We start from the raw sequence: 57671 nt of genomic DNA on the forward strand, positions 1-57671 counted from the left end.
TTAAAAACGCATAGTAGTGTTCGGCAATGATGTCACCATCAAGAGCAAACTCGCTTTGAATATCGTCAACCGCCCGAACCACTTCTCTCGAGAGGCCTTCTGTATTCCGTCGAGTAATCTGGTGCTTTTGGATGTAGCCCTTGTCCACCAACTCGCTAAAAGTAAGAGGTTCGTAAAAGTCTGGATTGATAATATTGTTGCTAGGCGCAACAAAGCCATCGAGCTTAGCTCTGGCAACAGCTAATGCAGATGTCACGATGGTATCGTTGATAACCAGCACCGATACGGTGGCTTTCGTAATCCCATCAAAGTAGGTAGCGTCTTTGCCTACATTGCTTTTCCCACCAATGATAAAACGCTCTTTGACACTGTGTCCTTGATATTGAGCAACGAAATCAAACATGGATTTCTCACCAAGCCCGTGCAAAAAAATCGGCTCGCTATGCTGCTTGACGAAAAGATCGACCATATTGCCTTGTGTATCTAGCCCAATCACCACATTAACCGGTTTGCCTGAAAAGCCTATGAAGTCGACAAAGTCATTCGACTCAAAAACATATCCGAGTAGTTGCTGAAGCTGATAGACCGGGGTTACCTTGATATCTGTATGCATTTCCCCCACGCGTGTAGCGTTAGGAAATATTTTGTAAATGTCTTGTGGAATGTCTGTCGCGTCAGACTGCGCCAACACATTGGTGCTGAGAAACAGCAAGAAAATGATTGAGGAAAATGCGATGCGCATAAAAGTAGCGGGCAGCGGTAGGCGCCGCCCTCAGGTTTACTTAGAAGAAACCAAGTGGGTTGATGTCGTAGCTTACCAATAGATTTTTTGTCTGCTGGTAGTGATCTAGCATCATCTTGTGGGTTTCGCGGCCAATCCCCGATTTCTTGTAGCCGCCAAATGCAGCGTGAGCTGGATACAAGTGATAACAGTTCGTCCATACGCGACCTGCTTCAATCGCTCGACCTACGCGGAATGCTACATTCGCATCGCGGCTCCATACACCAGCGCCAAGTCCGAAGCTTGTATTATTGGCAATCTCAATCGCCTCTTCTTCGGTTTTGAAGGTTTGAACAGCGATTACCGGACCAAAAATCTCTTCCTGGAACACACGCATGTGGTTTTCACCCTTCAAGATAGTCGGCTGAATGTAGTAGCCTCCATCAAAGCCTGGTAACTGTTCTTTCTCACCTCCAGTGACAACCTGAGCTCCTTCTGACTTACCGATATCGATGTATTTAAGGATCTTTTCGAACTGCTCGTTAGATGCCTGCGCGCCTACCATGGTGTCTGTGTCTAGTGGGTTGCCGCGTTTGATCTTCTGAATTTTTTCCAACACTTTTTCCATGAAAGCATCATAGATGTCTTCGTGAATAATCGCTCGAGAAGGACACGTACATACTTCACCTTGGTTGAAATAGCCAAGCACTAACCCTTCCGCACACTTATCGATAAATTCTGGTTCGTGATCCATAATGTCTGCGAAGAATAAGTTTGGCGATTTGCCGCCAAGCTCTACAGTAGATGGAATAAGGTTTTCGGCAGCACAGCGAAGGATGTGCCCGCCAACCGGCGTAGAGCCAGTAAATGCAATTTTTGCGATTCTTGTGCTTGTTGCAAGGGCCTGTCCAGCCTCTGCGCCGAACCCGTTAACAATGTTTAGTACACCCGGCGGTAATAGGTCTTGGATTAGTTCGGCGAACAATAAGATAGATACTGGCGTTTGTTCTGCTGGTTTTAACACCACTACGTTACCGGTAACAAGTGCTGGCGCAAGTTTCCATGCCGCCATAAGTAGCGGGAAGTTCCATGGAATGATTTGTCCAACTACACCATAAGGTTCATGGAAGTGATACGCCACCGTGTTTTTATCAATTTCACCGATGGTGCCTTCTTGGCTTCGAATACAGCCTGCGTAATAACGATAATGGTCTGCGCAAAGCGGGATGTCGGCATTCAGTGTTTCACGAACGGCTTTACCGTTATCCCAAGTTTCTGCAACGGCGAGTAGCTCTAGGTTTTCTTCGATGCGATCGGCTATTTTCAGAAGAATGTTAGAACGCTCAGCTACTGATGTATCTGCCCAACCTTTTTTCGCAGCGTGAGCTGCATCTAACGCAAGCTCAATATCTTCAGACGTTGAGCGAGGGATTTGTGCGATGTCACTGCCATCTACTGGTGATGTTGCGGTGAAGTACTCACCTTTAACCGGTGCAACCCATTCGCCATTGATAAAATTACCGTAGCTTTCTTTGAAGCTTACGACCGAACCTTCACTACCTGGCTTTGCATAAATCATAAGAAGTACCTTTTGATAACTTTGCGCGTACCACGCGCACTAACTTGGTTTGTTGTGTAGTTTGATAATGGTACTTTTACGTTGTACCTACCATGATGCGATAGACCGATTTGACTCCTACTTTAGGAGGGGAAACCTATGGCTACTTGCCACTTTTCTCGACAAAAGACACCGAATGAGACGCTGAAAGCTCTGCATCACCGATGTAACCGTGTTTAGCCGCAATGGCTGAAAACTGCGAGGGCACCGCGTCGAGCTTTCGCTTAATGACGGTAAGTGCGTTAGAGACAGTCTTAGCCGATAGGCCCAACTCATCAGCAATATCGAAGCGGGATTTATTCATTGCTATCGCAATAAATATTTCGAACTCACGTTTTGTTAATTTGGCAGCAATGTCCACATTGGTATCGAGAAGTTGATTGGCTAAATTTACCGCCAGGCCTCGCTCAATATACTTTTGCCCTTTTGCGACGACCTTAATTGCCGAGATCAATATTTCAGGCGAACTACTTTTACTGATGTACCCCATAGCACCGGTCTGCATGGCGCGGTGCAATATGACACTGTCTTCGAACATACTGAAAAAGATAATTTTTAAATCTGGATGTCGCTTCAAAAAAATCTTGGCTAAAACAAGGCCACTTTCATTTGAAAGGTTTATGTCGAGGATTAAGATCTCAATGTCACTACTGGCTAATAAACGATGGGTTTGTGCACCGTTTTCAGCATCAAAAATACGGCAATCGGGCATCATCGCATTGAGTAAAGCTTTGTATCCTTCACGTACCACAGCGTGGTCGTCGACAATCAGAATATTCATGCGACGTTAGCGCCCATAAGAGGAGGCATTTTTTTAAGGGTAAGGGACAGCGATACAGCAACGCCGCCATCATCTGGTGACGTCACACTGCAATTTGCTCCTATACAACGCGCTCGGCTGCGCATTGAAGACATGCCAATATTTTCTACAATGTGGTTACCCAATCCCCGGCCGTTGTCTTTGACCATCACAGAAACCCGGTGAGTATCGCCATAAATTTGAATGCTAACCTTGGTGGCCTTCGCATGCTTAATCACGTTATTAATGGCTTCTTGAGCAAATCGGTAAAGATGAATATCTCGCTCATTATCTTCTTGATAGCGCTTTAGATTAATTGACACGTTCCACTGCGTATCGGGCTGTGCCACTTCTTGTTCGTAAACCAGACGTTCTAGCGACGACTGAAGAGAGACTCTATCCAAAACAAGCGGGTGAAGGTGAGCAGTGAGCTTTCTAATTGCATCGCTTATTTGATGTGACATCACCTGAACTTTCTGAGCAGAGAATTCAACAACAGAGCGCTCTTTTGCGTTAACCAGAATATAGGCGTGGGCTTTTATCGTTGTCAGCAACTGCCCCACGTTATCGTGAAGTTCTCTGGCAAGGTAATTTCGCTCTTGCTCTTGAAGAAGAGCTAACTGCTTATCTATTTTGATGAGCTGCTTTTCTTTTGTTTTAAGCGCATTTTGCAGGTGCTTAAATTGATTTAACACCCTGTTCATTTCGGTAATATCTGAATGTGGTAGAGGCTGTGATTCCTTGCCTTCTCGTAGCTTAGATAACGCTTCAGCGAGCTGATTTAGCGGCACTAACCTTTGTTTAACCGCTACATTTAATGTAAATAGAAGCAGAACAAAAGTCGCAAAAAACAGCCCAGCTACCAAGGCAAAAAACGTAAGATTCTGAGTGAGCTCAGTAGTATCGGAAGGCGTAACAATAAGATACTGATTTTCCTGAATTGGGATGATAACGGGTGTCAGTGCATTGCGTTCAGATGTAGACATTGCTGAGGGCTGCTCTGCCCGAAGACGGCCCGTGAAATAATGGGCAGATAAGTGAGGACTAGGCTCTACAATTGCTTCGATATCAGCGACAGGGATATTGAGGTTTACCATTTCTCGCACTTGATTAAGCGCGCCGGTCATTTCTTCCTCTATATTATCCTGTATGTGGAAGTAGACCAGACAGGTAAAAACCAAAAAGCAGCCAATGAATACGGCCACTACAGCTGTAGATATTTTCGTAAAACCTGACATAAGCGCCCCTGCAAGCCTTTTATTACAGGGTTATGCTATACAGCATGCGCTCAAAAGCACATCCTGCAATAGGGGCGAATTCATCCTACCAAGGTAGGATGAACTCACTTTTTCAAGCATAGGTGTTACAAGTGAGGCAATAGGTACGCTTATTGATTACGTTCTACACGTTCATGTCAACGCTACTTATTAATGTTTAATTTACAAGCTGACTGCTAAACTGCCCGACTGCATCCACAACTTCCTTCGCGCCGTTTTGGATTTGCTCAATAACCTCACCCGCTTCGTTGGCGTAATTAAGCCCAGACTGTGCTTTTGCATCACCCTCATTCACAAGGTTTACGGCATCGGTTGCCAACGTTTGGTTGTGCTTGACCACATTGATAATTTCTTCCGTAGCCTCGGTAGTACGCGACGCTAGCTGGCGTACTTCGTCTGCCACTACGGCGAAACCTCGTCCCTGATCGCCAGCGCGCGCGGCTTCAATGGCCGCATTTAAAGCTAGTAAGTTAGTTTGCTCGGCGATGGCACTGATACTACCTATGATAGTGGCTATCTGCTGAGACTGGCTATCTAGTGCGTTTATTCCTTCCTTAGCTCTGTCCATTTGATCCGACAGCGAAGACATTTCAGAAAGCAATTCACTTACTACTTCCTTCCCTCGAGATGCAATTTGATCAGTAGTATTAGAAGAACGATAGGCAATATCAGCAGCATTAGAGATTGCGTTTTCTCTAGCAACTTGCTCAGTAATATCGGTAGCTAGTTTAACCACTTTATACATGCGGCCGTGAGAGTCACAAATAGGGTTATAAGTCGCCTCTAACCAAAAGCTATTGCCATGCGCATCAAAACGTTCAAAGCGCCCTGCAACGAATTCACCACGGGCTAGACGATCCCAAAAATTTTTGTATTCCATAGAATTAGCGTATTCAGTATCGCAGAATATTCTATGGTGCTTGCCCTTTATGTCGTTCAAACTGTATTTAACGGTTTTCAAAAAGGCTTCATTAGCGTCTTGAATTACACCATTGAGATCGAACTCAATCGCCGCATTAGATTTGTGTAAAGCAGCTACTAAGTCTTCGTGTTCTTTCGACTTGGCGATGGTGCGCGTGAGGTCATTTAGGTTTACCGAGTATTTATGTATATTGCCATTAATATCGAAAATAGGCTCTACTACACCCCGCAGCCACGCCTCATCACCAGTTGCACGCACAAATTCTATTGCCCCCCAGTAGTGAACGCGCTGTTCAAGGGCATCTTTTAACTTTTTAAAATGAGGAGTGTTCCGTGCAATTTCAGGAACAAATTCAAAAAAGCGTTTACCTTTTACTTGAGACAGAGAGTAACCTAGTTCCTCTTCGAACATCCTATTGACCTCGTCAATCTCACCACGCTCGTTTAGGCGAAGAAAAATCATGTCTTCACGTAACCCGTCTCGCACTTGCTTGAGTATGTGTAGTTCCTCTCTAAGTGCTTCGTTTTCTTTAACTAAGTGTTTATTGAACATAGGATCTTCCCTGACAGAGAATGGCAGTAATATAAAATGTATCGGCAGTTGTTTATCGTGCCTTAACTATAATTTGATTAATGTAAGCAAGATTTACAAAGCGTGATGCTTAAGTTTGTTTTTTCGACAGTACCTTATGATCTAGTTTAGTCATGCAATAAATATAGCCTAGACCACATTCACCACTTGGGTTAAATGAATACAGACAAATTTCTTCGCTTTTATCCTGCGTTTTTTTCACATATTTACTCAGCAAAAGACAGTAGATGATCGTCTAATTTTTTAGTCGAGAAATTTTGAATGGTATTGCGCAACTTTATCTGTAAGCCATTGTGTGAATACCTGAAAGCGTGCTTGAGAATGGGTTTCCTTGTGTGTGGCAAGCCAGAACGTACGCTTAATATGAATCTCGTTTTCAATGAGTCGAACTAAGCCTGGCTGAGTTTCAGCCATAAATTTAGGCAGAATGCCTACCCCTGCGCCATTTACAAGCATTTGATACTGCGCATTAATACTGGTGCTGCGCAGCGCACTTAGCTGTGACAGCGCGGTCTCTTCAATGAACTTCAATTGGGGGGCGTAAACCAAATCAGGCACGTAACTCACTAAATTGAACGCGGTGAGTTCTTGTAATGTTCGTGGTTCGTTGTCGCTGATAAGGGACTGATGGGTATAAAGATAAAGATTATAGTCAGTCAGTTTTTGGGTAACCAGTAAGCCTTTACTAGGCTTTTCTAGCAAGATAGCCATATCGGCTTCCCGTTTATTCAGGTTTAGAAAACCGCTTGTTGCCACAAGCTCAATACTAATTCCTGGGTACTGCTTTTTAAAATCGGGGAGTAATGGCGCTAAAAACCAGCTACCGAAACCTTCGGAAACGCTTACTCGAATCGTGCCCGCTAAGTGGGAACGTTCATCACCTAGTTCGTTTTGGGCCTCTAAAAAGTAATGCTCTGCTTTTTCAATATACGTAACCAACTCACTACCATGTGTGGTTAGCACATATCCCTTTTTCGTTAGCTCGAACAACTTACAGTTTAATGAGTCCTCCAGTTTTTTTACACGACGAATTAACGTGGTAGGGTCTACCTTCAAGCCTTTAGCTGCAATAGCTACACGACCATTTCTTGCCAAACCAAGAAACAAGCGCATGTCATCCCAATTCACTAAAACACCTGCATTTTTACAGCACCATACTGCAAGTATATGTATTGTCTTTGCAAACACAAGGTTTCAATATTGTTAAAAACCCTAGGAGCTATGTCATGAGAAAGATTGTTCACTTTATTGCAGGTAAAGATTTTGAGGATAGCAGCGAAAATACCGCGTCGGTATTTGCGCCTAACACAGGTGAAGTACAGGCTGAAGTTAGTTTAGCTAACATTTCAACGTTGGCCTATGCAATTGAAACAGCCCAAGCTGCACAGGTTGAGTGGGCAGCAACAAATCCTCAACGACGCGCTCGTGTCATGTTCAAGTTTAAGGAGTTAGTTGAAGCAAACCGCGACCGCTTAGCGGCACTATTATCAAGCGAGCACGGTAAAGTGTTGGTTGATGCGCAAGGTGATATTCAGCGCGGCCTTGAAGTTATCGAGTTTGCCTGCGGCATTCCTCATGCGCAAAAAGGTGAATATACCGAGGGCGCGGGCCCAGGTATTGATGTGTATTCCATGCGCCAAGCACTTGGTGTAGTGGCGGGTATTACGCCATTTAACTTTCCCGCCATGATCCCAATGTGGATGTTCGGCGTTGCAATTGCGTGCGGTAACGCGTTTATTTTAAAGCCATCAGAGCGCGATCCGTCAGTACCTGTTGAGTTGGCAAAGCTTATGATTGAAGCAGGCCTTCCTGCTGGCGTACTTAACGTTGTACACGGCAACAAAGAAGTGGTTGATGGTATTTTAGATCATCAAACTATTAAGGCGGTGAGTTTTGTAGGCTCTTCTGATATTGCTAACTACGTGTACGAGCGTGGCGCTCGTGCTGGAAAGCGCGTTCAGGCTATGGGCGGCGCGAAAAACCACGGTATCGTAATGCCTGATGCTGATTTGGATCAGGTGGTAACCGACTTAGTGGGTGCTGCATACGGCAGTGCCGGTGAACGCTGCATGGCGCTGCCGGTTGTCGTTCCGGTTGGCGATGAAACCGCTGAAAAACTTAAAGCCAAGCTTATCCCGGCGATTAAAGACATTATGGTAAGTCATAGTGAAGATCCTAATGCTCATTATGGCCCTGTGGTTACTGCTGCGCACAAAGAGCGCGTTGAAAGCTATATCGACCTTTGCATAGAAGAAGGTGCTGAGCTTGTTTACGACGGTAGAACCAGTCAGATTCCAAACAACAGTCAGGGCTACTTCATCGGCCCCACATTCTTCGACCACGTGACTAAAGACATGCGCTCATACCAAGAAGAAATTTTTGGCCCCGTGCTGCAAATGGTGCGCGCTAAAGATTTTAATGAAGCGGTTAACTTAGCTAGCGATCATCAATACGGTAATGGCGTTGCTATGTACACCCGTAACGGCCATGCGGCGCGTGAATTTGCGCAGCGCGTAAACGTAGGCATGGTGGGAATTAACGTGCCTATTCCTGTGCCGGTTGCTTATCACACTTTTGGTGGCTGGAAACGCTCTGCATTTGGCGATACCAACCAGCATGGTATGGAAGGAGTGAAGTTCTGGACCAAGGTTAAAACCATTACTCAGCGCTGGCCTGATGGCTCAGATACCAACGACAACGCCTTTGTTATTCCAACCATGGGCTAAGTGAGGAGACGATTATGACCACAGTTGCATTTATTGGCCTAGGTAACATGGGCTCGGGGATGGCAGATAATCTGGTTAAGAACGATTACAACGTACTGGCCTTTGACTTAAGCGAAGTGGCGCTGGCAAAAGCTAAAGAAGCGGGATGCACTATCGCTCAAAGTACCGAACAAGCTGTTTCTGAAGCTGACATCGTTATAACTATGCTACCCGCAGGCAAGCACGTAAAAGATATCTATTCAAATCAGATCCTGGCTTCTGTACGCGAAGGCACCTTGCTTATTGATTGCTCCACCATTGACGTGGAAACGGCGAAAAGTGTGTCAGAACTGGCTGAGAAAAAAGGCCTTAAAATGCTCGACGCCCCGGTTTCTGGTGGTGTTTCAGCAGCCGCAGGCGGCACGCTCACGTTCATGGTGGGCGGCGATACTGACGCTTTCGATAAAGCGCAAGGCGTTCTTGGTGCGATGGGCAAAAAAATTGTTCATGCAGGCGGCCATGGTGCGGGGCAAGCGGCGAAGATTTGCAACAACATGCTGCTGGGAGCGACTATGATTGCGACGTGTGAGAGTTTCCAGCTGGCACAAAAACTTGGCTTAGATGCGCAAGTATTCTTCGATATCGCGTCAAATGCCTCGGGACAGACATGGTCAATGACCACCTACTGCCCAGTAAAAGGTGTGGGGCCACAAAGCCCTGCTGATAGCGATTTTGCTGGCGGTTTCGCTTCTGCGCTTATGCTCAAAGACTTGGGGCTGGCCATGCAGGGCGCGAAGGGCGTCAACGCGCAAGTACCTATGGGTGAGCTTGCTGCAAAGTGGTTTGAAATGCATTGTGAAGAAGGCAATGCAGGAATGGATTTCTCTTCAATAATCAACCGATTAGCATAAGAGAAAACCAACATTTCTCCGACGGCTACTTTCCCTCAGAAGAGGTGGCCTTCTTACTGAGCGAGTAAAGGATTTTACTCGCTCTTTTTTTTATTTTAAATTAGCCGTGGCTACGCCTTTTGATAGTTTGCTGCTTTAACCTTAAAAAGTTTACTTTTTTGGCTGGTTAAGCATGTCGTCATAAGCATCCATTTCCCAAGGAAGTTCACCTGGACTGGTATCAAGGAAATGCAAGTAGCTTTCAAACTGGTCTAAGATATCCTTGGCGATACTCTCCTTATCATAGCCATAAATATCGTAGGCTTGACCGCCGCGTCGAAGGAACACTTCAGCACGAAAGTACTTTTCCGACTCGTCATCTTCCGAGCGCAGCTCTGCGTAGCTAAACCCTGGTACTAAATACTCGGTCATGCGAATGTCGTAGATAAAGTCCATGTGATCGTGACGCTCAACAGTGAAGGTGGCTCTTCCCGCTTCCTCATCAAGTTTAACGAACGCCTCCCACTCTCGCGCTTTCAAAGCAGCCTGAACGTCTTTCATCGCTGCAATCACCGTTTTATCAATAAATTCATGCACCTCGTTTCGACTCGGGTAATCGACCATTGCGGCAAACCGGCCTTTAAGGCTAGTTGTCCGACCATGATTTCTATTCAGCGTATTTGCCGTCAAACTATTATTTCGATAGCCCTCGATGACAAGTGCACGCCAAAGTCCTGCTGCAGACGCTAACATTATGAAGGCAAAAGGTAAGGCACTTGCTATGGTCATAGTTTGCAGTGCATTTAGTCCACCAGCCAACAGCAGTACCGCTGCAACGGTTCCTTCCAAACACGCCCAAAAAATACGCTGCCATACCGGACTTTCTTCTTTCCCCCCAGAAGCAAGCGAGTCGATAACCAGCGATCCTGAGTCTGATGAGGTAACAAAAAAGGTAATGATTAATAACACGGTCAAACCAGACATGATTGACGCACCGGGTAACAAGTCGTAAAGCTTAAACAAAGCTACGGCCTCGTTTTCCTGTACATCACTAATAAGCGTCGTCACCCCTTGGTTCATAATGGCATTTAGTGCTGTGTCACCAAACACGGAAAACCAAAGGAAAGTAAACATGGTAGGCACTAACATTACACCAAACACAAACTGTCTAATGGTCCTGCCTCGACTTATTTTGGCGATAAACATGCCTACAAACGGCGCCCAAGCGATGGTCCAGCCAAAAATAAACAGGGTCCAGTTCCCTATCCAGTCACTACGACTGTAAGCTTGTAGATTAAAAGTGCGCTCGATAATACCGTTAACATAACTCCCTGTGTTTTGCAGAAAAGTCTCTAAAATATGAACGGTTTCCCCCATGACAAAAACTGTGCCCATAAGAGATACAGCCAAAAGCATGTTCAGAATAGAAAGTCGCTTGATGCCTTTATCCATTCCCGCAATAACCGATATTGTTGCGGCTATCGTCACTATAGCGATAGTACCTACCTGTACCATGATGTCGATGGGGATATCACCGGACAGATAGTTAAGCCCCGCATTGATTTGCGTAACAGATAGTCCAAGGGTAGTGGCGATACCAAACAGTGTTCCTAGAATGGCAAATACATCTACTGCATGACCTATTGGGCCATAAATCTTATCTCCTATCAGCGGATACAAAGCAGAGCGAATAGATAGGGGCAAACCATGACGAAAAGCGAAATAGGCAAGCACCAAGCCCACTAACCCATAAATCGCCCATATGTGGAAACCCCAGTGAAAAAACGCGATTTGCATAGCTTGTTTCGCCGCATTAATAGTTTCAGCCGATCCTGCTGGCGGTGAAGAATAGTGCAGTACAGGCTCTGCCACGCCGAAGTAGAGCAGCGCTACCCCGTAGCCCGCAGAAAATAACATTGAAAACCACTCAGGAAAGCTATATTGAGGCTCAGCATGATCGGGCCCCAATTTGATATTCCCCCAGCTAGATGATGCAATCGATACAATAAAGACCAAAAAAATTGCCACCGACAGCATATAGAACCAACCGAAGCTTTCGGTGATCCATGCCAATGTGTTGTTGAAAGCCTCGGCTGCGAGTTCGGGGTTACTGATTGTTCCGATAACCAGAAGCAGAATAATGGCAACGGCGGGAAGAAATACAGGAAGAAGGATGGTGGAGTTGTTTACTTGACCTTTCATAGCAAATCCCTTTTCACTTACAGGTAAACTAATAACCTGCGAAAGTTTAAACACTTTCTTTTGTTACTAGCGGAGATCGGGTTTGGTTCAGGTTAGTCCAGATTTAACAAGGTGGTGTAGATCTCAGAACTTGTTTAAAGCGCTAACTGCAAAAAGTTAGCTGGAAAGAAAAAGGGTTCTACTTGGTTTTAATTTAGAAAACAACAAGCAGAACCCTTTTAAAGTGCTTTTTATGTCATCGGGCTTTTAGTGATGTCCACCACAACAGCCACCTTCATGCTCAGCCCAGTTTTTGAGTTTGGTGGTTTTACCTATGCCTGGGTTAAAGCTGTTGGTTGGGTCGAGTTCGCGATAGAAGTTCTTAAGAGCGTCTTTGGCGAAGTACTCATGACCCACGTTGTGCTCTGCAGGATACTCAGCACTTCTAGCATCAAAGGTTTCAAGGATTTTTCCTTTTAGCACTTTCGCGTCGGCGCCTTTCTTCAATACATAGTTTTGATGCATTACGTGGCAAAACAAATGACCGTAATACAGTTTGGTATCTATCTGGTCATCTATTTCTTTAGGCAACACTTCAAACCAATCAGGGTCGTTACGGCGAAGCGCAACGTCTATGGTCATCATGGCGCCCACGTCTTTACTGTGCATCACGTGGTAGCGACCTATTGCTCCACCGGCAACAAAGCGGTGTAAAATCGCTTTGTCAGCTTCGTCTTCTGTACACTCAAAGTAGCTGCCTTCATTAGCTTTGAAGAACTCATCTAGGTAGGCTTTGGCTTCATCTACCCCATCATTACTCATTTCCAAAATCCAGTGGTGTTGATACTTGTCCCTGAACTCTTCCATGCGCTTTGGTAAGTGATTAGGAAAAATATAGCTCATGTACTGCATAACACGGTCTGACATTTTGTTGGGTAAAAAACCTAACTTGTCAGTAAATGCATCGAATTTGCGTTTAAACGCAAACAGTTTTGGAATGAACTTCGCCCCAAGCTTGCTGATAACGATAAACATATCTTTGCCGTATTTCTTCGACACGTCGTAGCAATCGCGGTGAAGGTACTCACCCGAGTCAGGCAAGTTCTCAAAAGTAGAAAGAATGTCGCGACGAACTTTGGTAAACACTGCAGCGTCGTTAGACCCCACATAAAATACCTGCTTTTTCTCAGGAATAGGAAACGTGTCTAGCCTCACTGCGAACACGGCAAGTTTACCCGCACAGCCTGAAGCCTCATGAAGTCGCCTGCCGTCATTGTTGAAACGCGATGGCGTGTCAGAGTCTACATCTCGTACACGCTCATCATATTCGTTATCTGAGGCGCGAGCGTCGGGGTGCTGTACATCAGTTTCTTTATAACGCTTGTTTTCAAGATTATTTAAAATCTCTTCTGGTTCGCTACCTAAATTGATGCCAAGGTTGTTTACTAAAGATAACTTGCCGCTGGCATCAATTTGCGCAAAAAGAGCAAGCTCGGTATAGGCAGGGCCTCTTTTTACTAAAGCGCCACCTGAATTGTTGCAAATACCACCCACGATAGAAGCACCAATGCACGAAGAGCCAATAACCGAATGTGGCTCTCGACCGTAAGGCGCAAGCGTCTCTTCCAACCCAAACAAAGTGCTACCCGCTAAGCCAACAATTTGCTTTCCATTGTCCACCAGTTGAATCTCATCAATTCGCATGGTGCTTATGATAACAAGAGGCCTATCGTAATCTTTACCGTCTGGCGTAGAACCACCTGTCAATCCTGTATTTGCCGCCTGCATAATTACCGCAACATCGGCTTCAACACAAAGCTTCAACACGCGCCAAATTTCGACCAATGTCCCCGGTCTTACTACTGCGAGCGCCTCACCTGCGCCAAAGCGAAACCCTTTGGTATAAGGCTGCTTCTTCGCTTTATCAGTTAACAAATAGGCTTGCCCTACTACATCGCGCATAGATGCAATCAAAGACTGAGTGTCAACATTTACGGTCATGGTTCTCTCTGTGTGTTGAAGTTTTGGAAGGATTAGCTTGGTGATGAACTATACACTAACGTCATTTTTAACAAAGGGGGCAAACGTTTTTTATAGAGATAATTTACTTATATTTAATTCACCGATTACTTAAAAAACAGCTATTTTTAAGCAAAATTAATATAAGTTTTTCACTGTTACATTTTGTTACGCTTTGGCGCTACAAGTAAGACCACAGGAGTATTGTAAAGCTATTGTATAGTTCGTAAGGTTTATGTACACGAAAAGGAGCTTTCATGTCACACCAAGCGTTCGTTTTAACAAAAAGTAGTTTCGCGGAAAATACTAAAAAGGATGGGGCTTACGAACGATTCCTTAGTATTTTGCCTTCGTGTGGATTTAACGTTACGACTGGCGCCATCCACCCGCCTAGAAGCGTGCTCAACAACACTTATACCTTCTTCATTGATGCACAGTATTGTGACCCTGCTGCTATGTTCAGCTTGCCGGTTGTTAACGATCACCCTGAATTGAACAAGGTGATTTTCAACGTGCCAGAAAGTAACATCGACTTTCATTACGCGGCACTTCAACACGGTATCAATGGGGTGTTTCATATCGAAGATAGTTTAGAGTTGTTAGTTAGAGGTGTTCAGCAGGTTCAGGCAGGAAACAAATGGTTTAGTCGCGAAATTATGAGCCGTTATATTGATGCCAATCTAGTACCAAAAACTAAGCCCGTTGCTGCGCTTCAATCGTCAACTACTGTCTTAACCAAACGAGAATTGGCCATTACACGAAAAATTGCCGACGGCGCACAGAACCAAGAAATTGCAGATTGCTTGCATATCAGTGTGAATACGGTGAAAACACACGTATACAGCATATTCAGGAAAACAGAATGCAGAAATAGGGTTGAACTCATCAAATGGTTCGACCATCAGTTTAGCCAGCCCCAGCAGGTAAGCTACTAAACTGACGAGCAATGTAAGTTAAAACACTGTATGGCGCTTACGCTTTGGCGCGCCATACTCCTTTCTCCATTCCTTGTAATACTAATTCACTCACCGCTTTCTCTATGCTTTGCTTAACGCATTCAAACATGGGTTCGTTGGTGGTGTACCCGGTTTCAGCTTCAAGCAAACGCTTTAGCGAAACGTACCTAAACAATCCCGCTCTCACCTCTTGGCTCAGTACTTTTTTAGATGTTGAAACCGATACCAGTACTTGACCCGTTCTCACGTCAACGGCGCGCATATAGATAGAAATTTGATCTTCTCTAAACAACTCACTCGCGCCGACACCAAAATATTCGACGCCAGCCCCACCAGTACGAATATTGGTGTCGTAGCTAATTATGCCGCCTTCTATAATAATTCTAGCAGTCGTGAGTGGCGGTAAATCGCCCCCGTTTTTTTCGTCAGCCCGGATGATTTTTCTTTCAGTAAGAATATTTTGTAGCCCTTCGCGCTCAACAGGCAAAAACCACGATGTTTCACTTAGGGTTTGTACAAGGATAGACGTAGCCCCCTGAGTCACTGCAGTTGAAAAAGAGTTCGCTCCCGTACTCGGTTTATATTGCCCAGTTTGATCCCTAAACGCGTATACGGAAACCGGTATTTGCCCCATGGGTGCTGGTAAACTTTTTACTTCAGAGAGGGTAGCACTATCTTTAATAATATCCGCAGCCGTAGTATCAGGCGGGAGTGTATTTGTGATGGACTGGCAACCAGTTAATGCCAAAGCCAATAATAAATAAACGGTACTTCTCATGTGTGTCCCTACCCAAACCGTGGAATTTCTACAATGGTGACTTCACCTGTCAACAAGTTAGTAATGTTTACGATAATACTATCAGCGTTACTTGTTATAAGCTCAACTTGGAAGTCACCGCTAACAAAAATACTATCTTGGTTAAAAATACTGTCTATCGGATTGCCATCTTCGTCGTATTCTTGCTCGCCAAAAGCGATATCTGTAATTTCACGAACGATGCGATTTATATAGGCACGCTCTAGTGACTCTTGAAGACGCTCATCATAGGAGCGCTCGCTTAGAGAAGCACTATGCGCATTTTGTGAATTTGCTTTACTTAATAAAAATGAACCGTTAAGTGGGTTGCCACCAAAAGACGGGTTTATTGGCTCATAAACTAATTCAGTTGCCTGCGTTATTGCAGGCGCTACTACCGTCGCCACTGCAAGCGCTGCAATTACAATTTTTTTCTTCATTACCATTCGTCCCCTGCTAAATCTGGGCTTCTACTGTCTATACTCGCATTTGCTACTGCGTCTAATACCAACATGATTGCTTGCTGCACTTTCTCATCTATCGGAACTTGCCTACGCCCCATATAAGTTTGGTAAACCACTTTGTTGTCGTAGATTACTGATAGCAAGGTACCTGCTTGAGGCACTATGATCTCTTTGACTACCAGGTTTTTACCTGAGCTGTCGGGAACCTCCCGCCAATATTGACTAATTCGCGAAGCAAATTCGTGCCCTTGGCGGCTTATACTGTTATCGAGCAGTAACCCGCCTAAGCGAATTTCTTCCGCGTGAATCGGAGAAAAGAGCACACCTAAAACTAATGTGAGAAAGGAGAATCGATACAGGTACTTCATTTTATTGAACTGAGCCGGGCACTCGCCCGGCTATTCACTTTGTACGTTAGTACATTTACATCTGAACAACGGTAGCTACGTTGTAGTCACCAACCTGCGTAACACTTACCGTGCCGCCATTGCCAGTGATGCTACCTGTAACTAAGTTGTCGTTACCCATTTGCGTAACTTCAAAGGTATTCATATCGCCTGAAATAACAAACTGCCCACCCGTTTCATCCGTTACCCAGTTTCCAACACCTTCTTGCATAACACTAACTATATTTTCGTCACCGTTAACCAGCAGGTCTAGTAAGTTAAGCTCACCTGTTTGGGAAACCATAATTTCGTTGTAGCTTGAAGTAACAGTGCTAGCTAACTCAACTGATGCCGTATTTTCAATGCCCTCTTGCGACATTTCGATGATATTGCCATCTGCATAGTAAGTTGCATCACCAATACCAGCTTGCGCTAACGCCAAGTTAGCATCACCATCCTGTTCAATCTCAACCGTATTAAACAGGCCATCAAAGTTTACTGTGCTGATTTCGTTGCCATCACCTACCTGGGTTAAGTCGAACTCGTTTAATAAGCCAATCACGCCAGCGTAAGCCGTATTTCCTTCGCCCACTTGGTTAATTTCGAACGTATTAGATGCTCCGCCGATAGTTTCAACGGTAGCAAGGTTTACATCGCCAATTTGGTCAACATTGACTTCGTTACCCGAACCTTCAAACACGCCAGTGGCAATTTCATTGCCATCGCCGTCTTGTTCGAACTCAAGCACATTAGCATCGCCAATCATGGTCCAACCGATAACGTTCTGGTCGCCATCTTGGTCAATTTCAACTTCATTGTCAGACCCGATTACGGTTAAATCTGAAATGTTGTAGTAACCATCTTGAATAACGTCAATTACGTTAGCATCGCCGCTTAGTTCGCGAACATAGGATTCGTGCCAGTCACCGCTTTGATCAACAAAGATTGTGTTGTCGTTACCAGAAATCGCGTTATTAGCCCAGTTTCCGCCATCGCCTTGATATACTGATAGCGTATTGCCGCTACCCACTATGCTATTTATTGAGCGGTTGAAGATAAAGCCAATGGGGCCGCCGTCACCTAATTGAACAAGTGAAACCGTGTTGTCGTCACCCTCAACTACGAAATCAGCCGTGCTGCTTAAGCTATCTTGCTCTGATTCCAAGAAATTGCCGTTACCAGTAACGCTTGCAAAAAAGGTGTTACCCGATTGCATTTGCGATGCAAGCACTTCGTTAGCGTCACCAGTTACCTCTACAACGATAGCGTTAAGGTCGCCTTCTTGGCTTAATACTGATTCATTACCTACTTCGTTTCCCTCTGGCGCCGTTTGAGTTAGCGTAATTTCATTGCCTTCTGCCGCTGCTACAAAATCTGCTGTGGCGTTAAAGTCGACAGTTTTAGCTGCAGGAACTTCCTGAGCTGACGCCCATCCTGATGCTGCTACTAAAAGCAATGCACTAGCTATTTTTGTTTTTTTCATTTTCACATTTGTCTCCCTATGGCAATCACATCATTCTTGATATTGTGTGATGTTAATTACCATTTCGTTCCCTATCTGATAAACAGTGAAAGACTGCTCACCTAATTGATTAACATTGGCAACATTGTCGAACCCGTCTTGAATAATTTCGAAATAGTTGTTTTTATTTTGCTGCAGCAAATTCACAACGTTGCCTTCACCAAGTTGAGTGATGATAGCTTCGTTATTACTGCCGTTTTGAACAACGTTCGATAGGTTGGCGCCGTTGCCGCTTTGGATAATGTTAGTTATGTTATTCAGCCCAAACTGACTGACAGCAATGAAGACCGTTTCATCGTCTATCGTAATAGCTTGAGCATTCAGACTCATTGAAAGAGAAGATTCCACCATGTCGGAGCTTGTTGATAAATCAGACTGTTGGGCATAGACAGGAGAGTTGACGGTTAGAAGACCACACACCGCTGAAGCTAAAAGCGCAGTAGCTTTTAATGCTCTTACGTTTTTGGCGCATTGGTATTTTTTAACCTTTAATTTCTTGTCCATTAGAACGACTGCTTCCTTGATTAACAACAAAGGTGACCCTTCTATAAAACGCCTTAAAAGCGAGAGAATCCATCACCATTAAGTTGTATTTATTACAATCGAAATAACATCAGTATGCGCTTCATTAGCGTTCTTGCGGTTAAAGCTAATACCTTAGTGCTAGTTTTATTTAAAAATCACACCAAAAAAACTTATTGGTAAGACCTCTTGATGAAAATAGGAGATAGCGTCTCGATTTGAGTGCGCTGTCTAATAATTAAGTACCACTTCACTTTTTATTCATGGCCATGAACTAGTGGTTAAGTTGTATTTTTGTACTATTTTTTGCGTTAAGGGTGGCAGGTTTTAAAATTTGCGTTATAAGTTTTAACCGTTAGTTATATCAGACCGAATGAGAAGGTTTCGTGATTAAAGCATTATTGCTAATTATGGAATCTAACTATGAAAACAAAGCCTTTTAAAACAGGCCTTTCAGCACTGTCATTAGCCCTACTTCCGCTAATGGCTTCTAGCCACGCACATGCTGCGAAAGCCGAAATTTTCGATGACAGCGTTATTGTTGTATACAAAGAAAATGTGAGCAAAGCGGAAAAAATGCGCGCTCGTTCATCAGTGGGCGCAAGAATCAGTGACGCTAATCGTGATGAAGTTGATGACCGCTTTGCCAACCTTCTAAATGGCCGCATTGCCAAACTTCAACTTCGTGGAAAATCGGTTAAAGACGCCATTGAAACGTTAAAGAAAAACCCGGCGGTTAAAATTGCCGAGCCAAACTTTTTATATCGCAAAGCATTAATTCCCAACGACCCGTCTTACGGTGATTTGTGGGGCTTGGATAATACCGGGCAAGCAGGCGGCACTGCAGATGTAGATATCGATGCACCAGAAGCATGGGATATTACAACAGGTGATAGCGATGTAGTGATAGGTGTTATCGATACCGGCGTTGACTACAACCATGAAGACCTTGCAGATAATGCATGGGTAAACCCAGGTGAAATCGCCGGCAACGGTATTGATGACGACGGCAACGGCTACATTGATGACGTTTACGGAATTGATACAGCAAACGGTGATACCGACCCTATGGACGATGATTCTCATGGTACGCACGTAGCTGGGACTATTGGCGCTGTGGGCGGAAACGGTATAGGTGTAGTTGGCGTAAACCACGATGTGTCTATCGCTGCCTGTAAATTCCTCGGTGCAGATGGAACGGGGTCAACCGCTGGCGCTATCGAATGTATTGATTACTTCACCGACCTGAAAGAAAACCGTGGCGTCAACGTAAAAGCTACGAACAACAGCTGGGGCGGTGGCGGCTACAGTGAAGCGCTAGAGACAGCTATTGAAGTGGCAGGCCAAGCTGGAATTTTGTTTGTTGCTGCAGCAGGTAACTCTGGTTCAGACAATGACAACGTCGACAACTATCCGTCTAACTATGTCACTACAACAAACAGTTTATTGGCAGTTGCAAGCCACACTCGAACTGACGGCGATAGCGGCTATTCATACGGTCTGGAAACGGTGGATATTGCAGCGCCAGGTACAGCTATTTTATCTACTATACCGGGCGACGGCTACGCCGCATACTCTGGTACATCAATGGCTACGCCACATGTTGCGGGTGCAGCGGCCCTTGTATGGTCATTAAACCCAGAACTGACGCCGTCAGAAATGAAAGAGCTGTTAATGACTACTGGTGAAACCAGTCTTTGGGCAGACGGGCGCACTGTTTCAGGCAACCGTCTTAATGTGCTAAATGCGTTAGAAGAAGCCGATCCAACCCCTGGCTTTAAACTAGGCATCACACCAGGCTCAGCGGAAATTGAGGCGGGTGAAGCTTATACCTTCACTATTGAAGTAGGCTCTATCGCGGGCTACGAAGAAGAAGTACAACTTTCTCTTGCCGAAGAAAGTGACATTGCTTATTTAAGTGCTAACACGGCAATGCCTGGCGACACCGTTACGCTAACAGTAGAAACCTCTGATGATACCCCTTGGGGCGCTTATAGCTTTACTGTTAATGGTGTAAGTGGCGAAATTGAAAAGTCTAAATCCGCCAACCTTTACGTTTACCCGCAAGGGCTAAACGAATTCCCTTACGCATATTCAGGCGATGCTGTACCTACGTTACCGAATGAAGAAGATCCAGATGATGTAGGCGTTGACCTAGTGATAAACGTACCGGATGACTTAACGGTGTTTGGTATGCAAGCCTCGGTAGATATTACGCATACATATAGCGGTGACTTAGTGCTATCACTCACTTCTCCACAAGGAACAACTACCGTTCTGCGCCAAAACCAAGGTGGTGGTACAGATGATATCGTTGAAAGCTACAACACTGATGCCTTTAACGGCGAAGTGGCTACCGGCGATTGGACCTTAAACGTGCTTGATACCTTTAACGGAGATAACGGTACCGTTAACACATGGAGCCTAGTAGTTACCGGTATTGGTGAAGTAGGACCAACACCGCCAAACTCTGCATTTACTTATGACGCTTCAGGTCTATCAGTGAGCTTTACTAACAATAGTAATGACGTTAATGACGACATTGTTAGCTACAGCTGGGACTTCGGTGATGGTGCGACTTCAACAGAAGAGAACCCAACTCATGTGTACGTAAGCACAGGCGCCTATGATGTAACCCTTACGGTTACCGACTCTGAAGGCCAAACTGGCGTTTCAACAGAGACAGTGTCGGTTTCAGACAGTAATATTGTTGCAGAAATTGACCGCGCTATGCTTTCTCGCTTCGGCTCACTACGTGTAGATTTATCTTACAGCGGCTCAATGGCTGATACTGTAATGATTTATCGCAATGGTGAACTACTTGAAGAAGTAAGCAATACTGGTCGTTATCGCGATAGAAGCCGTGGCGTTCAGCCTGGCGAATATACCTATATGGTGTGTGATGAAACGTCTGCTTGTTCAGCGCCGGTGACGGTAAACCTTTAATACCGCGTTTGGTATTGCTATTACACGCAAAGTGATTATTAGCACTTAAACTGCTAAACACTAAAGCTTAAGTAACTGCCGGCCATGGATAGGCCGGCTTTTTTCATGCGAAAAATAGAATACACCGTCAATCTAAGCCATCGGCTTATTCCCTATAAGCCAAATACAACGTAAACTTTATGCATTAAGATAATAATTTGATTTTTCCATGCACATACTCCTCATTGATGACCATGAGATTGTAAGGGACGGCATTAAAACTCTTATCGAGCAAGAGTATGGCTGGCACGTTGCTTACGCTGTAAGTTCATTGAGCGCACTCCCCGCCTTCGCATCTCTAGATGACATAGATGTAGCAGTTTTGGATATTTCCTTAGCTCAAGAAAATGGTTTTGATACCCTTATCAAAATTAAGAAAGAGGCGCCATTTGTAAAATGCTTGATGCTAAGCATGTACGATCACGTGGGTTATATTACTAAAGCGCTTGAGCTTGGCGCCGATGGCTACGTTACAAAAAGTGCCGCTACAAAAGAGTTAATGGATGCACTTGAATCACTAGAAAAAGATGAAAATTATCTAAGTTCAGATATCAGTAAAAAATTAGCGTTTGGCGATAAGCATCTGACTTCCATTCTTACAGAAAGAGAAAAGGAAGTTTTTTTACTACTAGCTAAAGGTTTCCAACCCAAACAAATTGCCTATCACATAGACACAGCGCCAAAGACAGTAATGGTTCACAGAACTAATATTTACAAAAAGCTGAATGTTACGTCTCAATTTGGCTTGCTTCGCATAGCATTAGAAACCGGATACTTAGATGTATCTGACGTCATCTATGACGACACCTTAGTCAAAGCAAATTAATGAATATCAGGCGGTATATCAACACTACCTATTTGATGATGGGTTTGATATATACCGGTCTATTTCATAGCGTATGGCTATTTAGCACCCAATTTGAAATTATATCAGGGACTGTGAGTTGGTATTTACCCGCTGGCGTTCGCTTGGCCGCATTTTTGTTATTACCGTTAGCAAGCTGGCCCTTATTGCTTTTTTCAGAAAAGTTAATCCACTTCATTTTATTTCATCCAGGGGGCGTTCTTGATAACACCGCCTTTTTAAGCGGAAGTGTTGGCTGGTATTTAGTGCACTTATTCATATCACCCGCGGTAGTTTGCGGATGTGTTTATGTCTTTAGACGCCGTTTTGCAGCACCTTATTTCGATAATGTCCGCAGTACCCTTGCCACCTTGGCATTCGGCATGCTGATAAGCGTAGCGCTAGGGGCAGTGTTTCTAGGCAGACGGGCTATTGAATTACAAACTGACGTAGCGGCTTTTCTTTCTATTTTGTTCGATTTCTCTCTTGGTGACTTTGTAGGAATTATCGTCCTTTGCCCCCTTCTATTTGCGCTATACACTCGCCAGTATATTAATAAAAACGAATCAACACTGTTTATAACCGTAGGAACATGGTTACTTACTTTAGTTTTCAGTAGTTATCTTTACTCTCAAAATATTAATATCAGCTATCAAATTAAATACCTTGCGGTATTTCCAGCCCTTTTCTTATCGTATCGCTATGCTGTGTTCGGTAGTGCGCTATCTTGTTTGTTTATTGGTATTACAGCGTTTGTGGTAGCCAGTCAGAGCGCTTTACCTCCCATTGAACATCAATTTTATATTTTAGCGCTATGCGTAAGCTGTCTCATCCTAGGGTCTTCTATTAACCAGTCGAGTAAGTTGAATAAAAAACTGGCCCGAAACAACGAAGACCTTGAAATTGCAGTGCAAAATGCACAAGCCCTCGCAGCCAAGCTAGTGGCAGTACAAGAAGATGAAAGAAAGCGTTTATCTCGCGATCTGCACGACGATTTTGGCCACCGCATCGTCGATTTAAAACTTCAGTTATCATTGGTTGACACAACCAAAGACCACGACATATTAATCGGCAAAATAGATGCTTTGTACCAGGCAATGAAAAAGAGCCTAGGCGGTTTACGCCCCTCTGGCATCGACACTCTTCCCATCGAGAGCGTGATCGAACGCTCCGACATCACAACTACGCTTAAGCGCGCAAAAATAGATTTTTCATTCAATCTTAGCGGTACGCCTATTGCTTTTAAGCCCGAGCAGAAAATACATATCTATCGCATAGTTCAGGAAGCGGTAACTAATAGCATCAAGTACGCTGATGCGAAGACACTTTCTATTGATATTTCCTATGAGTCGCAAAGTGCTACCTTCACTGTAGCAGATGATGGTGCGGGTATACCCGAAACCATTGAGGATTCAGTTAACGCTCAGCCCACACTAGGCCTGCTTTCGATGAAAGAGCGCGCTAAGTTGATAGATGGCACCCTCAATATAAACCGCGATTACCCAATGGGAACCGTGGTACGCCTTTCTATTCCTATAAACAAAATCCAATAACATTTTCTACAAACTCAATTTAAACATAAAATTGGACTTACCAATAACCATGATAACACTTGCATTATTGTCATTTTATTCGTTCTTGTTGACACTCTAACCACCCCCTTTCAAATTACAACCAAAAACAATAAAATTCAAACATTTATAGATAAGCAAAGTTTAACACCGCTATACATTTGAAGATAAATTTATAAAACCATGACAAAAAACACACAAAACAGGTAGACCAATTAATTTTATTAACCTAAGATTGGTTATACACAATGTAATACAACACAAAGAGTTATTGTTATGACGAAGAAAGTAGCACTGGTAACTGGAGCAACAGGCGGCATCGGATTTGAAGTTGCTAAAAGACTTGGCCAAGACGGTTTCATTGTTGTTTTAAATGGCATTGAAGACGATAAGGGCGCAGAGCGTGTAAAAGAGCTCAGCGACTTAGGTATTGAAGCAGAATACTATGGCTTTGACGTTACAAGCGATGAAGCCGTTGATAAAAACGTAAAAGCGATTGGCGATAAATACGGCAAGATCGACGCCGTCATTAATAACGCCGGCGGCCTTGGCGGACGCAGCCCAATGGAAGAGATGACAACAGAGTTTTATCGCTTTGTTATGGCGCTGAACCTTGATAGTGCGTTCTTCGTTTCTCGTGCAGCTATTCCTTATCTAAAGAAATCTGACAGCGGCTCTATCGTAAATTACACATCTAATGCTGGTTGGAACGCTGGTGGCCCTGGTGCGGGTATCTATGGTGTTTCAAAAGGTGCGGTACATACTTTGACCCGTGCACTTGCTAAAGAACTTGCACCAGCTGGTATTCGTGTAAATGCTGTTTCTCCTGGCACCATTGATACGCCTTTCCATGCGCAAATTAAAGCGACTAAGCCAGAAGTATTTGCTTCTTGGAAAGATAACATCATGCTTGGTCGCCTAGGACAGCCTGAAGAGGTCGCGTCTGTAGTGTCTTTCTTGGTAAGTGAAGATGCGTCATTTATTACTGCCGAAACCGTTCAAATTGGTGGCGGTCAGGCACTAGGGATTTAATCGTCACGATGTTTCCTGATAAACCACTTACAGAAGACAACCTGAAAACGCTTTCGAATACCCTGGTTAACGCACGCAAGCAAGCCACTGTATTAGAAACTTTTCCAGGTGATGTTCCGACAACTTTGGACGCGGCCTACCGCGTTCAAGACATGTCGCTTGAACAGTGGAACGACGAGATCACCGGCTGGAAAGTAGGCATGGTGATCCCCGAACTTCGCGATCAGATGGGCGCAGAGCGCTTAATGGGCCCAATTTTTAAAAAGGTTACCCATTTCATTGGTCGTTCCCACGCAGACGATGAATTCGTTGAGCTAGAAGTCTACGCAGGCGGTATGGTTGCTGTTGAAGCCGAACTGGTATTTGAACTGGGAGAAGATATTACGCCCGGTTCAATTGATACCAAGGGACCATTGAAACACCTAATCAAAGCTGTATATGCAGGCGTAGAAATAGCGAGTAGCCCTGTTATTGATTTAAATAGCTATGGCCCCACTGCCATCATCAGTGACTTTGGTGTAAACCAAGGTATGGTAATTGGCGCCCCTATCGCGTCGTGGGATACGGTGATTGAAAACATGCAGACATCTGTGTTCATTGATAAAGATCACATCAATACTGCACCATCAAACAACGTATTACGTGGGCCTATGGCGGCTGTAGCTTATTTAATTGACCAAGCTGCAGCGCGGAATATTACTCTTCCAAAAGGCTGTATGATCTGCTCAGGCGCTATTACTGGCGTACATGACACTGTGGCTGGTGCCACATCTACAGTCAGTTTCGAGGGTGTTGGGAATATCAACATGAAGCTGATCCCTGTATCAGCTTGAACCGACCTGCTAAAGCGGTAGTTTACTACGGTCAATTACCGCTTTTCTCTTTACTTTTTATGCTACATTGATGTTGATTTAACTACTATTTTGATCATTGTATGCAAAACACTTTCTTTGAACGTCAAGCCCAGTTGATTAAGCGCAGCTTAACCATAGCTACTTTTATAGCCGCTTTCTCTATCTTAAATGGCTGTGTCAGCACCCAAAATGAAAACCCTTATACTTATTCCCCTTCTTCCTCACCTTATCAAGACGTGGTTAACGCGCAGCAACGAGCTGTGGAGGAAAGCAAGTTGCTTCTGGTTGTCCTGGGAGCACAGTGGTGCCACGACAGTACAGGCTTAGCTGAGCGCTTCGCAACAAAAGAAATGGATCTTATTCTACGCGCCCATTATGAAACTGTATTTGTTGACGTAGGAACGCTTGAAGACAGAAGAAATATTACCGAGCGATTCAACTATCCGATTTACTACGCAACGCCAACTGTGATGGTAGTTGAGCCTAAAACCAGTGCTTTGCTGAACAGAACGACGATGGATATTTGGGGGCGGGCCGATAGCATCCCCTTATCAGAGTACATAACGTACTTTTCCCGTTTTCCTGCTATGACAGATGCGCAGAAAGCCCCATTCATTAATTGGAAAGCTACGGGTGAAGAAGCTGCCTATAACAAAGAACAGGCAATTAGGCTTCAAAGCGCGTATGACAAGCTTGGGCCGCTGCTTACACAAGATTTACAAGGTGATACTCCAGAAGGGCTTAACCAGCTATGGAAAGAAACCAAAGGCTTTCGTACTGAGCTACAACAAACACTCATTAAACGTGCTGAGCTCACGCTAGACGCTGCGAATAGCAACGGAGTAAACACCACGCCAGCGCTGCGCCATTACAACCCGTTTTCATGGGAGCATAACTAAAGCATTAGTTTTTAGTTTCTAAGGAACATCAAAAAAGGGCCTTTTATACAAAAGGCCCTTTATCAATTAACCATAGCTTTATTGATAAAATATAACTATTTACGCTTTTGCGCTGTTGGAAGTCCTATTACTAGTCGAACTGTTGGACGGGCTGTTTCTGCGCTTAGCAGGTCGTCTAGCAGCATTACCTTCGCTTCCTGAGTGTCTTTGACCTGCAGGTTTACCGCCGCCACTGTTACGAGTATTTGGCTTGCCCCCGTGAGAGCTACCATTTCCACTACGGTTGCCCTGTCGTTGTCCCGCTTTCTTATTACCGCCAGTTGACTTCCCCGCACCGCTCTCACCTTGTGATGCTTTAGGTTTTTTCGGTTTTTTGGGCTTTTTCGGCTTAGAAAGCGTGGTAACAGGTACTTCTTGCTGAGGCTCAAAACCTTCAAGGGTTTTGCGAGGGAGCAGCTTTTGAATGAGTGTTTCGATATCTTTTAGGTTCTGTAACTCTTCGGCAGAAGCAAACGACCAAGCTTGTCCACTCGCTCCTGCGCGCCCAGTACGACCGATTCTGTGAACGTAGTCAGCCGCTGTGTTCGGCAAATCCAGGTTAACCACTATCGGCAGTTCGCTGATATCTATACCGCGTGCAGCGATATCGGTAGCCACCAGAACTTTAATCTCGCCACTTTTAAAATCAGCAAGGGCTTTAGTTCTTGCCCCCTGACTTTTGTTTCCGTGAATGGCTGCACTTGGAATTTTCGAGCGAGTCAGCTTTTCCGCAATTCGGTTAGCGCCATGCTTGGTACGGCTGAAAACCAATACTTGCTGCCACTTTTGCTGTTTAATCAAACAAATCAGCGCAGTCGTCTTTTTAGACTTATCAATGGTCACCAAGTGCTGCTCGACAGCGTCCACCGTTGTATTGGCAGGGGCGGTAGAAATACTTACAGGATCACGAGTTATCGTTTTCGCCAGCGCTGTAATTTCATCAGAAAATGTGGCTGAGAAAAGTAGGCTCTGACGCTCCTGTGGCAATAGCTTCAATACCTTTTTGATGTCGTGAATAAAGCCCATATCAAGCATTCTATCGGCTTCATCTAATACCAATACCTCAAGCTGTGAAAACTTCACGGCGTTTTGCTGATACAAATCGAGTAATCGTCCAGGGGTCGCAATTAGTACGTCCACGCCCTTACGAAGCTTCATCATTTGAGGGTTTATGCCCACACCACCGAATACCACAGCGGTCTTTAATGGTAAAAACTCACTAAATGCTCGAATGCTTTCTTCCACCTGAGCAGCAAGCTCGCGAGTTGGTGTTAAGATAAGCGCGCGAACATTATTGCCAGATACTGGCTTGCCAGACATCAGTCTTTGTAAAATAGGAAGTCCAAATCCCGCGGTTTTCCCTGTTCCCGTTTGCGCAGCCGCCAGCACATCCTTTCCTTGCAATACTTCTGGTATTGCCTTTTCCTGGATCGGTGATGGCGTACTAAACCCTCGTTTTTCAATAGCTTTTAACAAGGGTTCAGCGAGCCCTAATTGGGTAAATGACATTAATAAACTCCTGTCATAGGTATTTATAAAAAGTTGCATACCGCAAAGGTATAAGCGTTAGTGCTTTATTGCTAACCGTGGGGGGTTATAGATTACTGGGAAAACCTAAAGAGACACGCCATTGCCAACTTGGCTTATTGGTGTTTGACATCAAGAAAAGAACGTAGGTGTTTACTCTTACAAATTGCGTGCGGAGTCTACCACTAAACACCTTAGGCCACCAGCGCATTTTTTGTTCAAAAGACATCTAAATAAAGCATAGCTCTACCCCTTCATACAATTTCAATCTAATTACTAATTAAGAAATGACGAAAACCGTCTATACTAGATTTGTGAATAGGTGACGGTCCTTTCCTACATTTTATTCAAAGTCGTTACTGCGATCCCATTCAACTTAAAAGAGCATTTTTTGAAAAGTCTTAGGTCAGAGATATCCTTCAATACACTTGCATCTATCGCTATAGTCAGTGCCCTTATTATCGGCCTGTCTATTTATGTTTATGAAAAGCTTTATATTGAATTTGTCTCAGAAGAGGTCGACGCATTAAGCGTAAACATGGCTGTCGATCTCATTGACTATATAGAAGAGCCATCCGGCAGTTTCAATCAAACGGAAATTCTGCTTCGCTTAGATGAATATGAATATGCTGAAGCAGCTTATATTTTCAGTAATAGCGGTACGCTGTTGAATCATTATGTGGGTCCTGCAGGTTTTGAAGGGAGGCTCACTAAACCGCAAGAACAAACGTCCTCGCAGCTCAGAGGGACCAACATTGATCGTAATATCGCGACGCTACCCATTGGCTTACATCGCACTTCTAGCAAAGTAATAGTAGTAAAAACAGTGGGCGAAGACGTTTTTCCGTTGGGAAAACTTGCCCTGGTCTTCAATCTTGAAGAAGCATTAAAAGTAAGTCGGCAACGATACATTATTTTGGTCACGCCTTCCGTGGTACTTCTCATTATCATCTCGTTATTTGTATCATCACGAGCGCAGCGCAGAGCAATGCGTCCGCTAAACACCCTAATTAAAACAATGGACAGTGTCGTGGATGACAACGCTTACGATGTCAAGGTTGAGGAAGTAGACAAAGAGGAAATGCTTGCTTTGTCTCGAGCCTTTAACAATATGATGGAGAATATAAAAAACCAGTCTGAAGCGAACCGGCAAAAAAACGAAATGCTAGAGAAGCAACAATCTCAGATGGAGCGGCTTGCTAATTTCGACACCTTAACAGGGCTGCCTAATCGACAATGCTTAATGAAGCTTTTATCAAATGAACTCGCTATAGCGCAGAAGAATGCTCACGAACTGGGTTTGTTGTTTATCGATTTAGACGGTTTTAAGACTATCAACGATTCGTTTGGGCACGACACGGGAGATAAGTTTCTCCTTCATATCAGTTTGTTGATGGACAGTACACTTGAGGATAACTGCACACTGGGGCGTTTAGGCGGTGACGAGTTTATTGTTATTGTACCCGAGCTTACATCCCCTAGTTTTTTAGAAGAAACAGCGCTAAAACTCGTAGAAGCAGTATCTCAACCTCATATCATTAACCGGCTGAGGCTAGACTCAAGTGCTAGCATAGGTCTTGCACTTGCAAGTGACTGTGAATACTCACTAACCAACCTCATAACTAACGCTGATGTTGCCATGTATAAAGCTAAGGACGATGGCAAATCTAGATTTGTATGGTTTACCGATGAAATGCTGGCGCATACGCAGCGCAAAATACTCATATCTACTCGCATTACTGAAGCTCTTGAAAACGATGCGTTTTACCTAACTTATCAGGCTAAAGTAGACTCAGATAAGAACATAACTGGGTTTGAGACTCTGCTTCGCTGGCAAGACGAAGTGTTAGGTCCAGTTTCGCCTGCTGAGTTTATTCCTATTGCAGAGCAGACTGATAAAATATCACAAATAAGCCTATGGGTATTAAAACAACTTCGCTACGAATTTCCAGTACTCCTTGAAGCCTTTGGCAGCCACTTAGTTATATCGGTGAACTTGAGCCCCCACGATTTAAATAACCACAATGTCACGCAATTTTTACTGCATGAATTAGATAATGGTAGACTCCCCGCTTCAAACTTAGAAATTGAAGTTACGGAATCTGCATATATAAACAATTTCAATGCGGCGAACCCGTTTTTTGCATCGCTGAAGCAATTAGGCTGTAGACTTGCCCTTGATGATTTCGGTACAGGCTACTCTTCTCTGAGTTATTTAACGCAGTTTGATATAGACACACTAAAAATAGACCGAAGTTTTGTAAACAAAATAGGTGAATCTAAGCAATCAGAAATGATTACCAAGACTATTATTGATATGGCTAAAAGCCTGAACTTTTCGGTGTGTGCAGAGGGTGTTGAAACGCAAGAGCAAGCCAACTTTCTAATACGCCAAGGGTGTAACACGCTTCAAGGTTATCTTTACAGTAAACCAATTCCACTGATGGCATTGGTTAATAGTACTACAAAGCAATCACAAAGCTCTTAAGATTAATGATTGCTTAAAGACTTCGATAAACCACCTTTACGTTTTCAGGTAGTACTGTTCCAGAGGGAACATAACCTATCGCACCTTCAGTATTTGTTACGTGTTCAAGCAAGGCGTTTGAATTATTGAACTCGATTGGCCGTTTTTGACGTCCACTAAAGCGCATCTGTGCCCAATAGGATTGAATTCGTGATTCGGGCAAAGCAATTATCTTGGTATTGAAAATTGCTCGCGCTCTATTGCCAGGGCTCATAGCTACGGGTATTAATGCATCGTCGGAAGATGTTCCACTGCTCATGAAAAGGTTGCGCACTTCCGCTTTTGTTAGTGCGAAATTTTGACCAGGAAGGTTTGCAACGACCCAAATGCCATCTTGGGCAACGGCTATACGAGAACAAAGTAAGAGAAAGAAAATGAGCAAGTATTTTTGCATTAAAATACCCACTCTACTGCCACTTGATACAGGGCCGCATTTCTATCGAAACTACTCTCTTTTATGTCGTAAAACGATGTTTTACCTTCTTTACCATCAAGAATCGACAGCTCAGCTTTAAGTGCAATATTGGTTTTCACATCCCACCTACCGCCAAGAGTCCAAGTATCAAGATCATCCGTCGGAAAAAAGCTATTTAGCTGCTCGACTGCGAAATAAAGCTGATCGAGTTCAGGCGACACACCTACAGGTATTACATTGTCGATGGTATTGAGTGATTGTCTGGATGAAGCATAAGTTAAGTGTAAAAGAACCTCTTCAAAATAGTAGCCATATGAAACATAAAAACTTTCTAAATTCGCAAGTACATCAATATCAGACGAGACCTTCATCCACTCACCGCTTACATACCAACTAAGCGTGTCATAGCTGGCGCCCAGTAAAAAAGAGCCCGCGCGATCGTTGATATCAAACTGTTCAGCTATGGAGTCAAATCCAGCAGCTCTAAGTCCCTGAACAAGAGGCGCAATTTCATCGATAGTTGTTTCAACTTTAGGCGCATTAACACTGGCTGCTCTTAGCTGCAAGCCACCATAGTTGACTTCAATAACGCCGCCGAATAAGTTTTTCACTTCAACATCTACGTTGATACCGCTTGAAGCTAGCGCATCTTCATACTTTCCGTAGTAAGCCTCAAAATCAACTACAACATCGCCAAAAGACCTTCTCAACCTAGCATTACCACCTTCATACTGAGAGAACAAATAACTACTGTAGAGTTGCTGCGGTGCATTAATCCATGGATAGGCAAACCCAACATCAATAACATCAGAATACTTTAAAAAAGGCGTGCGCAACCGGCCAACATTAATTTGAAAACTTTCACTAGGTGCATAGGTTAAATACAGCCACTCTATACCTGACTCTCTATCGTCGTCGGTATGCAAGAGAAGTTGAGCGGACGCTGAGAACGATGATGAGTAGGAATAGTCAGCCTGCAAAGCAACAAGAGATTTTTCAGAAAAGCTGATGCTGTCGTCATACCCTTCATAGGTAGCTTTTTTTGTATCTAGTTGACCTGCAACCGCCCTTGCAAAACCTGAAAACTCAAGTTCATTAGCACGGCTTTCGGCGACAGACAAAAGTAGGGCGGCTGCAATGGTGAAAGGCAGCACTATCAATTTGATCATAGTCACGTTTTCATTCTGATTGTATAAAGCTAGCGCCACTGCGTTGTATGCGCGAACTATTTCACTAATGATAGCTCGGTTAAGCTATAACACCAATTAATACGCTGAAAAATCAAAAAGCTGGCGAATGTGCCAGCTTTTTAAGGAATGAAAATTAGGAAGGTGTCGCGTTCGCTACACTTGCGAACATGCCTCTGTGATGAGGTCCCACTGTTTATCTGCTACCCATTGAGGTTTCGCAACCCAAGTACCGCCTGCTGCAAACACATTACCTAGCGACAGATAGTCGTTGAAATTCTCTGGCGAAACGCCTCCCGTTGGACAGAACTTTGTATCTTTAAATAAACCACCTACCGCTTTCAGGAAAGACGCACCACCTGACAAAGATGCTGGAAACAGCTTCATTTCTCTGAACCCGTGTTCCCGTGCTAACACGATATCTGATACGTTCGATACACCAGGCAGTACAGGTAAACCTGAGTCTACTAGCATAGTCAGCAGGCGCTCGGTTACCGCAGGCGTCACGATAAAATCCGCTCCAGCATTGATAGCGGCATCTAAAGATGCTTTATCGATTACGGTACCAGCGCTAACTATCATATCTGGCAGCGCCTCTTTAATAGCTGTAATGCATTTCGCTGAATTTTGTGAACGCAATACAACTTCAACTGTGTTAAGGCCCGCAGCTGACATTGCTTTCGCAATGGCCACACCGTCTTCTACATTATCGGCTTGAATGATTGGGAGCAGGGTTTGGCCGCCCATAATGTCTGATATTTTTTTCATGGTTTGTCTCTTGTAATACGAGGGGCGGATGCCCTTATAAGTTCGATATAGTGTTTTATTTGGTATTTGAATACTTCGCTTTAACTTACTTAAGCGATAGATGTCACTAGGTCTGCATAGGCCTTTTTATCTACAATGGCGCCAGGGTGCTGAATCACAAAACCTGCACACTTAGCGGCTTTGTTTACGCAGGCCTCAGGACTCTCGCCCGTAAGGTACGCCCCTAGAAAAACACCGTTAAAGGCATCACCAGCAGAGGTAGTGTCAACAACATTAGTAACGGGGGTTAGCCCTACTTCTGAAACCTCTCCGCTTTCATCCACTAGCGTTATAGCGCTTGCGCCATTTTTAATAACGAGCTGCTTAAATGAGAAAGGCGCTAAAAAGTTTATGATCTCTTCTACCGTTTCAAACCCATACAAGAAGTTGAAGTCTTCTAATCCAGGTAACGCAACATCTGCAATTTCAAACGCTTTTTCATACAATGCAGTGGCATCATCCCTACCCTTCCACAGGGCTGGCCGATGATTCATATCAAAAACAATTTTGGTTCCACTTTCTTTAAGCGTTGCAAGTAAACGCCAAAACTTTGGTAAGTCTTCAGTATTTAAAATAGCGAGTGAAATGCCCGAAAACAGCACTAAGTCTAACGCTGTCATCGACGCTTTATCGTCATCAGTAATTAAAGACATCAAGCACTTCGCAGCAGAATCATTTCTCCAGTAAGTAAAAGAGCGCTCGCCTTCTGCATCGGTATAAATTTTATAAAGCCCAATATGCTTTTCTGGATGGGAAAACATGAAGCGTGTATTAATCGACTCGCTTTGCGCAAAGTCGAGCATCTCTTTTGAAAGCGCGTCACTGCCTACTGCACTGACAAAGTAGCTATCTAATTGAGGAAACGTGCGCTTTAGATAAACGGCAGAATTGAAGGTATCGCCAGCAAACCCTTCTTCTAATACACCGTTTACTTTTTTAAGCTCGGCCATGCACTCACCAATAAAACCAACTCTCATATCATCCACCCTACGAACTCGTAGTCTTTAATTGTTACTGTAATTACTTTCGTTACATAAGTTGCGCGCTAGTTTGAGCATTTTTACTCAGAGCAGCGACATTCGTCTTTCGCTTTCAAGAAATCGACAATGTCGATGCCTTTTTTATTTTTAAATGTATTGCCGCTATGCGATGTTTGCGGCTCGCCAACGGTATGTTCAATTTTGACTGGCGCACTTGCGCTAAACTCGTTATTTCGAATCTGTGTTTTTTGTACACCGTGAAGAAAGATGCTTGCTTTACGCTTGTTTCTTTTACCCAAACCTACATTCGTCAAAACGTTCTCAGCTATCGTTACCTTGGGCCCAAAAGTACTTTCGTCGGTGCCACCGCGATAGATAAGTGCTAGTGCCCCTTCAACATCGCTAAATGTGTTGTTTTCTAAATTCAACACTTCAACGTTGTAGATACCTAAATCATCTTTTTCTTTGTTTAACGCAAGTACGTGACCAGTGATAGTGTCGAATTGGCTATTAGTGATAGATAACAAAGTCGCAAAGCTTCGGGCGCCTGCCGAAAAGAAGTGATAGCTATGGTTTATGTCTAGGTCAGTTACTGTCACCCTATCCATTGTGAATCGGTAATTTGTTAACATGCCCCACTTTTTAGTGCGGATGAATGTATTTCCAGCCGCATCTGGTGCATCACTACCTGAAAGCGTTATGTCTTCAATTTCCAGTGAACCATTGTCACTTATTTCAAAAAGTGCAGAGCGCTGAGGACGGATAATGACTTTTGCGTTTCTGCTTGCTTTTACAGAGAGAGTTTTAGTTACCTTAACAATTTTTTGCTCGCTATATACGCCATCATTAAGTATAAGAACATCACCATCATTCGCTTTCGCGACCGCTTCAAAAAGCGAATTTACACCTGGCTCTACAGTAATTTCATCTCCTGAACCAAACGGCGTTTCGTATTCTTTTTTCTGATACCAACTTGGCCCTACCTCTGCTTTTTGAAGTGGCTTAACGCTGTCGTCCGCCCCTACTTTCATCTCCTCCGAAGAAATACTGTTCGATGAAGATAGCTGTATATCGCTTCGCTTCGTAAAGCCTTTTTCAATCTGACTTTCTACGCTGTAGTTAGCCACATTGTTGATAAATGCTATACCGCTAATGTCATCAAAAAAGCTAAATGTAGTAGGCACCATTTTAGCGATAACAAGGTTGTTAGCAAAAACACTATCCACAGGTGGCGCTGAACGCTCTTCATCTGCTCCAGCAGCCAATTGAATGTGTGAAACGTCAATGAAAGTGTTGTGATGTATGTTGGCATTTTTTACTTGGTGGTAGCGATTTTGAGGTGAGTTGGGCACGCCATTCATTACTGTAAACCCACTGCCAAAGCGGTAGCCAGTAAGCCCTTTAAACACGTTATTTGCTACTTCTTGATCGGCATTAATGACGCGTACTCCACCCGTATTTGGAACACCATTACCCAGAAACACGTTATTGGTGATTGTGTTACCGTTGCCATGCCTTAGCGTTAGCGTTCCGCGAGACTCAATGAAGGTATTGCCATGAAGAACGTTGCCACCCGATTTAACGCTGATAATTTCAACTTCGCCATTACATCGGTCAAACACATTGTTTTCGACTCGGGTAAAAGAGTTTTCAAGTGAATAATGGCTGGTACCAATTCTTAAGGTTTCTCCACCATTTGAACCTAACTCAGGTCGGAAGCCAAAATAGTTATTGTCTATTTTGTGATAGTTTTCTACGCTATCTTTTGAATCTAACCTTACTGCGACCGTTACACCTCGGTTTCGCTTGCCTGCTAAGTACGAACTATCTAGCCTGTTATGCTTTCCATACAGCGCAACCCAATAGTCACTTTCAAATTTGTCTGGCTTAGAATAGTCTTCGATTACGACTTCAGTGACGCGGGTATAATTCGCGAGTTCGTCCTTACTCGTTCTATAGCTAATTACTGAACCTGATGGAGAATAGCCGTCTTTAAATACAAGCCCAGATACAATTAAGTGGCTCCCCGCAATAGATAGGTTTGATTGACCAGAGAGAATAACACCGCCTTTGCTTTGCGCTCTCAATGTAATTGGCTCTTGCTCACTTCCTTGCGCTTTGAACTTAATTTCAAAATCATGGTAAGTACCATTTTTCAGTACGATATCGTCGCCAGGGACTACTTTCTCTAACGCGTTGAGGTAGCTTTTCTTAGAGTCAACTAAGTAGTCTTCGGCGTATGCCGTTGTATTAAACGCCAAGAGCGTAATAATTCCGATCGCTGACTTACAGATATTTGCTACTTTCATACTTTCCCCATTTCGCTGGCAAGATCTTCGGTGATATCTACCGTGATAGTGCCACTGACCTTGCTAAATCGTATAAATCGCACATAAATTGCCAATCTTCTTTTGCAAAAACGCAATTATGCTGTTATTTATTTGTTACTGACTGTTTTAGAATCTAACCAATAAACAGACCAAAAACAACCAATTTATTTTACCAATAACAATAAAATGTATTACCAATTGAAAGAACTTTTCTGCTCATAAAGTGTTTCAAAGCACACTACTCGGGACTTTGCGCTTTATGCTAGTTTCGATATACAATGGTCAGATAGAATTAATTTACCAATTGTCTCTTCTTTTTAGGTAAGCAACAGGCAAACAAGGGCTGTAAATATGAAGACTCGTCGTCTCTTCTGGAGCATAGTTGAAAAACTTGAAGCGCTAATCGACCAAGGAATTTATCCTGAAGGTAGCCGCTTACCCGCAGAAAGGGAACTCGCGGAGACGTATAACGTTAGTCGCCCTACTATCCGTGAAGCCATTATCGCGCTGGAAGTACGAGAGCGTGTAGAAGTAAAAACCGGTTCTGGTGTATACGTCTTGCATCAGAAAAAACAAGGCCAAGCAACCAAGCCAATCAGCGCATTTGAGCTTACCCAGGCGCGCGCGCTTGTTGAAGGTGAAGCTGCTGCGCTTGCTGCCGCAACTATTTCAGATGAAGAGTTAGAAGCGCTAAAACAAACCTTAGTTGAGATGCAGACTCCTCAAAAAGCCGACGAGGCAGACCAGCGCTTCCATCAGATTATTTCTCAAGCGACACGAAATAACGCCATTATGCTTTCAGTTGAAAATTTATGGGAATTGCGAAGAACTGTCCCTCAGGTTATATCTGCCTACAGCGATGTGTGCTCACAAGGTGAAGAGCAAAGGCTGAGAGAACATACGCTTATCTATGATGCTATTGCTAGTAAGGATACCGCAGGCGCAAGGCGAGCAATGCATCAGCACTTTAATCGCCTTATCAACGCCCTTTTTGATGCGAGCGAGGCAAAAGCGCTAGAAGAGATAAAACGTAAAACTGATGAAACGCGTGGGCTTTATTCTATCGCTCATCTTAGACAGTAATTACGACTACGTACTTTTCTTATTACAAAATAAAACAGGCTTCTTATTTCTAAGAAGCCTGTTTGCTTTGTAGGGTACTCTTGAGAGTAACTGTTTTTATTATCTTTGCTTCAAAGCGCAAAACAAAAACTGCGGTTTGCCATTAAGTTTACACTCTTCAACATGCCGATTTTCGTATAAGCGCATAGATAAGCTAGTCCACACTCTGCTTAAACAAGCAGCAGAAAACAAATCCATATTACAATTCGACCTTACCAGATGTCAACCAATTATTATTACCAATAATTGGGAGGATTTAATTTTTCTATCTAGTCGACAAAATTAATTCGGTAGGAATATCATCTTTGCTTGAGCCTTCAACTGTCACAAAAACAAAAAAATGCTCTATTTCAATACAATAAAGTCAACCCATACCGATTAGTATATATCTGAAAGGTTATATCGAGTTAAGTCCATCCTCTATTCGCTGTAAAAACAGCCGAAATCTGTATGACCAGTGATGAATAAACAATCGATATATGTTGATTCGGTGAAAAAAGCTTTACCCTAGTTGATAATAAAGATAAAAAGCGCGCAGGGATTCCACGCTCATTAAGCAACACCCGCACTTACGTTGCGCGGTAATTAAATTAAGTAGAACACATGAATGTTGATAGTTTAACCCAGCACTTCGAAGAGAAATTGGCGTTAGTCAAAGCGTCAGTAATGTCTGATAGCTTTATTATCCAGCTTACAACTATCGCGGTAATATACTGCGTAGCGTTTTTACTTGCCAAGCAGGTAAAAAAGCCTTTTAAGTTTACTCGAGAAAAGCCACAGCAAGGCGCACATACCATGCACGGCTTTCTATATAATCTTGGCGAGGCACTGTTTCCACTTATCACTATAAGCTTATTAAAGCTTACCACTGTGTTAGGTGCGCAATTTCAGTTCGACGCATGGCTACTGGAAATTGCAGTGGTCGTAGCGCTTATGCTGTTCGTAAACTCTTTAATCATAGGCTTCGTTGAAAATAAAACCATCGCTGCGTTTATGCGTTGGATAGGCCTCCCTATCCTGTTTTTACATCTTATAGACGTGCTTCCCCTCATTACGTCAGCTTTAGAGTCGATAGCAATATCAGTGGGTAATGTTGAAATTTCTGCGTATGGCGTAACAAGAGTCTTATTGTTTGGTGGTTTGCTGTTCTGGCTCGGTCGCAGCTCTAATGCGATAGGGCAAGATATTATTCGAAACCACAAATCGCTTGATGTATCTACCAAGGAAGTGTTCGCCAAACTGTTTGAAGTAGCTCTGTTCTGTATTGTGTTTCTTCTATTACTTAACGTTATGGGCATTAACCTTACCGCATTAGCCGTTTTCGGCGGAGCCTTGGGTGTGGGTTTAGGCCTAGGCTTGCAGTCTATTGCTTCAAACTTTATCTCCGGCATTATTATTCTGTTGGATAAATCGTTGACCGTTGGCGATTTCGTTGAATTGGAAGACGGGCAAAAAGGTATCGTTAGAGAGTTTAAGATGCGCTATGCCGTGTTAGAAACCTATGACGGCAAGGACATCCTAGTCCCAAACGAGAAGTTTATCAGTTCTTTGCTGATAAACTGGACGCATAAAGATCCTAAGCAGCGTTACCGTATCGATTTTTCGGTGGCCTACAAAACAGATATACGCGCAATGGTAGAAATCATTAAGGAAGCGGTATCAGAGCACCCGCAAGTTATCAGTGGCGACAATATCCCTTTTGAAGAACTACCGGACTGTGAAATAGACAGTTTTGGTGACTCTGGCGTAAACATGTTTGTCGAGTTTTGGATGGAAGGTGTAGACGATGGCAAGAACCGCGTGGGGGGTGATTTGCTGCTTACTGTCTTTGAAACACTACGTGAGCACGATATTGAGATCCCTTTCCCTCAACGAGAAGTTCGGGTTATCAACGAGCAAAGTATGAATATCCGAAATACCACGCCATAGCGCTTAAAGCGTATACTAAGGTGTGCATACTAAAACCGTACCTTCGCGCTGATTAGAACCTGGCGCGAAGGGTATCCCACTGCCACTCCTGAGCAAACAGGCCTAGCGTGTTAACAAACTTTTTATAGTCTTCTTTACCCATTGCAGACGCCACCGTTTTTAACTGAGATTTCGCCTTTATAGCTTTAACCTGAAGCAACTCTAACCGTTTATCGGCTTTTGAATCGAAGTTTTCACTAATAATAGCGTTCGCTTTATCGGTAGCCTCCCATGCGGAGATCACATAACCCACCAGCTTAATGTAAACCCCGACCATACCCTTTCTTTCGAAAACGTCCTCGAACATAGAGCCAGATAACAATTTATGAAAGCTTGCTTCTGTCTCAAAGGCAACAAATGACTCTGCGTTTTTGAGCTCTTTTAACACATTGTGCAGAAGTTTTATGTGAGCGGCGGAATTAATAGCATTGTCATTTAATGCATTAATATCCTCACTTAGCATTTCTAAGTTTACCAAGGTTCGTTGAAGGCTAGCCATCGCGATATTTGTCTGTTGAGGCGTAAAGTAAAGATTCAGTGTATCGAAATAAAGAAAGCTTTGCGACGCTCCCAAGGCCATTTTAGCTACATTAACAATTTATAAAGTACTTTGAGTTCAGCATAGAAAAAGGGCGCCGAAGCGCCCTTTTAAACTTTGATACTATCGCTAACAAGTTCGCGATAGCAGACTCGCTTTATCTATTTACCTAAGCTGGCATTTAGGTCATGACGTAAGTCAAAGCGGTCTAGCGTCATCACTTTAGTCCATGCACCCACAAAGTCTTCAACAAAACGTTTCTTCGCATTGTCGTAAGCATAAACTTCGGCTACGGCACGCAACTCACTGTTCGAACCAAAGATGAGGTCTACAGGTGTACCTGTGTACATAACTTCACCAGTGCTTCTATTCACGCCTTCATATACCGATGGATTGTCAGTTTTTCTCCACTTAACGCCCATATCAAGTAGCGTCACAAAGAAATCATTGTTAAGCGTGCCTACTTCGTCAGTAAATACACCGTGTTTGACATCGCCTACGTTAGCCCCTAATGAACGTAACCCACCTAATAATACGGTCATTTCAGGTACCGTCAGGTTTAGTTGATCAGCTTTGTCTACCAACATGTCAGTTGGCGAACGATAGCTACCTTCAGCGTTGTAGTAGTTTCTAAACGCGTCAGCTGTCGGCTCTAGCAAAGAAAATGAGTTAACGTCTGTCTGCTCTTGAGTTGCGTCTGTACGACCTGGTACTACAGGTACAGTCACATCAACACCCGCGTCAGCCGCTGCTTTTTCGATAGCTGCAGCACCACCAATAACAATCAAATCGGCAAGTGACACTTTCTTCTTAGAGAACATGCGCTCGTTGTAGTCTTCCTGTAGCTCTTTAAGCTTAGACACTACAGCTTTTACTGTCTCTGGCTCATTAGCTTCCCAGCTCATTTGTGGCTCTAGCGCGATACGTGCGCCATTTGCACCACCACGCAGGTCTGAAGCACGGAAACTTGCCGCCGCTGCCCACGCTGTTTTTACAAGCTGCTGAACCGTAAGGCCACTTTCTAAGATGTCTGCCTTAAGCTTTTTAACGTCTTTAGCAGAAATCATTTTGTAATCAGCTTTAGGCACAGGATCTTGCCAGATAAAGTTTTCTTCTGGGATATCGTTACCTAGGTAACGTGCTTTTGGCCCCATATCACGGTGTGTTAGCTTAAACCATGCTTTAGCGAAGGCCGTTTGATACTCTTTAGGATCAGCCAAAAAGCGTTCGGCAATTTTGCGATACTCAGGATCGTATTTGAGCGCTAAGTCCGCTGTAGTCATTACAGGTGGATTTTTCTTACCTTCCACGTGTGCATCTGGCACTGACTTGTGAAGCGATTCATCAGTAGGGACCCACTGAATGGCACCGGCTGGGCTACGAGTTTGCTTCCACTCAAAACCTAGTAGGTTTTGAAGGTATAAGCTTGTCCATTTAGTCGGCAACTGTGTCCACGCCCCTTCTAAACCACTGGTTACTGTGTCTTCAGCATTACCCTTACCACAGTTATTTTTCCAGCCTAGACCTTGCTCTTCTAAGCCTGCGCCGCCAGGCTCAGCTTCTAAACAGTCAGCAGGTTTGTGCGCACCGTGCATTTTACCGAATGTATGACCACCAGCAATTAGCGCTACAGTCTCTTCATCGTTCATCGCCATGCGACCAAATGCAGTACGAATGTTTTTCGCTGATCCCATTGGATCAGGTACACCTTTAGGACCTTCAGGGTTAACGTATATTAGGCCCATGTGCGTGGCACCAAGAGGACGCTGAAGCTTGCCGTCGCGCTCTTCACGGTCACTAGCTAGCATTTCTACTTCCGGTCCCCAGTACACCATATCTGGTTCCCAGTCGTCAGTACGACCACCTGCAAAACCATAGGTATCAAAGCCCATGTTTTCCATGCCTACTGTTCCGGCAAGGATCATCAAGTCGCCCCAAGATAAACTTTCACCGTACTTTTGCTTAATTGGCCAAAGTAGGCGACGTGCCTTGTCTAAGTTGCCGTTGTCAGGCCAGCTGTTAAGCGGGTCAAAACGCATTTGACCACCATCACCGCCGCCGCGACCGTCTAGAGTACGGTAGGTACCTGCACTGTGCCATGAAAGACGGATAAAGAAAGGACCGTAGTTGCCAAAGTCTGCAGGCCACCAGTCTTGAGATGTGGTAAGCAGTTCGTTTACGTCTTTTTTGACTTCATCAAGGTCAAGTTTTGCAAACGCTTCAGCGTAGCTAAAATCCTCACCTAGCGGGTTAGAACGGTTGTCATGATCTCGAAGTGGTGAGAGGTCGAGTTGGTCAGGCCACCAAAACTGATTCGTCTTCGCTTGGAAAGCTTTAGTCATCCCTGTGCCTTTAGCACCAGCGGGCTTACTTATCTGATCATTGGCAATAGCACCTGACGCGCCTAGCGAAAGCGCCACTAGCGCCGATAACGTAGTTTTTTTAAACCTATTTAAAGTCATGGTCTTTTCCCATCTGAGTTTGTTTTAGTTATCACGTGATAGACACTTCTAAGTGCCACCACTTGTTAACATTTTGTTTACCTCATAAGCCGTTAAAAGATAGACACGCTTACGCAATATTTACAGTTGATAAAATGAATTCAAATGATTGGAAAATCTAATCAAAATAAATTTGTTAAATTTCAATATCTTAATAATCTTATCAATTATCAGCGCCATCACTGTCCAAAATATAGTCGATGAATTTCTAGCCGCAACGCATATTTATGAATCTCTTTCAGACGCTAGGAAAAATTTTCTTACGGTGTTTGCCCGTAGTTTTTACTACAAATCGAAAATGCCTAAATAACAAACAATTATGTGACCACATCTGTAAATTTTGCTCTAGTTTGAAATGAATACTGAAATTTCTACCATGGCACAGCAGTTGAAACAGAAAGTGTGTAATCAGGACACGTCGGCTTCAAGTGAGAAGTCGATGATTTATTAAGAAGTAATGAGGATGAACTTATGAAAAACACACTTAAAACACTTTCTGGACTTGCTGCTGTTGCCTCTATTAGTGCGATGGCATCGTTCGGCGCACACGCTCAGTCCAATCAAATTGAAGCAAAAGACAGTGGTTTTTATGTAGGTGGTAATTACGGTTACCTGCGCGTTGAAGGCGAAGATGATTTCGATGACGACAAAGACGTATGGCAAGGTCTTGTAGGCTACAAGTTTAACGAATGGGTCGCTATTGAAGGTGGCTATATCGATTTTGGTGACTACGGTAACGACATTGCAGGTGCTGAAACAGATGGTTATACAGCCGCTATTAAAGGTATCCTTCCGCTAACCGAACGCTTCTCTCTTTATGCTAAAGCAGGTCAGCTATGGTCTGAAACAGAATACAACTTTGCGGGTGTTTCTCGTGACAACGATGACGAAAGTCTTTTCGTGGGCGCAGGTCTGAGCTATGCAGTTACCAGTAACTTCCTAGTAAACGCCGAGTACACGGTATACGACACAGAACTAGACGCGGACGAAGCGTTTGATGATATCGACGATACTGACTTTGAAACTGATCTTAAACAAGCAAGCATCGGTGTAGAATACCGTTTTTAATTACTTGCAGCGTTACAGTTTTAACTTGAATTGATGTGAATAAAAAGCCTTCGTCGTACGACGAAGGCTTTTTAATTAACCGTCTATGCGCTGAATAAGTTGCGCTAACTCTTCTATCTTAGATACCGTCGTTTTTACAAGGTTATCAATTTCATTTGACGATGATTGTGAGTTGCCCGCAAGCGTTCTTACCTCATCAGCAACGACAGCAAACCCTCGCCCCATTTCTCCTGCTCTGGCCGCCTCAATAGCTGCATTTAACGCTAACAGGTTAGTCTGTTCGGAAATGGAGTTAATTGTGCCAACAATATTACTAATAGTTTGACTGGTTACCAATAGCTCTTTCATTGCTTCTTGCGTATCGTTCACGGCTTGCTTTCTAGACGTAACATTAATAGCGAAAAATACGTAGCGCGTTACTTGCCCATTGAAATTTTTGAGCGCACTTATTCGAGCATCAAAGGCTAGGTAATTATCCCCAAGATCCAATTCGATAATTTTTGAAACGAATCCTGACGTTTCTAATGTCGATTTGTCCTCTGCACTTAACCCCCCCATAACCTCATCAGCAAATGCCTTTGTATTCATTACACCATTCAAGGTTTCGCGCAATAATTTGTTTGCCTCGATGATTTTTCCGTTAGGCTCCATTTCAAGCAAGACAAGTGCACTGCCGATGGCTTTTAATTTATTTGTAAAGTCTAGCGCCATCTGTTTAACACGGGTAATATCAGCCTGAACTGCGATAAAGTTAACTAAGTTGCCCTCTTTGAAAACAGGGTTTATCGAAAGTGAAGTCCAATAGGGAGAACCATCTTTGCGGTAGTTGAGGATTTCGTCATAAAACGCTTCGCAGTTTTTGATTTTCTGTCGGATAACACTAACGGTCCGCTGATCCGTCTCTTCGCCTTGTAAGAATGAGCCCGGCTTTTTACCTTTAACTTCTTCAAACTGCCAGCCCGTTAGCCGGTAAAATCCATTATTCACATATTCTATTAATCCGTTGGCGTCGGAGATAATCACCGCGTTATCCGTTTCGTTAGCAACAAGAGAAAGCATTCTCTGCATCTCTCGCTGTTCGACCTCTTCGGTAACATCCTTTATAAAAGCCGTATAAAGTGTTCTATCAGCGAGTCTTACTTTCGATAGCGAGAGCCTTCCCCACAAGCTTTTTCCGTCTTTTCTCTCGACTTTTACTTCGCGGCTCGTGCCGACAATCTTATCTTGACCCGTTTCTCTATTTGCGTTCACATAATTGTCGTGGTTCGCCTGTATCGCCTGGGGAACAAGCATCTTTACATTTTGGCCAATAACTTCATGTCGCCCGTACCCCCAAAGCTTTTCAGCCGATGCGTTAAATAGAGTGACATTATTGTTCTCATCTATACACACTACTGCATCTAACGCTTGCTCTAGGGTTTGCTCCACAATTTCACGAGATTCACGCTCTTCTGTAACATCGCGTACAAACGCCGTGTAATGCTTTTTGCCTTGCACAACGACTTGTGACAAGGCGAGTTGAACCCAAATTCGCTCACCGTTTTTGGTTTCCAGTTCAACCTCTCGTGAACTTCCAACAATCTTATTTACGTTGGTTTGTCTGTGTGAGTTGACGTAGCTATCGTGATTCGCTTTGTGTTCCTGAGGTACAAGTATTTTTATATTCTTTCCCATTACCTCGCTAGGCGTATAACCCCATAGTTTTTGAGCTGCGTCATTATAAAACGTGATGTTATTTTTCTCATCAATAGTCACGACCGCGAGTATCGACTGTTCTAGTGCCTGCTTAGATGCGTTTTCTTTGGAAAAAAACTTCATTGCCCCTAACCTTTTATATAACCCTAAAGTTATATAGAAGACATTACGACCTTTTGCCAATACTAAACATGAAACGCGTTCTATCGTGAAAAAATTACACAAACTAGACCATGAAAAATACACACAATTTTCTTTAAAAGTAAATTAAACATTTAAATCAAGCACTTAAAACAAGGAAATTCATCAAGTATTGAGGTACGGATTCTGCAACAACACGTGAATAGATAGATTTAATATAATAGGTAAGGAACCATGCAATCAGGTAAGAGTGTTTTTCAACCAGGTCAAAACTGTTGGGTAGAGAGCAAAGCTCGCTTCTCTACTCCTCTGATAGATTGCGGAAACTATTACAAAGCCTTGCATAGCTCAATTGTTAAAGCTAAACACAGTATTTTTATTGTTGGTTGGGATATAGACAGTCGCATTCGGTTGTTACGTGGTGACGATGAAGCTAACAGCGAAGCGCCTAGTGTTATTAGCGACTTACTCAAATGGAAAGCAGAGCAAAACCCAGACATTAAAATTTACCTACTGCGCTGGGACTCTTCTTTGGCCTTCTTCGCTCAACGCGAAATGTGGGCAAAAGAAGTGTGGGAAGAGAAAACGCCTGACAATGTTCAAACAGAGCTAGACGATACCATTCCAATGGGCGGAAGCCAGCATCAAAAAATTGTAGTTATTGACGACGAACTTGTTTTTTCAGGCGGTATGGACGTTTCGACTAACCGTTGGGATACGCGAGACCACCCCGTGGTATCCGAGGAAAGAGATGGACCCGATGGCGAGTATGGTCCGTTACACGATGTTCAAATGGTTTCAAGCGGGCCTGTTGTTGCCGATTTTGCACAACTTGTCAGGTGGAGATGGCAGCGAGTAGCTGAAGACACTCCTATTGATATTCGTGAAGATGCGCGAGTAGATGAAAATGCGCCTTTGCCTGAAGCATGGCCAGAAGACTACCCTCCACTTTTTGAAAACGTAGAGTGTGCACTTGCTCGAACCATCCCTTTTATGGATGAAGCAGAGCCAGCACAAGAAGTACGTCATATGCTGCTCGACCTTATTGGCGAAGCAGAATCGGTTATTTATATCGAAAATCAGTTCACGACCCGTCAAGAAATCGCTGAAGCGCTTAATAAACAACTTAAGTTAAAACCAAATCTTTCCGTTGTTATTGTTAGTTCTTACGAACCCAAAGGTAAGTTTGAGTGTGAGGCATTTTGGGCTAGCCGTATTGAGTTCAAGGCGATTTTGGAAAAAGGTATAGACCCCAGACGAGTAAAACTGACTTACTCTTCAATAGAAGACATGCAGGGGCGAAAAGCATACAAACGCATTCACTCTAAGGTGATGACCATTGATAACAAGTACCTTGTTATTGGGTCTTCAAACCTAAGTAACCGTTCAATGACCCTCGACACTGAAATTGATACGGTTTTGTTCGGCAATAGTAAAGATAACCAAGCATGTATAGAGCAAGTGAGAAACGACCTACTTGCTGAGCATACAGGTCGTGATATAGATGCGATGCCGGAGATATTTAACAGCCAGTACCCTGTAGAAGCATTGATGCAAGATCAAATAGCACATGGTTACGTGCTTACCGAAGTTCGCGACGAAGTATTTACAGAGCACTCGGTTAAAAATGTATTTCGCGCCTTATCAGACCCAGAAGAACCGCTTATTTCAGTACCTACATTTGATGGTGACGCGCTACCCGCTCGTAACCCTAAGCGACGCAGCATAATGATTTTAATTGGCATTGCCATTATTGCAGTACTTGGCGGGCTGATGTTTTGGGCTAGCCAGTCAATCCCATGGTTAAGTTCAGAAAGCATCAACGCCTTTTTAGAAAAAAGTAGAGGCACTTATTTTGCCCTTCCAACTGTTTTGCTCGTGTATGTAGTTGGCGGCGTTTTGTTCTTCCCTGTGACTGTACTATCTCTGGCAGTAGCCGCTATCTTTGGCCCAATTTGGGGGCCTATTTACGGCATCATGGGAGCACTAATGAGTTCAGCAATTATGTTTGGTATCGGCAAGTTATCGGGTAACGCAGGACTTAGGAAGATTGGTGGGCCAAAGGTTGCCGCAGTTGATGAAAAGCTGAAACGCAGTGGTGTAGTTGGCGTAGCAGCCATACGAATGTTGCCGATTGCACCATTTAGTTTGGTAAATTTGGTCGCGGGCATTTCATCTATAGGCATTTTTCAATTTTTGGTAGGTACGTTTTTAGGCATGTTCCCTCCAATGATAGCCAAAGGCTTTGTTGGCGATTCTATTGCGCAAATTTGGCAGGATCCATCTGTTAAAACTATTAGTTACCTAGTGGGAGGCATCATTTTATGGGGCTTAATGATTTGGGGGTCGCAAAAATTCGCGCGCTACTACCAAGCACGAAAAGAGGCTAATACCAACACGGAAGAAGACAGTAACAACTGTAAGGATGAGTCTGAAAAATGTGCCGCATAGTAACCTACAATATCCATAGCGGAGTTGGCAGGGATAAGAAGCACGACTACAAACGTATCGGGCAGTTTCTTGCGAACAGCGGCGCTGACGTAGTTTTGCTTCAAGAAATGGATACGCGCCCTCCCGAACGAGATACAGCGCAAGATGTAAAAGACATCTGCGCTGGTAATACGTTTAAATTAATTCCCTCCCCAGCAATTAGAGAATCTGATGGGTGGTACGGCAATGCAATTTTGACCCGTTTTGATGTGTTGGAACACGACACCATAGATGTGAGTCAAACAGGACGACAGCCAAGAAATGTGCAGATTGTTGAATTAAAAACTGAGAAAACGCCTCTGACGGTAGTGAATACCCACAAAGGTCTCAAGAAACTTGAGCGTCGTTCGCAGTTTTCTCTGCTCCACGAACATTTATCGCGGCGTTTAAAAGATAAACAAACTCCGCTATTTTTAGCGGGTGATTTTAATGAATGGCAGTTTTTTTCAAAGGCCTTTAAGGCTTTAAATGATTTGCTATTGCAGCAAAAAATTGGTGCCACGTTTCCTAGCAACTTTCCCATATTTTCCCTCGACCGCGTATGGGTGACAGAAGATATTAAAGTAAGATCGTGCAGGAAAATTAAGAACGAAAAAACTAAGGTGTTATCCGACCATTTACCCGTATTAGTAGATATCGTTCTACCCGAGGCTTGAACTAGCCAACGTTTTTAATTCACAAGAAGTATGGTGTGCTCGATTACGCTGATTTCGCTACAAAGGATGATGCCGCAAACTCTAAGGTACCACACCAATGTTTGAGTGCATTCTCCTTAGCTACCACTTTTCGAATGATATCGATAATTTGCTGAAATTCGTGCGTAGCTTTTCTCTGTTTGTTTGTAGCAGCTAGCACAGTGCGATGCATTTCAGGGTGGGTAATTTTTAGCGTAGAAACCAGCCCTGATTCTCTTAAGTGAAAAATAGCCGAAGTGGGCAATATCATTACCCCTTCCCCTTGCATTACTTGCCTTAGCCCTGTCATCAACTGCCCAGAATATGCAAGATCATGTTTAAGGCTCACTCCGGTAGCTTTCTCGTAATCAGCAATAAGCTGACCAAGCGCATCTTTATTTCCGGGCGATAAAAGAGGTAGTTCACTTATTTCCCAGAATTTTATCGTTGATTTATCTTTAAGCTTGGCGTACTCGGGATAAGCTGGGGAACCAGTAAATACGAGATGTAGCTCTTCTTGAATAAGAGGGGTCACGCTCATAAATTTAGGTTCTATCGCCTGCTGGTAGGTTAAAGCAATATCTACCTGTTTTGATTCGAGCCAATCGTTGATGGTGTATGAAGGCCCAGTGCTGATCTCTACTTTCAACGCTTTATGATTACTCGTTATTTCAGTTAACAACGGCAGGGAAAGTACGTTGCCAATTGACGGAAGCATTCCTATTTTTATTACTTTTTGCTGTTCTCCCTGAAATGCTTGCAACGCTGATTTCACGTTGTCAATTTCCCCCATTATTTTCTCTGCGTGTTTGTAAAATACTTCTCCAGCGGGCGTTAAGCTTATACCCGAAAAGCTTCGTTCTAGCAGCGTTGCTTTGACTTCTCGCTCCAAGCTTGCGAGTTGCTGACTAATAGCAGGCTGAGCGATATCTAAGGCTCTTGCCGCCGCAGCAATACTGCCTCGCTGTACTGTGGTTATAAAGTAATGTAGCTGTTTAGAGTGCACTTAACCCCCTTTTGGAAGGCAATAGAGAATAGCCCAGCGTAACTGCATCTGAAGTCAGCAAGGTATATGCCATTCCAATAGGTTATATGAAGCAAAAATGTAAATAAAAGCGCCCACAGACGGGTTAAAAAAATCTCACATTAGATGCTACTTAAGTCTAATATCAAGAAAACCGTGAGTTTCCGAAGGGGTCAATATTTTTCTTATACCCCTGAATATTCTTCTTTCTTCCACCAGCGGCAAAGAGTTTTTAGCCTAGTCCCTGTACACGAGTTACACAATAACAATTACAAGATGTGTATGCATCAATGTGGTGCTCGTGCGTGCCTAGAAAGAGTGCAGATCCAATTAATCCGCATTCATAAATTAAGTAGCAATAAGCACGATTGGGAACACTAATGAATCAAAAGAAACTCCACACTGCAGTACGTTACGCACTTACCGGATTAACCCTTTTCACTACCTCAATGGTCGTACAGGCGCAAGAAGCCAGCAAGGAAACTACAGAAGCTAAAGATTTAGAACGTATAGCCGTTGTTGGCGCTCGAGGTGCGCCGCGCTCAGTAACAAGTTCGCCCGTTCCCGTTGATGTATTAACCGCAGAAGACGTTGAAGCCGTTGCGTTTACCGACATGAACAACGTTCTAATGACCCTTGTACCTTCCTACTCTGTTGGCAGACAGCCTATCTCAGACGGCGGCACCTTTATTCGTCCTGCCACGCTTCGAGGCATGCCTACAGACAAGACTTTGGTTTTGGTGAACTCAAAACGCCGTCACAGAGCAGCGCTTGTTTCAATCGGTGGCTCTGGTACTCAAGGTCCAGATATAGCAACTATTCCTACAGCAGCAATCCAAAGTGTTGAGGTGTTGCGAGACGGTGCCGCAGCTCAGTATGGCTCGGATGCCATCGCGGGGGTAATTAACTTCCAACTTAAAAACAATACCGAAGGCGGCTCTTTCACCATCGATTACGGTAGCTACTTTGAAGGTGATGGCGACCAGATTACCGTTACAGGAAACAAAGGTTTCGCCCTTGGTGACGATGGCTTTTTCAGCATTTCAGCCGAATATTCAGATAGTGAAGCAACCTATAGAGGCGAACAATATTGTGAGCCATGGTTTTGCGTAGACGAGCAGTCAGCCGAATACATCGCTGATGCTACCGCCATGGCCAACAGTGTGCATGGTTCTGACGTAGTACAACCTTGGGGGCAACCTAATACCAGCGGTAAACGCGTCTTTTTCAACGCGGGGTACGCACTAAGCGCTGAAGCGGAGTTATACGCTTTTGGTAACTATTCTGAAAGTGAAGGCGACGGGTCTTTTTACTATCGCTATCCAGGCAACGGGACTATTGAAGATATCCGCCTTGAAGACGGTTCTATTTGGAATCCTACAGAGTTTTTCCCTGGCGGGTTTACACCGCGTTTCTTTGGTGATGTCACTGATTATTCAATGGTGGGTGGCGTAAAGGGCATGTCGGGTGATCTTACTTACGATATCAGTGGTCGTTACGGCAACAACGAAATTTCTTACACGCTAGCAAATACCATTAACCCTTCTCTGGGCAATGAGTCGCCTACATCGTTTGAGCCCGGCGATTTAACTAACGAAGAAACACAAATTCAAGCTGATTTCACCTACGACCTGAGTGAGTACGTACTCGCTTTTGGCGCTAGCTACCTAGATGAGTCTTATGAAATATCTGAAGGAGAGGAAAGCTCTTATTTTGCAGGCCCTTACGCTACCTCTGACCCGTATGGTTTCTGTGACGGAGCTACCGCTACCGCCGAAGGGCTAGCTGTTATCGCAAACGGCTCGACATTAAATTGTGCTGACCCAGATGATGCTGTTTATACAGTCGTTGGCGTTGGCTCTAACGGATTCCCAGGTTATTCACCTGACTATTCAGGTTCATATGAACGTGATTCTTATGCGGTGTACACAGACATTTCGGGAGACATTACTGACGAGCTATTTGCCCAAGCAGCATTGCGCTATGAGGACTATTCAGACTTTGGCTCTGAGGTAGTTTACAAAGTCGCGGCGTTCTATCAATTAAATGATGATGTAGGCTTTAGATCTTCATTTGGTACAGGCTTCAGAGCGCCAACCCCAGGTCAGCAGGGTACCACTAATGTATCGACTCGCTTACCTGATGGCTTCCCTGTAGCTACAGGCTTATTCCCTGCAGGCGGTGAAGTTGCGCAGGCACTTGGTGCAGAAGAGCTTTCACCTGAAAAGTCGACCAACTTCACGTTAGGTATGACGGCTAATTATGGTGACTTAACCCTTACCGTAGACTATTACAATATCAAATTAGAGGACCGCCTTTACTCTGTTTCCACACGTGATGTCTCAACAACGGTGGTCACCGACCCAGATGCTGATGGTTATGATGCTTACCAGAATTACTTAGCCCTTGCTGGAGCAAACGTGTCGGGCGCTGAGTCAATCGGTGGTGTTTTCTTCTTCCAAAACGCATTCGATACTGTAACAGAAGGCTTGGATGTCGTAGCTACCTACAAGATGGAATCCAAGTATGGCTCAACCGTTTTAACCGGCTCGGTTAACTATAATAAAACTGAGTTCGACTCTGACCCCAGCGAATATCTGGATGCAGAAGATCAGTTCGATTTTGAAAATAGCCGACCTGAAATGCGCGGTGTGTTCTCAGTCACTCACAGTTACGACGTATGGTCTGCGGTAGCTCGCCTTAGCTATTTCGGCGAATACGAAAACGCGGGGAGCGATGATGGTGTGGACCCAACAAGCATTCAAACCTTCGGCGACGAATTTATGTTTGATATCGAAGGCTCTTACCTAATTAGCGAAAACCTTACGCTTTCAGTGGGTGTCAGAAATCTATTTGATAACTACCCAGACCTGAGTACTAACGGTGACGCTTGTTGTGGCGAGCTGTATGACTCTGGATCGATAGTCGACTGGCAGGGTGGGTACTATTACACACGGTTAGCTGCTCGTTTCTAACCCGGGTTAACAAACACCGGCGCAAGCCGGTGTTTGCGTTTTTAAATAACTGTATATAAGTAAAACTTAAAAGGTCATTCAATGTTTAAAGCTGTATTGTGTGGGGTAGAAAACTGATGGAAATAGAACTACTGTGGTTTGTAGTTACCTTGTGTATAACCGGTGCCATTGCTGGTATTACCGCAGGTCTATTCGGCAATGGTGGAGGCTTTGTTGTTGTTCCTGCCCTACTCGCTGTTTTCCCTTTCTTTACTCCCCCTTCTGAATCACTAGTCAAAGTTGCAATAGGCACGTCATTGGCATCAATTGTCGTATCTAGCGCGCGTTCTGTTATGGCGCATCGAGCCAAAGGTGCCGTAGATTTTGACATCCTTAAGTCTTGGAGTATTTGGCTTATCCTTGGTGTTGGCGGAGGCCTATTAATAGCGAATAACTCTAGTGCGAATGGCTTAACCGTAGTATTCGCTGCAGGTGTACTGCTTTATTCTTTATATTTTCTTTTCCCTGAATTTGTCGTGCGCCCTGGCCTTGTTTTCGATATGCCTAAGGGCATAGGCAAAGCGGTATTAGCATTTGTATTGGGCGGCTTCTCTGCGTTACTTGGTATAGGAGGCGGCACGCCAACCGTCATAACGATGGTGATGTGCCAACGTACTATTCAGCAAGCTGTTGCTACCGCTGCCGGCGTAGGCTTCCTGATAGGTCTTCCTGGCGCCATCGGCTTTCTATTTATGAAGCATCCAGAAACAGCCTCTCTTCCTGTTGGCACTATTGGCTACATCAACATTCCAGCGCTCATCGCTATCAGCATAGGCGCAATTTTTACTGCACCTATCGGAGCGAAGATGGCGCATAACTTTAGTGAAAAAAAGCTAAAGCGATTGTTTGGCATTTATCTCGTCATTGTTTCAAGCGCAATGTTCTATAAAGCCATTTAAAATAAAAAGGAGAATATCTATGAGTTATAACCGTTCAAGACGTTTATTTTTAGGTGGCTCGGTAGCAGCATCAGCCGTAGGTGCAACAGGTTTTAGCGGCCTAGTTAGCGCTCAATCTACAAGTGCAGCAATGACTGAAGCTGCATCAGTCATTTATGGTCCAAAACCTGGTGTAGCGAAACTAAACGCTAACGAAAACCCATTTGGCCCTAGCCCGAAAGCGCTGGACGCCATTGCTCAAGCCTCAGCTGAAGGCGGTGCATATTACGCTTATCCTGCCGCGATGACCCTGTTAGATATGATTGCTGAGCGTCATGGCATAACGCGTAAGAATATTTCCCTAAGCGCAGGGTCTAGCCCTATCCTTTCCTACGCTGCCGTGGCAGCCAGTAAGAATGGGAAAATTCTTGGACCGGATCTTTTTTGGGACACCACGTCAAAAGCACCTGAGAAACAAGGTGCGCCTGAAATAGTAAGAATTGCTAATACAGCAGATCTCGACATTGACCTTGACGCCATGTATGCCGCTATTGATGACTCTATCGGTATGGTACATATCTGTAACCCTAATAATCCCACGGGCAAAGTGCTTGATCCAGATAAGCTTCGCGAGTTTTGTATCAAAGCCTCTAAAAAGACACTGGTTTTAGTTGATGAGGCCTATAACGAACTTATCGATGAGCCACCAAAACACTCAATGATTCCACTTGTGAAAGCAGGCCACAATGTCATCGTAGCAAGAACCTTCTCGAAAATTTATGGTTTAGCGGGTATGCGAGTAGGCTATCTTATTGCTTCTGAGGAAAATACTGAATGGATTAATCGCTATGGTATGGGTGGCTACACATTGAACCAAGCAGGCCTTGCTGCCGCAATAGCGAGCTATAATGACGACGCCTTTTTAGCGTTCTCTAAAGAAAAAATTTATGAAGGTAAATCTATGGTAATGGATGCCGTTAAGGCTAACGGTTTGACAGCTCTTCCCTCTAGTACTAACTTTATTTTTGTTAATCTTGGCGATGGCAATGCCGAATATTTTCGACAAGCTATGGCTGAAAAAGACGTACTTATCCGAGGCATTTATCGTACTTACAATAATTGGTCTCGTGTAAGCATGGGTAAAATAGCTGACGTTAAACGTTATGTTGATGCAATGCCTGCTGCGTTAGAAAAAATGCAAACAATGCAAAAAGGCTAAATACACAGGGCATGTATCTGTATCAGCACATGCCCTCTTCCGTTTCTTACCTCGTTCTTTTCCCGCACATTACCAATTCAACTAAAAGTCTAATACGCACAAAAGTCACCTTTGTCATATACTGAAATTAGTAAATAAACAGGTAAAGTATAACTGTAGCAATAATTTTCAACGGTATTGTTGCAGTAACGTAAAAGTTGCACATACTTTACTAAAAAGGCATTGCGTTAAATGCCGCTTAAGGAGGCTGTAAATGTCACTTTCTGTACTAGTTGCTGATGATTCCAAGTTGTCGAGGCGTAGTGTTATACGTTCGCTTCCCCAAGATTTAGAATACGAGATAACTGAAGCAACAAACGGACAAGAGGCAATAGATGCTCTCTGCGAAAACGAATTTGCACTTGTTCTTTTAGATCTTACCATGCCCGAAGTAGACGGGGTTGGCGTGTTAGAACATCTGCATGCAAGGTCTAACATGCCAAACGTTATTGTGATAAGTGCTGATTTTCAGCCTGAAAAGCAGAAGATTGTGATGTCTTTAGGCGCTAAGCGTTTTCTTCGCAAGCCCTTAGATAAAGAAGAGTTGGCCATGGCACTGTTTGAGCTGGGGTATCTATGAGTATCGTACTACCACTGGATGAAGAGCAAAGAGATGCCCTTCAAGAACTGCTAAATATTTCGATGGGGCAAGCCGCGAACTCGCTCGCTCAACTTATTGAAACGAAAATCGACATTTCTATACCCAAAATTTCAGCCGTTACGCCCACTCAGCTCTACAGCCTCTTATTTGAAACCGAAGATGCCTTTTATACCCGTCAGTCTTTCTTAGGCGATGTGCACGGTGAAGTCATGTCCGTGCTGTCACAAGCAGGTTTAAGTGAAGTTGCTACTTTAATGGATTACGACGAACCGTTAAGTAAGGAAGATATTCAAGAAATCATTTTGGAGCTTTGCAATATCTTAGCGGGTGCATGTTTAGCTGGCCTTTCTGATCAGTTAGAGCTTACCACCAACTTAAATATGCCTACGTTGTTTTTACCCGATAAAGCGAACTTTGATGAGCTTCAGTGGCAGCACAGCCTGGTGATGGAAGTCCAGTTCATTATCGCAATTTCCTCATTTAGCATGCGCGTTGTGTTTTGTTTAGACGATGAATCTCTTGCTCGCATGAAAAACACATTGGATGAGTTACTCGCATAATGTTTGAACAGCTGGTAGGTAAGTTACCTGTCGGAATTGGTGTAGTCGATGAAAGCTTTAACGTCGTTTATCTCAACGACTTCTTTTTAGATCGCCTCCCTCATAAAATGCGCGACTGTTATAAAGACACGCCCGTGATTGAGTTATTTCAAGGGCAAGGCAAATTCCTCAAACGCAGACTAAAGTCGGTATTCGTACTACAACACCCAAGTTTTAGCTATTGGGAGCAACGACCGCATATATTTCCATTTAAAAGCTCTCGACCTATAACGGGCGAAGAGACGCAGATGTACCAAAATATGGAAATTTTGCCCATTAAAGATAAGAAAACCGGGCAGCGTTTAGCCTGTATATTCCTGCAAGATGTAACCGCCCAAGCGAGCTATTTCAGAGCCCAGCAAAAACTTTCCGAAGCCCTAAAAAAAGAGCATGAAGCTCAGCGAAAGCTCATTCGCAAACTCGATACAGCCCAAAGCCAGCTTATTCAAGCTGAAAAGATGGCGTCTACGGGGCAGCTTGCAGCAGGTATAGCTCATGAAATTAACAATCCGATTGGCTTTGTTAATGCTAACCTCAATACGCTAGGTCAATACGCTTCGCATCTTCTTGCCATATGTGACGGTGTTAAAGGGCAAATTGAGCTCTTTAATGACGAGCTTAAGGAACAAATAGATGCCTTATTTGAGTCGAATCACTATGACCTACTGAAAGACGATATCACCGAGCTAATTGCAGAGTCTACTGAAGGGCTTACACGTGTAAAAGATATTGTCGAGAACCTTAAAAACTTCTCACTAGAAACTGCCGAAGGGATGCAAACCGTAGATATATGTGCCATATGTAATCAGCTCATCACGCTCATTTCCGCTCAATACAGCGCCCCCCAATATAAAATTGAATGTGAGCAAGAAAAGGTGGAGGTTATGGGAAATCCAGGGCCACTGAAACAAGCCCTGATGAACGTAATGATAAATGCTGCGCAGGCGATAGAAGATAAGGGCTTTGTTAAACTCACCGTAATTGATGCCGCGCAATCAGTAACGATTAAAATACTGGACTCAGGCTGTGGCATCCCAACAAAACACTTAAAACGCGTGTTCGAACCTTTTTTTACCACCAAACCTGAAGGGCAAGGTCAAGGTCTGGGCCTTTCTGTGGCTTACACCGCCATAGAACAACACCAAGGTAAAATATCCATTAGCAGTAAAGAGGCTAAAGGAACTGTTGTAGAAATCACCATACCTAAAGCCCCAGCAGCGCCCACCAGTGATTCCTAGCTTGCTAGTTTACTCGCTTCGCACCCCTTAAATATAAATACACCTTCCTCATTGAGTGTTCGCGAAATACTCCCTTCATTTATTAAATAGTTAAGGTGAGATAAACACTCCGCCACAGCGAACACCATGTTACGGCTTGAAAGCTTGCGCTTAAACATAACGGGTAACAGCTCGACTACCGTTTGAGGTTTCTCACAAGCCTTTAACAAGGCTTTAAGATGTTCGTGGTGATGTGCAATGAGCGAGTCTACCCGCTCGTGAAGACCAATAAAGGGAAGTTTGTGTGCGGGTAACACGGTTGTATTTTTCGGCAAGCTTTTAAACTGGGGCAAGGTGTTCAGGTAGTCGTCTAGGGTGTTGGCGTCAGGCTCTGTTGAATAGGCGCCGATATTGGGTGTGATGATCGGTAGAATATGATCGCCAGATATAAGAATATTTTTCTTTTCATTGTAAAGGCAGGCATGTTCGGGAGAATGGCCGCGGCCAATCATAATTA

At 43.9% G+C, this 57671-nt stretch carries 45 protein-coding genes (2 of these 45 cut by a window edge); 21 read left to right on the forward strand and 24 right to left on the reverse strand.

The features are described 5' to 3' along the window. The 6 genes from ACYX4W_RS19585 to ACYX4W_RS19610 form a co-directional block, all read right to left on the reverse strand. Nucleotides 1–742: the start of a 4Fe-4S binding protein gene (locus ACYX4W_RS19585; protein ID WP_476074279.1), read on the reverse strand. The gene continues 1355 nt to the left of window position 1, outside the view; only the first 742 of its 2097 coding nucleotides appear in the window; the start codon lies at nucleotides 740–742; its stop codon lies beyond the left edge, outside the window. A gap of 40 nt (nucleotides 743–782) precedes the next feature. Then, on the reverse strand, nucleotides 783–2300 hold the full coding sequence (exaC, locus tag ACYX4W_RS19590; protein WP_118492296.1) for an acetaldehyde dehydrogenase ExaC: 1518 nt from the start codon (nucleotides 2298–2300) through the stop codon (nucleotides 783–785). A gap of 142 nt (nucleotides 2301–2442) precedes the next feature. After that, nucleotides 2443–3120, reverse strand: coding sequence for a response regulator (locus ACYX4W_RS19595; protein WP_476074280.1), 678 nt, complete (start codon nucleotides 3118–3120; stop codon nucleotides 2443–2445). Next, nucleotides 3117–4376, reverse strand: a complete 1260-nt coding sequence (locus ACYX4W_RS19600) for a sensor histidine kinase (RefSeq protein ID WP_474804961.1) — start codon at nucleotides 4374–4376, stop codon at nucleotides 3117–3119. The genes ACYX4W_RS19595 and ACYX4W_RS19600 overlap by 4 nt, the downstream gene beginning before the upstream one ends. Nucleotides 4377–4572: 196 nt before the next feature. Further along, nucleotides 4573–5889, reverse strand: coding sequence for a methyl-accepting chemotaxis protein (locus ACYX4W_RS19605; protein WP_476074281.1), 1317 nt, complete (start codon nucleotides 5887–5889; stop codon nucleotides 4573–4575). 282 nt (nucleotides 5890–6171) lie between these two features. Beyond that, complete coding sequence (locus ACYX4W_RS19610; RefSeq protein ID WP_474854566.1) at nucleotides 6172–7056, reverse strand: LysR family transcriptional regulator; 885 nt, start codon at nucleotides 7054–7056, stop codon at nucleotides 6172–6174. A gap of 98 nt (nucleotides 7057–7154) precedes the next feature. Here ACYX4W_RS19610 and ACYX4W_RS19615 point away from each other — a divergent pair, with 98 nt between their 5' ends. After that, a complete protein-coding gene (locus ACYX4W_RS19615) occupies nucleotides 7155–8654 on the forward strand; it encodes a CoA-acylating methylmalonate-semialdehyde dehydrogenase (RefSeq protein WP_476074282.1) in 1500 nt (499 codons plus the stop codon). Between the two features lie 14 nt (nucleotides 8655–8668). Continuing rightward, nucleotides 8669–9544: a 3-hydroxyisobutyrate dehydrogenase gene (gene mmsB / locus ACYX4W_RS19620; RefSeq protein ID WP_476074283.1), complete on the forward strand. Its 876-nt coding sequence runs from the start codon at nucleotides 8669–8671 to the stop codon at nucleotides 9542–9544. Between the two features lie 150 nt (nucleotides 9545–9694). Here mmsB and ACYX4W_RS19625 read toward each other — a convergent pair whose 3' ends face one another. After that, nucleotides 9695–11725 carry a BCCT family transporter gene (locus ACYX4W_RS19625; protein ID WP_476074284.1) on the reverse strand — a complete coding sequence of 677 codons (2031 nt, stop codon included), beginning with the start codon at nucleotides 11723–11725 and terminating at the stop codon, nucleotides 9695–9697. A gap of 246 nt (nucleotides 11726–11971) precedes the next feature. Beyond that, nucleotides 11972–13705 (reverse strand): D-lactate dehydrogenase, encoded by a 1734-nt coding sequence (dld, locus tag ACYX4W_RS19630; RefSeq protein WP_476074285.1) that lies wholly within the window; start codon nucleotides 13703–13705, stop codon nucleotides 11972–11974. 275 nt (nucleotides 13706–13980) lie between these two features. Here dld and ACYX4W_RS19635 point away from each other — a divergent pair, with 275 nt between their 5' ends. Further along, the gene (locus ACYX4W_RS19635; protein ID WP_476074286.1) at nucleotides 13981–14658 is read left to right on the forward strand and encodes a helix-turn-helix transcriptional regulator; all 678 of its coding nucleotides are present in this window, start codon (nucleotides 13981–13983) and stop codon (nucleotides 14656–14658) included. A 37-nt stretch (nucleotides 14659–14695) separates the two neighbouring features. On the opposite strand, the gene ACYX4W_RS19640 is transcribed toward ACYX4W_RS19635, so the two are convergent. The 5 genes from ACYX4W_RS19640 to ACYX4W_RS19660 all read right to left on the reverse strand — a co-directional run bounded on the left by ACYX4W_RS19640 (nucleotide 14696) and on the right by ACYX4W_RS19660 (nucleotide 18351). Next, on the reverse strand, nucleotides 14696–15457 hold the full coding sequence (locus ACYX4W_RS19640; protein ID WP_476074287.1) for a CsgG/HfaB family protein: 762 nt from the start codon (nucleotides 15455–15457) through the stop codon (nucleotides 14696–14698). 8 nt (nucleotides 15458–15465) lie between these two features. Next, nucleotides 15466–15921 (reverse strand): curli assembly protein CsgF, encoded by a 456-nt coding sequence (locus ACYX4W_RS19645; RefSeq protein ID WP_476074288.1) that lies wholly within the window; start codon nucleotides 15919–15921, stop codon nucleotides 15466–15468. Beyond that, entirely contained in the window at nucleotides 15915–16262 is a 348-nt protein-coding gene (locus tag ACYX4W_RS19650) for a CsgE family curli-type amyloid fiber assembly protein (protein ID WP_474804935.1), read from the reverse strand. The genes ACYX4W_RS19645 and ACYX4W_RS19650 overlap by 7 nt, the downstream gene beginning before the upstream one ends. Nucleotides 16263–16362: 100 nt before the next feature. Next, nucleotides 16363–17808, reverse strand: coding sequence for an autotransporter outer membrane beta-barrel domain-containing protein (locus ACYX4W_RS19655; RefSeq protein ID WP_476074289.1), 1446 nt, complete (start codon nucleotides 17806–17808; stop codon nucleotides 16363–16365). A gap of 30 nt (nucleotides 17809–17838) precedes the next feature. Beyond that, nucleotides 17839–18351 (reverse strand): curlin subunit CsgB, encoded by a 513-nt coding sequence (locus tag ACYX4W_RS19660; RefSeq protein ID WP_476074290.1) that lies wholly within the window; start codon nucleotides 18349–18351, stop codon nucleotides 17839–17841. Between the two features lie 441 nt (nucleotides 18352–18792). On the opposite strand from ACYX4W_RS19660, the gene ACYX4W_RS19665 reads away from it, so the two are divergent. The 6 genes from ACYX4W_RS19665 (at nucleotide 18793) to ACYX4W_RS19690 (ending at nucleotide 26554) form a co-directional block, all read left to right on the forward strand. Beyond that, nucleotides 18793–21315: a S8 family serine peptidase gene (locus ACYX4W_RS19665; RefSeq protein WP_476074291.1), complete on the forward strand. Its 2523-nt coding sequence runs from the start codon at nucleotides 18793–18795 to the stop codon at nucleotides 21313–21315. A 208-nt stretch (nucleotides 21316–21523) separates the two neighbouring features. Then, nucleotides 21524–22180, forward strand: coding sequence for a response regulator (locus ACYX4W_RS19670; protein ID WP_476074292.1), 657 nt, complete (start codon nucleotides 21524–21526; stop codon nucleotides 22178–22180). Then, nucleotides 22180–23751, forward strand: coding sequence for a sensor histidine kinase (locus ACYX4W_RS19675; protein WP_476074293.1), 1572 nt, complete (start codon nucleotides 22180–22182; stop codon nucleotides 23749–23751). Before ACYX4W_RS19670 ends, ACYX4W_RS19675 begins: the two co-directional genes overlap by 1 nt. Before the next feature lie 294 nt (nucleotides 23752–24045). Next, entirely contained in the window at nucleotides 24046–24801 is a 756-nt protein-coding gene (locus tag ACYX4W_RS19680) for an SDR family NAD(P)-dependent oxidoreductase (RefSeq protein WP_474804923.1), read from the forward strand. An 8-nt stretch (nucleotides 24802–24809) separates the two neighbouring features. Then, nucleotides 24810–25634, forward strand: coding sequence for a 2-keto-4-pentenoate hydratase (locus ACYX4W_RS19685; protein ID WP_476074294.1), 825 nt, complete (start codon nucleotides 24810–24812; stop codon nucleotides 25632–25634). A gap of 101 nt (nucleotides 25635–25735) precedes the next feature. After that, entirely contained in the window at nucleotides 25736–26554 is an 819-nt protein-coding gene (locus tag ACYX4W_RS19690) for a thioredoxin family protein (RefSeq protein ID WP_474854539.1), read from the forward strand. Between the two features lie 99 nt (nucleotides 26555–26653). Here ACYX4W_RS19690 and ACYX4W_RS19695 read toward each other — a convergent pair whose 3' ends face one another. Further along, nucleotides 26654–28102 (reverse strand): DEAD/DEAH box helicase, encoded by a 1449-nt coding sequence (locus tag ACYX4W_RS19695; protein WP_474854538.1) that lies wholly within the window; start codon nucleotides 28100–28102, stop codon nucleotides 26654–26656. A gap of 409 nt (nucleotides 28103–28511) precedes the next feature. Between ACYX4W_RS19695 and ACYX4W_RS19700 the strand changes: the two genes are divergently transcribed. Further along, nucleotides 28512–30608, forward strand: coding sequence for an EAL domain-containing protein (locus ACYX4W_RS19700; RefSeq protein WP_476074295.1), 2097 nt, complete (start codon nucleotides 28512–28514; stop codon nucleotides 30606–30608). A gap of 13 nt (nucleotides 30609–30621) precedes the next feature. On the opposite strand, the gene ACYX4W_RS19705 is transcribed toward ACYX4W_RS19700, so the two are convergent. The 5 genes from ACYX4W_RS19705 to ACYX4W_RS19725 form a co-directional block, all read right to left on the reverse strand. Further along, nucleotides 30622–31041: a hypothetical protein gene (locus ACYX4W_RS19705; RefSeq protein WP_476055813.1), complete on the reverse strand. Its 420-nt coding sequence runs from the start codon at nucleotides 31039–31041 to the stop codon at nucleotides 30622–30624. Then, nucleotides 31041–32231 carry a hypothetical protein gene (locus ACYX4W_RS19710; protein ID WP_476074296.1) on the reverse strand — a complete coding sequence of 397 codons (1191 nt, stop codon included), beginning with the start codon at nucleotides 32229–32231 and terminating at the stop codon, nucleotides 31041–31043. The genes ACYX4W_RS19705 and ACYX4W_RS19710 overlap by 1 nt, the downstream gene beginning before the upstream one ends. A gap of 174 nt (nucleotides 32232–32405) precedes the next feature. After that, nucleotides 32406–33017 carry a bifunctional 4-hydroxy-2-oxoglutarate aldolase/2-dehydro-3-deoxy-phosphogluconate aldolase gene (gene eda, locus ACYX4W_RS19715; protein WP_476074297.1) on the reverse strand — a complete coding sequence of 204 codons (612 nt, stop codon included), beginning with the start codon at nucleotides 33015–33017 and terminating at the stop codon, nucleotides 32406–32408. Between the two features lie 89 nt (nucleotides 33018–33106). Beyond that, nucleotides 33107–34033 carry a sugar kinase gene (locus ACYX4W_RS19720; protein WP_476074298.1) on the reverse strand — a complete coding sequence of 309 codons (927 nt, stop codon included), beginning with the start codon at nucleotides 34031–34033 and terminating at the stop codon, nucleotides 33107–33109. 83 nt (nucleotides 34034–34116) lie between these two features. Continuing rightward, entirely contained in the window at nucleotides 34117–36345 is a 2229-nt protein-coding gene (locus ACYX4W_RS19725; RefSeq protein ID WP_476074299.1) for a polysaccharide lyase 6 family protein, read from the reverse strand. A gap of 372 nt (nucleotides 36346–36717) precedes the next feature. Here ACYX4W_RS19725 and ACYX4W_RS19730 point away from each other — a divergent pair, with 372 nt between their 5' ends. Beyond that, nucleotides 36718–37449, forward strand: a complete 732-nt coding sequence (locus tag ACYX4W_RS19730; protein WP_179984532.1) for a FadR/GntR family transcriptional regulator — start codon at nucleotides 36718–36720, stop codon at nucleotides 37447–37449. Between the two features lie 642 nt (nucleotides 37450–38091). Continuing rightward, entirely contained in the window at nucleotides 38092–39417 is a 1326-nt protein-coding gene (locus tag ACYX4W_RS19735; RefSeq protein ID WP_474804900.1) for a mechanosensitive ion channel family protein, read from the forward strand. Nucleotides 39418–39469: 52 nt separating this feature from the next. Here ACYX4W_RS19735 and ACYX4W_RS19740 read toward each other — a convergent pair whose 3' ends face one another. Together ACYX4W_RS19740 and katG are read right to left on the reverse strand one after the other, a co-directional pair. Then, entirely contained in the window at nucleotides 39470–40036 is a 567-nt protein-coding gene (locus ACYX4W_RS19740) for a hypothetical protein (protein ID WP_476074300.1), read from the reverse strand. A 119-nt stretch (nucleotides 40037–40155) separates the two neighbouring features. Next, nucleotides 40156–42456 carry a catalase/peroxidase HPI gene (katG, locus tag ACYX4W_RS19745; protein ID WP_476074301.1) on the reverse strand — a complete coding sequence of 767 codons (2301 nt, stop codon included), beginning with the start codon at nucleotides 42454–42456 and terminating at the stop codon, nucleotides 40156–40158. Nucleotides 42457–42966: 510 nt separating this feature from the next. Here katG and ACYX4W_RS19750 point away from each other — a divergent pair. After that, on the forward strand, nucleotides 42967–43563 hold the full coding sequence (locus tag ACYX4W_RS19750; protein ID WP_474804894.1) for a porin family protein: 597 nt from the start codon (nucleotides 42967–42969) through the stop codon (nucleotides 43561–43563). A 75-nt stretch (nucleotides 43564–43638) separates the two neighbouring features. Here the strand turns inward: ACYX4W_RS19750 and ACYX4W_RS19755 are convergent, their stop codons facing one another. Next, nucleotides 43639–45381 (reverse strand): PAS domain S-box protein, encoded by a 1743-nt coding sequence (locus ACYX4W_RS19755; RefSeq protein ID WP_476074302.1) that lies wholly within the window; start codon nucleotides 45379–45381, stop codon nucleotides 43639–43641. 252 nt (nucleotides 45382–45633) lie between these two features. On the opposite strand from ACYX4W_RS19755, the gene ACYX4W_RS19760 reads away from it, so the two are divergent. Together ACYX4W_RS19760 and ACYX4W_RS19765 are read left to right on the forward strand one after the other, a co-directional pair. After that, a complete protein-coding gene (locus ACYX4W_RS19760) occupies nucleotides 45634–47850 on the forward strand; it encodes a VTT domain-containing protein (RefSeq protein WP_476074303.1) in 2217 nt (738 codons plus the stop codon). After that, the gene (locus ACYX4W_RS19765; RefSeq protein WP_474804888.1) at nucleotides 47838–48545 is read left to right on the forward strand and encodes an endonuclease/exonuclease/phosphatase family protein; all 708 of its coding nucleotides are present in this window, start codon (nucleotides 47838–47840) and stop codon (nucleotides 48543–48545) included. Before ACYX4W_RS19760 ends, ACYX4W_RS19765 begins: the two co-directional genes overlap by 13 nt. A 43-nt stretch (nucleotides 48546–48588) precedes the next feature. Here the strand turns inward: ACYX4W_RS19765 and ACYX4W_RS19770 are convergent, their stop codons facing one another. Continuing rightward, complete coding sequence (locus ACYX4W_RS19770; protein WP_476074304.1) at nucleotides 48589–49569, reverse strand: LysR family transcriptional regulator; 981 nt, start codon at nucleotides 49567–49569, stop codon at nucleotides 48589–48591. Nucleotides 49570–49967: 398 nt separating this feature from the next. Between ACYX4W_RS19770 and ACYX4W_RS19775 the strand changes: the two genes are divergently transcribed. The 6 genes from ACYX4W_RS19775 (at nucleotide 49968) to ACYX4W_RS19800 (ending at nucleotide 57175) form a co-directional block, all read left to right on the forward strand. Continuing rightward, nucleotides 49968–52562, forward strand: a complete 2595-nt coding sequence (locus ACYX4W_RS19775) for a TonB-dependent receptor plug domain-containing protein (RefSeq protein ID WP_476074305.1) — start codon at nucleotides 49968–49970, stop codon at nucleotides 52560–52562. A 116-nt stretch (nucleotides 52563–52678) separates the two neighbouring features. Beyond that, the gene (locus ACYX4W_RS19780) at nucleotides 52679–53500 is read left to right on the forward strand and encodes a sulfite exporter TauE/SafE family protein (protein WP_476074306.1); all 822 of its coding nucleotides are present in this window, start codon (nucleotides 52679–52681) and stop codon (nucleotides 53498–53500) included. A 19-nt stretch (nucleotides 53501–53519) separates the two neighbouring features. After that, on the forward strand, nucleotides 53520–54698 hold the full coding sequence (locus ACYX4W_RS19785) for a pyridoxal phosphate-dependent aminotransferase (protein WP_476074307.1): 1179 nt from the start codon (nucleotides 53520–53522) through the stop codon (nucleotides 54696–54698). A 253-nt stretch (nucleotides 54699–54951) separates the two neighbouring features. Next, on the forward strand, nucleotides 54952–55317 hold the full coding sequence (locus tag ACYX4W_RS19790; RefSeq protein ID WP_476074308.1) for a response regulator: 366 nt from the start codon (nucleotides 54952–54954) through the stop codon (nucleotides 55315–55317). Further along, nucleotides 55314–55898 carry a chemotaxis protein CheX gene (locus ACYX4W_RS19795; protein WP_474804879.1) on the forward strand — a complete coding sequence of 195 codons (585 nt, stop codon included), beginning with the start codon at nucleotides 55314–55316 and terminating at the stop codon, nucleotides 55896–55898. The genes ACYX4W_RS19790 and ACYX4W_RS19795 overlap by 4 nt, the downstream gene beginning before the upstream one ends. Beyond that, nucleotides 55898–57175 (forward strand): sensor histidine kinase, encoded by a 1278-nt coding sequence (locus ACYX4W_RS19800; protein WP_476074309.1) that lies wholly within the window; start codon nucleotides 55898–55900, stop codon nucleotides 57173–57175. The genes ACYX4W_RS19795 and ACYX4W_RS19800 overlap by 1 nt, the downstream gene beginning before the upstream one ends. On the opposite strand, the gene ACYX4W_RS19805 is transcribed toward ACYX4W_RS19800, so the two are convergent. Next, nucleotides 57172–57671: the final stretch of an MBL fold metallo-hydrolase gene (locus tag ACYX4W_RS19805; protein WP_476075507.1), read on the reverse strand. 532 nt of this gene lie beyond the right edge of the window; 500 of the gene's 1032 nt are visible here — the last part of the coding sequence; its start codon lies off the right edge, out of view; the stop codon is at nucleotides 57172–57174. The genes ACYX4W_RS19800 and ACYX4W_RS19805 overlap by 4 nt on opposite strands.

It is taken from the genome of Alteromonas sp. ABH4_454, assembly GCF_056311775.1.

Coding starts and splice junctions, on each gene's coding strand:
- exaC (WP_118492296.1), bottom strand. CDS start 2,300: ATGATTTATGCAAAGCCAGGTAGTGAAGGTTCGGTCGTAAGCTTCAAA.
- ACYX4W_RS19595 (WP_476074280.1), bottom strand. CDS start 3,120: ATGAATATTCTGATTGTCGACGACCACGCTGTGGTACGTGAAGGATAC.
- ACYX4W_RS19600 (WP_474804961.1), bottom strand. CDS start 4,376: ATGTCAGGTTTTACGAAAATATCTACAGCTGTAGTGGCCGTATTCATT.
- ACYX4W_RS19605 (WP_476074281.1), bottom strand. CDS start 5,889: ATGTTCAATAAACACTTAGTTAAAGAAAACGAAGCACTTAGAGAGGAA.
- ACYX4W_RS19615 (WP_476074282.1), top strand. CDS start 7,155: ATGAGAAAGATTGTTCACTTTATTGCAGGTAAAGATTTTGAGGATAGC.
- mmsB (WP_476074283.1), top strand. CDS start 8,669: ATGACCACAGTTGCATTTATTGGCCTAGGTAACATGGGCTCGGGGATG.
- ACYX4W_RS19625 (WP_476074284.1), bottom strand. CDS start 11,725: ATGAAAGGTCAAGTAAACAACTCCACCATCCTTCTTCCTGTATTTCTT.
- dld (WP_476074285.1), bottom strand. CDS start 13,705: ATGACCGTAAATGTTGACACTCAGTCTTTGATTGCATCTATGCGCGAT.
- ACYX4W_RS19635 (WP_476074286.1), top strand. CDS start 13,981: ATGTCACACCAAGCGTTCGTTTTAACAAAAAGTAGTTTCGCGGAAAAT.
- ACYX4W_RS19640 (WP_476074287.1), bottom strand. CDS start 15,457: ATGAGAAGTACCGTTTATTTATTATTGGCTTTGGCATTAACTGGTTGC.
- ACYX4W_RS19645 (WP_476074288.1), bottom strand. CDS start 15,921: ATGGTAATGAAGAAAAAAATTGTAATTGCAGCGCTTGCAGTGGCGACG.
- ACYX4W_RS19655 (WP_476074289.1), bottom strand. CDS start 17,808: ATGAAAAAAACAAAAATAGCTAGTGCATTGCTTTTAGTAGCAGCATCA.
- ACYX4W_RS19660 (WP_476074290.1), bottom strand. CDS start 18,351: ATGGACAAGAAATTAAAGGTTAAAAAATACCAATGCGCCAAAAACGTA.
- ACYX4W_RS19665 (WP_476074291.1), top strand. CDS start 18,793: ATGAAAACAAAGCCTTTTAAAACAGGCCTTTCAGCACTGTCATTAGCC.
- ACYX4W_RS19670 (WP_476074292.1), top strand. CDS start 21,524: ATGCACATACTCCTCATTGATGACCATGAGATTGTAAGGGACGGCATT.
- ACYX4W_RS19675 (WP_476074293.1), top strand. CDS start 22,180: ATGAATATCAGGCGGTATATCAACACTACCTATTTGATGATGGGTTTG.
- ACYX4W_RS19680 (WP_474804923.1), top strand. CDS start 24,046: ATGACGAAGAAAGTAGCACTGGTAACTGGAGCAACAGGCGGCATCGGA.
- ACYX4W_RS19685 (WP_476074294.1), top strand. CDS start 24,810: ATGTTTCCTGATAAACCACTTACAGAAGACAACCTGAAAACGCTTTCG.
- ACYX4W_RS19690 (WP_474854539.1), top strand. CDS start 25,736: ATGCAAAACACTTTCTTTGAACGTCAAGCCCAGTTGATTAAGCGCAGC.
- ACYX4W_RS19695 (WP_474854538.1), bottom strand. CDS start 28,102: ATGTCATTTACCCAATTAGGGCTCGCTGAACCCTTGTTAAAAGCTATT.
- ACYX4W_RS19705 (WP_476055813.1), bottom strand. CDS start 31,041: ATGCAAAAATACTTGCTCATTTTCTTTCTCTTACTTTGTTCTCGTATA.
- ACYX4W_RS19710 (WP_476074296.1), bottom strand. CDS start 32,231: ATGATCAAATTGATAGTGCTGCCTTTCACCATTGCAGCCGCCCTACTT.
- eda (WP_476074297.1), bottom strand. CDS start 33,017: ATGAAAAAAATATCAGACATTATGGGCGGCCAAACCCTGCTCCCAATC.
- ACYX4W_RS19720 (WP_476074298.1), bottom strand. CDS start 34,033: ATGAGAGTTGGTTTTATTGGTGAGTGCATGGCCGAGCTTAAAAAAGTA.
- ACYX4W_RS19725 (WP_476074299.1), bottom strand. CDS start 36,345: ATGAAAGTAGCAAATATCTGTAAGTCAGCGATCGGAATTATTACGCTC.
- ACYX4W_RS19730 (WP_179984532.1), top strand. CDS start 36,718: ATGAAGACTCGTCGTCTCTTCTGGAGCATAGTTGAAAAACTTGAAGCG.
- ACYX4W_RS19735 (WP_474804900.1), top strand. CDS start 38,092: ATGAATGTTGATAGTTTAACCCAGCACTTCGAAGAGAAATTGGCGTTA.
- ACYX4W_RS19740 (WP_476074300.1), bottom strand. CDS start 40,036: ATGGCCTTGGGAGCGTCGCAAAGCTTTCTTTATTTCGATACACTGAAT.
- katG (WP_476074301.1), bottom strand. CDS start 42,456: ATGACTTTAAATAGGTTTAAAAAAACTACGTTATCGGCGCTAGTGGCG.
- ACYX4W_RS19750 (WP_474804894.1), top strand. CDS start 42,967: ATGAAAAACACACTTAAAACACTTTCTGGACTTGCTGCTGTTGCCTCT.
- ACYX4W_RS19755 (WP_476074302.1), bottom strand. CDS start 45,381: ATGAAGTTTTTTTCCAAAGAAAACGCATCTAAGCAGGCACTAGAACAG.
- ACYX4W_RS19760 (WP_476074303.1), top strand. CDS start 45,634: ATGCAATCAGGTAAGAGTGTTTTTCAACCAGGTCAAAACTGTTGGGTA.
- ACYX4W_RS19765 (WP_474804888.1), top strand. CDS start 47,838: ATGTGCCGCATAGTAACCTACAATATCCATAGCGGAGTTGGCAGGGAT.
- ACYX4W_RS19775 (WP_476074305.1), top strand. CDS start 49,968: ATGAATCAAAAGAAACTCCACACTGCAGTACGTTACGCACTTACCGGA.
- ACYX4W_RS19780 (WP_476074306.1), top strand. CDS start 52,679: ATGGAAATAGAACTACTGTGGTTTGTAGTTACCTTGTGTATAACCGGT.
- ACYX4W_RS19785 (WP_476074307.1), top strand. CDS start 53,520: ATGAGTTATAACCGTTCAAGACGTTTATTTTTAGGTGGCTCGGTAGCA.
- ACYX4W_RS19790 (WP_476074308.1), top strand. CDS start 54,952: ATGTCACTTTCTGTACTAGTTGCTGATGATTCCAAGTTGTCGAGGCGT.
- ACYX4W_RS19795 (WP_474804879.1), top strand. CDS start 55,314: ATGAGTATCGTACTACCACTGGATGAAGAGCAAAGAGATGCCCTTCAA.
- ACYX4W_RS19800 (WP_476074309.1), top strand. CDS start 55,898: ATGTTTGAACAGCTGGTAGGTAAGTTACCTGTCGGAATTGGTGTAGTC.